At 68.9% G+C, this 54,158-nt stretch carries 56 protein-coding genes, 1 tRNA gene and 1 pseudogene (1 of these 58 running past the window's edge); 31 read left to right on the top strand and 27 right to left on the bottom strand.

The window, feature by feature from the left end; translation table 11 throughout:
* A protein-coding gene (gene mutL, locus JWP60_RS01225; protein WP_299785573.1) for a DNA mismatch repair endonuclease MutL crosses the window boundary here: on the bottom strand, positions 1–1,636 show its 5' portion. 176 nt of this gene lie to the left of the window's left edge; only the first 1,636 of its 1,812 coding nucleotides appear in the window; it begins with the start codon at positions 1,634–1,636; the stop codon falls past the left edge of the window.
* A 34-nt stretch (positions 1,637–1,670) separates the two neighbouring features.
* Here mutL and JWP60_RS01220 point away from each other — a divergent pair, with 34 nt between their 5' ends.
* The 4 genes from JWP60_RS01220 (at position 1,671) to JWP60_RS01205 (ending at position 6,271) form a co-directional block, all read left to right on the top strand.
* Positions 1,671–2,327: a DedA family protein gene (locus tag JWP60_RS01220; protein ID WP_299785571.1), complete on the top strand. Its 657-nt coding sequence runs from the start codon at positions 1,671–1,673 to the stop codon at positions 2,325–2,327.
* Positions 2,328–2,548: 221 nt separating this feature from the next.
* Positions 2,549–4,249 carry a DUF4394 domain-containing protein gene (locus JWP60_RS01215; protein ID WP_299785569.1) on the top strand — a complete coding sequence of 567 codons (1,701 nt, stop codon included), beginning with the start codon at positions 2,549–2,551 and terminating at the stop codon, positions 4,247–4,249.
* A gap of 83 nt (positions 4,250–4,332) precedes the next feature.
* Positions 4,333–5,697 carry an aromatic ring-hydroxylating dioxygenase subunit alpha gene (locus JWP60_RS01210; protein ID WP_299785568.1) on the top strand — a complete coding sequence of 455 codons (1,365 nt, stop codon included), beginning with the start codon at positions 4,333–4,335 and terminating at the stop codon, positions 5,695–5,697.
* 106 nt (positions 5,698–5,803) lie between these two features.
* Positions 5,804–6,271: an aromatic-ring-hydroxylating dioxygenase subunit beta gene (locus JWP60_RS01205; RefSeq protein ID WP_299785627.1), complete on the top strand. Its 468-nt coding sequence runs from the start codon at positions 5,804–5,806 to the stop codon at positions 6,269–6,271.
* On the opposite strand, the gene JWP60_RS01200 is transcribed toward JWP60_RS01205, so the two are convergent.
* From JWP60_RS01200 to tsaE, 4 genes are all read right to left on the bottom strand, one after another.
* The gene (locus JWP60_RS01200; protein WP_299785566.1) at positions 6,268–6,495 is read right to left on the bottom strand and encodes a glycine zipper 2TM domain-containing protein; all 228 of its coding nucleotides are present in this window, start codon (positions 6,493–6,495) and stop codon (positions 6,268–6,270) included. The two genes, JWP60_RS01205 and JWP60_RS01200, sit on opposite strands and share 4 nt — an antisense overlap.
* 252 nt (positions 6,496–6,747) lie before the next feature.
* Positions 6,748–6,954 carry a glycine zipper 2TM domain-containing protein gene (locus tag JWP60_RS01195; RefSeq protein WP_299785565.1) on the bottom strand — a complete coding sequence of 69 codons (207 nt, stop codon included), beginning with the start codon at positions 6,952–6,954 and terminating at the stop codon, positions 6,748–6,750.
* A 203-nt stretch (positions 6,955–7,157) separates the two neighbouring features.
* Positions 7,158–8,489, bottom strand: coding sequence for an N-acetylmuramoyl-L-alanine amidase (locus JWP60_RS01190; protein WP_299785564.1), 1,332 nt, complete (start codon positions 8,487–8,489; stop codon positions 7,158–7,160).
* The gene (tsaE, locus tag JWP60_RS01185; RefSeq protein WP_299785625.1) at positions 8,486–8,950 is read right to left on the bottom strand and encodes a tRNA (adenosine(37)-N6)-threonylcarbamoyltransferase complex ATPase subunit type 1 TsaE; all 465 of its coding nucleotides are present in this window, start codon (positions 8,948–8,950) and stop codon (positions 8,486–8,488) included. Before tsaE ends, JWP60_RS01190 begins: the two co-directional genes overlap by 4 nt.
* A gap of 9 nt (positions 8,951–8,959) precedes the next feature.
* On the opposite strand from tsaE, the gene queG reads away from it, so the two are divergent.
* Positions 8,960–10,042, top strand: a complete 1,083-nt coding sequence (gene queG, locus JWP60_RS01180; protein WP_299785563.1) for a tRNA epoxyqueuosine(34) reductase QueG — start codon at positions 8,960–8,962, stop codon at positions 10,040–10,042.
* A gap of 169 nt (positions 10,043–10,211) precedes the next feature.
* On the opposite strand, the gene JWP60_RS01175 is transcribed toward queG, so the two are convergent.
* On the bottom strand, positions 10,212–11,120 hold the full coding sequence (locus tag JWP60_RS01175) for an AEC family transporter (protein WP_299785561.1): 909 nt from the start codon (positions 11,118–11,120) through the stop codon (positions 10,212–10,214).
* Positions 11,121–11,250: 130 nt separating this feature from the next.
* Here JWP60_RS01175 and JWP60_RS01170 point away from each other — a divergent pair, with 130 nt between their 5' ends.
* From JWP60_RS01170 to JWP60_RS01145, 6 genes are all read left to right on the top strand, one after another.
* Entirely contained in the window at positions 11,251–12,222 is a 972-nt protein-coding gene (locus tag JWP60_RS01170) for a tripartite tricarboxylate transporter substrate binding protein BugE (protein ID WP_299785559.1), read from the top strand.
* A gap of 159 nt (positions 12,223–12,381) precedes the next feature.
* Positions 12,382–13,263 (top strand): site-specific tyrosine recombinase XerD, encoded by an 882-nt coding sequence (xerD, locus tag JWP60_RS01165; RefSeq protein WP_299785557.1) that lies wholly within the window; start codon positions 12,382–12,384, stop codon positions 13,261–13,263.
* Positions 13,264–13,285: 22 nt separating this feature from the next.
* A complete protein-coding gene (locus JWP60_RS01160; protein WP_299785555.1) occupies positions 13,286–14,266 on the top strand; it encodes a tripartite tricarboxylate transporter substrate binding protein in 981 nt (326 codons plus the stop codon).
* Between the two features lie 177 nt (positions 14,267–14,443).
* Positions 14,444–14,956, top strand: a complete 513-nt coding sequence (locus JWP60_RS01155; protein WP_299785554.1) for a DUF4142 domain-containing protein — start codon at positions 14,444–14,446, stop codon at positions 14,954–14,956.
* 1 nt (position 14,957) lies between these two features.
* A complete protein-coding gene (locus tag JWP60_RS01150) occupies positions 14,958–15,275 on the top strand; it encodes a cupredoxin family copper-binding protein (RefSeq protein ID WP_299785552.1) in 318 nt (105 codons plus the stop codon).
* On the top strand, positions 15,275–15,973 hold the full coding sequence (locus JWP60_RS01145) for an RNA polymerase sigma factor (RefSeq protein ID WP_299785550.1): 699 nt from the start codon (positions 15,275–15,277) through the stop codon (positions 15,971–15,973). The genes JWP60_RS01150 and JWP60_RS01145 overlap by 1 nt, the downstream gene beginning before the upstream one ends.
* 153 nt (positions 15,974–16,126) lie before the next feature.
* Here JWP60_RS01145 and JWP60_RS01140 read toward each other — a convergent pair whose 3' ends face one another.
* From JWP60_RS01140 to JWP60_RS01115, 6 genes are all read right to left on the bottom strand, one after another.
* A complete protein-coding gene (locus JWP60_RS01140; protein ID WP_299785548.1) occupies positions 16,127–16,645 on the bottom strand; it encodes a GNAT family N-acetyltransferase in 519 nt (172 codons plus the stop codon).
* A 3-nt stretch (positions 16,646–16,648) separates the two neighbouring features.
* Positions 16,649–17,719: a GNAT family N-acetyltransferase gene (locus JWP60_RS01135; RefSeq protein WP_299785547.1), complete on the bottom strand. Its 1,071-nt coding sequence runs from the start codon at positions 17,717–17,719 to the stop codon at positions 16,649–16,651.
* Positions 17,661–18,728, bottom strand: coding sequence for a glycosyltransferase family 4 protein (locus JWP60_RS01130; protein WP_299785546.1), 1,068 nt, complete (start codon positions 18,726–18,728; stop codon positions 17,661–17,663). The genes JWP60_RS01135 and JWP60_RS01130 overlap by 59 nt, the downstream gene beginning before the upstream one ends.
* A complete protein-coding gene (locus JWP60_RS01125; protein WP_299785545.1) occupies positions 18,725–19,573 on the bottom strand; it encodes a PIG-L family deacetylase in 849 nt (282 codons plus the stop codon). The genes JWP60_RS01130 and JWP60_RS01125 overlap by 4 nt, the downstream gene beginning before the upstream one ends.
* A gap of 7 nt (positions 19,574–19,580) precedes the next feature.
* On the bottom strand, positions 19,581–22,304 hold the full coding sequence (locus JWP60_RS01120) for a TIGR04290 family methyltransferase (RefSeq protein ID WP_299785544.1): 2,724 nt from the start codon (positions 22,302–22,304) through the stop codon (positions 19,581–19,583).
* 82 nt (positions 22,305–22,386) lie between these two features.
* A complete protein-coding gene (locus tag JWP60_RS01115; RefSeq protein ID WP_299785542.1) occupies positions 22,387–23,634 on the bottom strand; it encodes an FAD-dependent oxidoreductase in 1,248 nt (415 codons plus the stop codon).
* 77 nt (positions 23,635–23,711) lie between these two features.
* On the opposite strand from JWP60_RS01115, the gene JWP60_RS01110 reads away from it, so the two are divergent.
* From JWP60_RS01110 to JWP60_RS01100, 3 genes and pseudogenes are all read left to right on the top strand, one after another.
* A tRNA-Leu gene (locus JWP60_RS01110) sits at positions 23,712–23,796 on the top strand.
* 117 nt (positions 23,797–23,913) lie between these two features.
* Positions 23,914–24,226, top strand: a pseudogene (locus tag JWP60_RS01105) (GMC family oxidoreductase); the annotation flags it as partial.
* Positions 24,227–24,398: 172 nt separating this feature from the next.
* The gene (locus JWP60_RS01100; protein WP_299785540.1) at positions 24,399–25,118 is read left to right on the top strand and encodes a trypsin-like peptidase domain-containing protein; all 720 of its coding nucleotides are present in this window, start codon (positions 24,399–24,401) and stop codon (positions 25,116–25,118) included.
* 33 nt (positions 25,119–25,151) lie between these two features.
* Here JWP60_RS01100 and JWP60_RS01095 read toward each other — a convergent pair whose 3' ends face one another.
* Positions 25,152–25,946, bottom strand: coding sequence for a ferritin-like domain-containing protein (locus JWP60_RS01095; RefSeq protein ID WP_299785538.1), 795 nt, complete (start codon positions 25,944–25,946; stop codon positions 25,152–25,154).
* Positions 25,947–25,979: 33 nt separating this feature from the next.
* Between JWP60_RS01095 and JWP60_RS01090 the strand changes: the two genes are divergently transcribed.
* The 4 genes from JWP60_RS01090 (at position 25,980) to JWP60_RS01075 (ending at position 28,827) form a co-directional block, all read left to right on the top strand.
* The gene (locus JWP60_RS01090) at positions 25,980–26,501 is read left to right on the top strand and encodes a gamma carbonic anhydrase family protein (protein ID WP_299785536.1); all 522 of its coding nucleotides are present in this window, start codon (positions 25,980–25,982) and stop codon (positions 26,499–26,501) included.
* Positions 26,501–27,469, top strand: coding sequence for an Hsp33 family molecular chaperone HslO (locus JWP60_RS01085; protein ID WP_299785534.1), 969 nt, complete (start codon positions 26,501–26,503; stop codon positions 27,467–27,469). Before JWP60_RS01090 ends, JWP60_RS01085 begins: the two co-directional genes overlap by 1 nt.
* A gap of 78 nt (positions 27,470–27,547) precedes the next feature.
* Complete coding sequence (locus tag JWP60_RS01080) at positions 27,548–28,456, top strand: cobalamin-dependent protein (protein WP_299785532.1); 909 nt, start codon at positions 27,548–27,550, stop codon at positions 28,454–28,456.
* 113 nt (positions 28,457–28,569) lie between these two features.
* Positions 28,570–28,827: a hypothetical protein gene (locus JWP60_RS01075; RefSeq protein WP_299785531.1), complete on the top strand. Its 258-nt coding sequence runs from the start codon at positions 28,570–28,572 to the stop codon at positions 28,825–28,827.
* A 17-nt stretch (positions 28,828–28,844) separates the two neighbouring features.
* Here JWP60_RS01075 and JWP60_RS01070 read toward each other — a convergent pair whose 3' ends face one another.
* From JWP60_RS01070 to JWP60_RS01045, 6 genes are all read right to left on the bottom strand, one after another.
* Positions 28,845–29,501 (bottom strand): ATP-binding protein, encoded by a 657-nt coding sequence (locus tag JWP60_RS01070; RefSeq protein WP_299785529.1) that lies wholly within the window; start codon positions 29,499–29,501, stop codon positions 28,845–28,847.
* Positions 29,498–29,773: a cell division protein FtsB gene (ftsB, locus tag JWP60_RS01065; protein ID WP_299785527.1), complete on the bottom strand. Its 276-nt coding sequence runs from the start codon at positions 29,771–29,773 to the stop codon at positions 29,498–29,500. The genes JWP60_RS01070 and ftsB overlap by 4 nt, the downstream gene beginning before the upstream one ends.
* Positions 29,774–29,870: 97 nt before the next feature.
* Positions 29,871–31,157 carry a phosphopyruvate hydratase gene (gene eno, locus JWP60_RS01060; RefSeq protein WP_299785525.1) on the bottom strand — a complete coding sequence of 429 codons (1,287 nt, stop codon included), beginning with the start codon at positions 31,155–31,157 and terminating at the stop codon, positions 29,871–29,873.
* 143 nt (positions 31,158–31,300) lie between these two features.
* A complete protein-coding gene (locus JWP60_RS01055; protein WP_299785523.1) occupies positions 31,301–31,591 on the bottom strand; it encodes a DUF1330 domain-containing protein in 291 nt (96 codons plus the stop codon).
* Complete coding sequence (gene kdsA / locus JWP60_RS01050; protein WP_299785521.1) at positions 31,584–32,438, bottom strand: 3-deoxy-8-phosphooctulonate synthase; 855 nt, start codon at positions 32,436–32,438, stop codon at positions 31,584–31,586. The genes JWP60_RS01055 and kdsA overlap by 8 nt, the downstream gene beginning before the upstream one ends.
* A 1-nt stretch (position 32,439) precedes the next feature.
* Positions 32,440–34,125, bottom strand: a complete 1,686-nt coding sequence (locus JWP60_RS01045; protein WP_299785519.1) for a CTP synthase — start codon at positions 34,123–34,125, stop codon at positions 32,440–32,442.
* Positions 34,126–34,320: 195 nt separating this feature from the next.
* Here JWP60_RS01045 and coaBC point away from each other — a divergent pair, with 195 nt between their 5' ends.
* The 3 genes from coaBC to JWP60_RS01030 all read left to right on the top strand — a co-directional run bounded on the left by coaBC (position 34,321) and on the right by JWP60_RS01030 (position 36,642).
* A complete protein-coding gene (coaBC, locus tag JWP60_RS01040; protein ID WP_299785517.1) occupies positions 34,321–35,532 on the top strand; it encodes a bifunctional phosphopantothenoylcysteine decarboxylase/phosphopantothenate--cysteine ligase CoaBC in 1,212 nt (403 codons plus the stop codon).
* A 7-nt stretch (positions 35,533–35,539) separates the two neighbouring features.
* A complete protein-coding gene (gene dut / locus JWP60_RS01035) occupies positions 35,540–35,986 on the top strand; it encodes a dUTP diphosphatase (RefSeq protein ID WP_299785515.1) in 447 nt (148 codons plus the stop codon).
* Between the two features lie 167 nt (positions 35,987–36,153).
* A complete protein-coding gene (locus JWP60_RS01030; RefSeq protein ID WP_299785513.1) occupies positions 36,154–36,642 on the top strand; it encodes a glycine zipper 2TM domain-containing protein in 489 nt (162 codons plus the stop codon).
* A gap of 150 nt (positions 36,643–36,792) precedes the next feature.
* Here the strand turns inward: JWP60_RS01030 and JWP60_RS01025 are convergent, their stop codons facing one another.
* Positions 36,793–37,287 (bottom strand): FKBP-type peptidyl-prolyl cis-trans isomerase, encoded by a 495-nt coding sequence (locus JWP60_RS01025; protein WP_299785511.1) that lies wholly within the window; start codon positions 37,285–37,287, stop codon positions 36,793–36,795.
* 22 nt (positions 37,288–37,309) lie between these two features.
* Here JWP60_RS01025 and JWP60_RS01020 point away from each other — a divergent pair, with 22 nt between their 5' ends.
* The 4 genes from JWP60_RS01020 (at position 37,310) to JWP60_RS01005 (ending at position 41,245) form a co-directional block, all read left to right on the top strand.
* A complete protein-coding gene (locus JWP60_RS01020) occupies positions 37,310–38,443 on the top strand; it encodes a cupin domain-containing protein (RefSeq protein WP_299785509.1) in 1,134 nt (377 codons plus the stop codon).
* On the top strand, positions 38,436–38,945 hold the full coding sequence (locus JWP60_RS01015) for a hypothetical protein (protein ID WP_299785508.1): 510 nt from the start codon (positions 38,436–38,438) through the stop codon (positions 38,943–38,945). Before JWP60_RS01020 ends, JWP60_RS01015 begins: the two co-directional genes overlap by 8 nt.
* Positions 38,946–39,105: 160 nt before the next feature.
* Entirely contained in the window at positions 39,106–39,363 is a 258-nt protein-coding gene (locus JWP60_RS01010) for a hypothetical protein (RefSeq protein WP_299785507.1), read from the top strand.
* A 250-nt stretch (positions 39,364–39,613) separates the two neighbouring features.
* Complete coding sequence (locus tag JWP60_RS01005; protein ID WP_299785505.1) at positions 39,614–41,245, top strand: filamentous hemagglutinin N-terminal domain-containing protein; 1,632 nt, start codon at positions 39,614–39,616, stop codon at positions 41,243–41,245.
* Here JWP60_RS01005 and JWP60_RS01000 read toward each other — a convergent pair.
* The 5 genes from JWP60_RS01000 to JWP60_RS00980 are packed head-to-tail and all read right to left on the bottom strand — an operon-like array spanning position 41,235 to position 45,492.
* Entirely contained in the window at positions 41,235–42,011 is a 777-nt protein-coding gene (locus JWP60_RS01000; RefSeq protein WP_299785503.1) for an MBL fold metallo-hydrolase, read from the bottom strand. The genes JWP60_RS01005 and JWP60_RS01000 overlap by 11 nt on opposite strands.
* Positions 42,012–42,059: 48 nt before the next feature.
* Positions 42,060–43,136: an outer membrane protein assembly factor BamC gene (gene bamC / locus JWP60_RS00995; protein WP_299785501.1), complete on the bottom strand. Its 1,077-nt coding sequence runs from the start codon at positions 43,134–43,136 to the stop codon at positions 42,060–42,062.
* A 29-nt stretch (positions 43,137–43,165) separates the two neighbouring features.
* Positions 43,166–44,053: a 4-hydroxy-tetrahydrodipicolinate synthase gene (gene dapA, locus JWP60_RS00990; protein WP_299785499.1), complete on the bottom strand. Its 888-nt coding sequence runs from the start codon at positions 44,051–44,053 to the stop codon at positions 43,166–43,168.
* A 33-nt stretch (positions 44,054–44,086) separates the two neighbouring features.
* The gene (locus JWP60_RS00985) at positions 44,087–44,623 is read right to left on the bottom strand and encodes a methyltransferase domain-containing protein (RefSeq protein WP_299785497.1); all 537 of its coding nucleotides are present in this window, start codon (positions 44,621–44,623) and stop codon (positions 44,087–44,089) included.
* 56 nt (positions 44,624–44,679) lie between these two features.
* Positions 44,680–45,492 carry an SDR family oxidoreductase gene (locus JWP60_RS00980; RefSeq protein ID WP_299785495.1) on the bottom strand — a complete coding sequence of 271 codons (813 nt, stop codon included), beginning with the start codon at positions 45,490–45,492 and terminating at the stop codon, positions 44,680–44,682.
* A gap of 137 nt (positions 45,493–45,629) precedes the next feature.
* On the opposite strand from JWP60_RS00980, the gene JWP60_RS00975 reads away from it, so the two are divergent.
* On the top strand, positions 45,630–47,138 hold the full coding sequence (locus JWP60_RS00975) for a methyl-accepting chemotaxis protein (RefSeq protein WP_299785493.1): 1,509 nt from the start codon (positions 45,630–45,632) through the stop codon (positions 47,136–47,138).
* Positions 47,139–47,147: 9 nt separating this feature from the next.
* Here the strand turns inward: JWP60_RS00975 and JWP60_RS00970 are convergent, their stop codons facing one another.
* Positions 47,148–47,279, bottom strand: coding sequence for a hypothetical protein (locus JWP60_RS00970; RefSeq protein WP_299785491.1), 132 nt, complete (start codon positions 47,277–47,279; stop codon positions 47,148–47,150).
* Between the two features lie 2 nt (positions 47,280–47,281).
* The gene (locus JWP60_RS00965; RefSeq protein WP_299785489.1) at positions 47,282–48,502 is read right to left on the bottom strand and encodes an MFS transporter; all 1,221 of its coding nucleotides are present in this window, start codon (positions 48,500–48,502) and stop codon (positions 47,282–47,284) included.
* A 225-nt stretch (positions 48,503–48,727) separates the two neighbouring features.
* Between JWP60_RS00965 and JWP60_RS00960 the strand changes: the two genes are divergently transcribed.
* The 5 genes from JWP60_RS00960 to JWP60_RS00940 all read left to right on the top strand — a co-directional run.
* Positions 48,728–50,692: a DNA topoisomerase IV subunit B gene (locus JWP60_RS00960; protein WP_299785487.1), complete on the top strand. Its 1,965-nt coding sequence runs from the start codon at positions 48,728–48,730 to the stop codon at positions 50,690–50,692.
* A gap of 7 nt (positions 50,693–50,699) precedes the next feature.
* Positions 50,700–51,254, top strand: a complete 555-nt coding sequence (locus JWP60_RS00955) for a GNAT family protein (protein ID WP_299785485.1) — start codon at positions 50,700–50,702, stop codon at positions 51,252–51,254.
* Complete coding sequence (locus tag JWP60_RS00950; protein WP_299785483.1) at positions 51,251–52,090, top strand: lytic transglycosylase domain-containing protein; 840 nt, start codon at positions 51,251–51,253, stop codon at positions 52,088–52,090. The genes JWP60_RS00955 and JWP60_RS00950 overlap by 4 nt, the downstream gene beginning before the upstream one ends.
* 51 nt (positions 52,091–52,141) lie before the next feature.
* Complete coding sequence (locus JWP60_RS00945; protein ID WP_299785481.1) at positions 52,142–53,278, top strand: diguanylate cyclase; 1,137 nt, start codon at positions 52,142–52,144, stop codon at positions 53,276–53,278.
* Between the two features lie 18 nt (positions 53,279–53,296).
* Positions 53,297–54,158 (top strand): DNA gyrase subunit A (locus JWP60_RS00940; protein ID WP_299785479.1); only part of this gene is annotated, 862 nt, incomplete at its 3' end.

The raw sequence follows: 54,158 nt of genomic DNA, 5'->3' as shown, positions 1-54,158 counted from the left end.
TGGCGAGCAGTTCGTTGCGGGCGCGTTCGACCACGCTGCTGGCATCGTGCTGCGCGAGTTCGGCCAGCACGCTGCGCGCCAGCTCCACCGCGTCGCCCTGCGCCAGGCTGGCGGGGACCGCGCGCACGGCCAGGGTCCTGGGCGTGAAGGGGGTGATCTGCAGGCCGAGCGTCTCCAGGGTCGCCTGGCCGGCTTCGGCCGTGGCGATCTCCGACGGCGTGGCGGCAAAGGTGGCGGGGATCAGCAGCGGCTGGCTATGCAGCGCCTGCGCGTCCATCTGCGTCTTCAGGCGCTCGTAGACGATGCGCTCGTGCGCCGCGTGCATGTCGACGATCACCAGCCCGTGCGCGTTCTCGGCAAGGATGTAGATGCCTTGCAGTTGGGCGATGGCGCGGCCGAGGGGCCAAGTTTGATCGGGCTGGCTGTTCGTAGGCTGGGCTGCCGCAGGCACCCCGGCGATTGCCGCCGAAGCTGGGGTGCCTGCGGCAGCCCAGCCTACCGGGCCCTTGCCCCAGAGCGCGCCGAGATCCGACACCGGCTCGCCCGCGAAGGGAATCGCCGGCTGCCGCCACGGCGGCATCGAAGGCGCTGCGATCGGTAGCGCCGCCTGCGCTGGCGGCACCACGCCCGCGCGCGGTGCCGACAGCGCCGACTCCAAGGCGCGCCGCACCGCCTGGTGCACCTCGCGGCCATCGCGAAAGCGCACCTCGATCTTGGTCGGGTGCACGTTGACGTCGACGCGCTCCGGGGCGATCTCCAGGTGCAGCGCATACACCGGCTGTTTCTGCCCGTGCAGCAAGTCTTCGTAGGCGCTGCGCGCCGCGTGCGCGATCACCTTGTCGCGCACAAAGCGGCCATTGACATAGGCGAACTGCCAGTCGGCGCGCGAGCGGGCCGCATCCGGAATGCCGGCGCGGCCGCTGATGCGCAGCGGCCCGGCGCGATGGTCGATGGCGACGCTGTCGGCCAGGAAGTCTTCGCCCAGCACATCGGCCAGTCGTTGCTCGCGCGTGCCGGGGCGCCATTGCTCCACCAGCTTGCCTTCGTGCCACACCGTGAAGCCGACATCGGGCCGCGCCAGCGCATGGCGGCGCACGGCCTCCAGGCAGTGGGCCAGCTCGGTGGCGTCGGTCTTCAGGAACTTGCGGCGCGCCGGCGTGCTGAAGAACAGCTCCTTCACTTCCACCGTGGTGCCGGTAGCGCGCGCCGCGGGGCGCAATTCGCCGGTGCCCGCATCGAGCAGGAAGGCGCTCGCCTGGCCAGCGGTGCGCGAGAGCAGGTGCAGCTCGCACACCGAGGCGATCGCCGCCAGCGCCTCGCCGCGAAAGCCCATGGTGACCACCGACTCCAGGTCCGCCAGCGAGCCGATCTTGCTGGTGGCGTGGCGCTTCAGGGCCAGCGGGAGTTCCTCGCGGGCGATGCCGCAGCCGTCGTCCTCGATCGCGATCAGGCGCACGCCACCGGCGAGCAGGCGAACCGTGACCTGCGCCGCGCCCGCGTCCAGCGCGTTGTCCACCAGTTCGCGCACCACGGAGGCCGGGCGTTCGACCACCTCGCCGGCCGCTATCTGGCTGACCAGTTCGTCGGGCAGCTCGCGGATCGGGCGGCGCGGGGTGGGGGACAGGACGGCACTCATTCAACTCATTCTAGGGGCGGTGATAATCCCCGCCATGGACGTGCTGATGCTGCTCGTCGACTTCATCCTGCATGTCGACCGCCACCTGGAAAACTTCGTGACGAATTACGGCGCCTGGGTGTATGCGCTGTTGTTCCTGATCATCTTCATCGAGACGGGGGTGGTCGTCATGCCCTTCCTGCCCGGCGACTCGCTGCTGTTCGTGGTGGGCGCGATGAGCGGCGTCGGCGTCATGAGCTATCCGCTCTCGGTGGCGCTGCTGATCGCGGCGGCGGTGCTCGGCAACCAGAGCAACTACACGATAGGCCGCTACTTCGGCCCGCGCGTGTTCCAGTGGGAGGACTCGCGGCTGTTCAACAAGCGCGCGTTCGAGCAGGCGCATGCCTTCTACGAGAAGTACGGCGGCATCACCATCGTGCTGGCGCGCTTCATGCCCTTCCTGCGCACCTTCGCGCCCTTCGTGGCGGGCGTGGCGCAGATGACGCGCCGCAAGTTCAGTCTCTATGACATCACCGGCGGCACGCTGTGGGTCGGCGGCGTGATCACGGCCGGCTACTTCTTCGGCAGCATCCCCTGGGTGAAGGCGAATCTGGAAAAAATCATCTGGGCGATGATCCTCGTGCCGGGACTGCTCGTGCTGGCCGGCGCGTGGAAGGCCAGGCGCAAGAACGCGGCCGCAGCCCGCGGCTGAGCGCCCAGCGGCTGTGCTTGGCGCCGGCCGCTTGTTACCGCATGTTCGCGGCGGGCCTTGGCCATCGGTGGCGGAACGTGATGCCGTCGCAAGCAGTGTGGACGCGCTCGGCTACGGTTCGATACGGTGTTTACCTCTCCCGTCGAGGGCACACCTTCCGAGATGAAAGCATTCGTGCCTTCTGCAAGCGCGCTTTCCAGACAGCGTTCAAGGGAGACACCATGCACTGGAACATCCGGCTCTCGGCCCTGGTCCTCGCCACCTGCGGCCTGGCTGCCTGCGGCGGCGGCGGTAACGACAACTCGAACCCGGCCGCGCCCGCTCCGGCACCGGCGCCAGGACCGGCCCCTGCGCCAGCGCCGGGTCCCGCACCGTCAGCGGCACCGGCGACGCTCGGCGACACGGTGGCGCTCACGGCTTCGGGACGCCTGATCTCCTTCAACCGCACGAGCCCGGGCACGCAACTCAGCACGGCCACCATCAGCGGCCTGACCGCCAGCGAAAGCCTCGTCGGCATCGACCGCCGCCCGGCCGATGGCGCGCTCTACGCCCTGTCGAATGCGGGCAACATCTACACGCTGGATCCGCTGACCGGCGTCGCCACGCTGAAATCCACGCTGCGGCCCGTTGCGAACGACGACAACCCCTTCACCGCCTTGTCCGGCACCAGCTTCGGCATGGACTTCAATCCCCTCAACGATCGCCTGCGGGTAGTGAGCGACACCGGCCAGAACCTGCGCGTCAACGTGGACACGGGCGCGGCCACCACCGACACCGCCATCAATCCGGCCGGCTCGGTGATTACCGCGGCCGCGTACACGAACTCCTTCGTCGGTACGACCGGCTCGCAGCTCGAGGTGCTCGATGTCGCGGCCGGCCGCCTGTTCCAGTTGAACCCGCAGAACAACGGCACCCTGGACGCGGGCGTGCCGCTGGGCGTGGCGGCCGACGCCAGCAACGGCTTCGACATCGATCCGCGCACCAATATCGGCTACGCCGCCCTGCAGGTGAACGGCCAAGTCGCGCTCTACACGATCGACCTCGGCGCCACCAGCGCCGCGGCGACGCGGGTGGGCGTCATCGCCGGCGGCGAGGCCATCCGCGGCCTCGCATTGGCAGCCGTGGCGGCACCGGTCGCCATCGCCCTGACCAGCGACAACCGGCTGCTGTCCTTCAATCCGGCGACGCCGAACACGATCGCGAGCAACGTCGCCGTCACCGGCCTGGTGGCGGGCGAAGTGCTGCGCGGCATCGACGTGCGCCCGGCCGACCAGCTGCTGTACGGCGTGACGGACGGCGGGCGGCTGTACACGATCGATGCGACCACCGGCGCCGCGACGCTGCGTGCCACGCTGACGGCCGATCCGTCGGATACCAGCGCGCCGTTCACCGGCCTGAACGGCACCATCACCTCCGTCGACTTCAATCCCGCGACCGATCGCCTGCGCGTGATCACCAGCAATGGCCAGAACCTGCGTGTCGTGCCCGAGAGCATGACCGTGAACGGCACGGTGTTCACGGCGGGCCAGGTGACGACCGACACGTCCCTCACCAACGCGAATGGCACCGTGCCCTCCATCGTGGCCGCGGCGCACACGGCCGGCGGTGGCTTGCACGACCTGGACCAGACCAGCGACCAGCTCGTGCAGCAAAGCCCGATCAACAGCGGCACGCTGACGAACGAGGGAGCGCTGGGCATCGACATCACGGGCGCGGCCGGGTTCGACATCGCGGGCGGCAACAACGGCCTCGTGCTGGCGGCCTTGCGCACCGGGACGAGCGGTCCGTTCTCGCTGTTCACGATCTCGCTCAGCTCCGGCGCGGCGACCCTGTACAACAACACGAGCGGTGATGCATCGCAGTCCTTGATCGGCGGTGCGGGCGGACCCGCCAACATCATCGACCTGGCGATCCGGCTCTGAGTGGCGGCGCGGGCCCGTCGCGGCTTGCGCCGCGGCTGGACCGCGCTCCGCAGCCTTCCTATGATCGGGGGCAGGAGACTGCCATGAACGCCCCCGAATCCCTGGCGCGCTGGAGCGGCGCCGCTTCCAGCCGCGTGCCCTTCTGGGCCTATACCGACGCGCAGCTGTATCGGCAGGAGCTCGAGAAGATCTTCTACGGCCCGCACTGGTGCTACGTCGGCCTGGCCATCGAGATCCCCGAGGTCGGCGACTATCGCCTCACCTGGGTGGGCGAGCGCCAGGTGATCATGGTCCGCGACCGCGCCGCCAAACAATTGGGGTCAGGTTCGGATTTCGCAGCTGCTGCGAAATCCGAACCTGACCCCAATTCGGGGATCCGCGTCGTGGAGAACCGCTGCGCGCATCGGGGCGTGCGCTTCTGCCAGCAGCCGCATGGCAAGGCGCGCAGCTTTGTCTGCCCGTATCACCAGTGGACCTACAAGCTCAATGGCGATCTGGCCGGGCTGCCGTTCAAGGACGGCGTGCGGGCGGTCGACGGGCAAGGGCAGCCGTGCGTGCAAGGCGGCATGCCCGCGGACTTCGACGTGAAGCAGCATGGCCTGACGAAGCTGCGCGTGGCGGTGCTGCACGGGCTGGTCTTCGCCACTTTCAGCGCGGAGGCGGAATCGCTCGAGGACTATCTCGGCCCGCAGGTCGTGCCGTGGCTGGCTCGCATCTTCGCGGGCCGCAAGCTCACCCTGCTGGGATACAACCGCCAGCGCATTCCGGGCAACTGGAAGCTGATGATGGAGAACATCAAGGACCCGTATCACCCGGGCCTGCTGCACACCTGGTTCGTCACCTTCGGCCTGTGGCGCGCCGACCAGAAAAGCCGCATGGTGATGGACGCGCACGGCCGCCACGCGGTGATGATCTCGCGCCGCAACGACGGTGGCGAGAACAAGGCCGTGACGCAGGGCGTGACCAGCTTCAAGGCCGACATGGCCCTGCACGACACCCGCCTGCTCGACGTGGTGCCCGAGCCCTGGTGGACGGTCGACGATCCCGCCAACCCCGGCACGCCGATCACGCCCAGCGTCACCATGATCACGCTGTTCCCCAGCCTCATCATCCAGCAGCAGGTGAATTCGCTCTCCACCCGGCACATCGTGCCGCGCGGCGAGGGCAGCTTCGACTTCGTGTGGACGCACTTCGGCTTTGCCGACGACAGCGAAGAGATGACGCGCCGGCGCCTGCGTCAATCCAACCTGTTCGGCCCGGCCGGTTTTGTCAGCGCCGACGACGGCGAGGTGATCCAGTACAGCCAGGACGGCTTTCGGCAATGGGGCGAGGACGGCCAGACGGTGTGCGAACTCGGAGGCACCGACACGCAGGGCACCGAGCACATGGTGACCGAGACGTTGATTCGCAGCATGTACGCCTACTGGCGCAAGGTGATGGGCGTATGAGCCGCCGGGCCGCCCCAAGGCGAATAGTCCCGCAGCGCGTAGTGCGGAGGGTAGTCCAGTGAGCGAGCCGAGCGACATGGGCCGGGCGCGCGAAGATGCCATTGCGATGCTGCTTCTGCGCAGCGAGATCGATGCCTTCAACGCCGACTATGGCGCGGCGCTGGACGAACGCCGCTTCGACGCGTGGCCCGATTTCTTTCTCGCGCAGGGTCGCTACAAGGTGCAGGCCCGCGAGAACTTCGACCGGGGCTTGCCGCTGGCGCTGATCGATCTGGAAAGCCAGGGGATGATGAAGGACCGGGTCTACGGAATCACCCAAACCATCTACCACGGGCCGTATTACACGCGGCACGTGGTGGGGCCGGTGCAGTTGCTCGCGCAGGAGGGAAATCGCCTTCGTGCGCAGGCGAATTACGCGGTGTTCCGCACGCGGCCGGGCGAGGTCAGCGAGGTGTACAACGTGGGCCGCTACATCGACGAAATCGAACGCACGCCCAGTGGCCTGAAGCTGGCCAGCCGGGCGTGTATCTACGACAGCGAGATGGTTCTCAACTCGCTGATCTACCCGATTTAGCGGTTGAGAGCGTGGCCGGGCTTCGTGAGCTGGTTGCCGGCAAGCGCACCGGCGCCGGCACCCAGGATCGTGGCGCCCGTGCCACCGATGGCGCTACCCACGAGGCCGCCGACCACGGCTCCGCCAACGGTACCGACGGTCTGGCGGTCGCCCATCGAGGCGCAGCCACCCAGGCCCATCAGGGAAGCGGCCGTGAGGGCCGCGGCAATGAACTTCGTCTTCATGAGGATCACCTTCCAACTGTTTGTTCGCCAGCCGCGAGAGGCGCGGCAACCTTGTGCATATGAATGTAGAAAGGCTGCTGTTGCGGGGCTGTAGGAGCCGCGAGACAGGCGCTGTCGTCTCTACACAGCCCTCATTGCAGGCGCTCGGGAATTGGCTGAGGCACCCCAGGCATATTCATTTGTCGGAATGCAAAAGCAAACGGGGTCGAAGCTTTCGCCTCGACCCCGCTCGCGCGAGCGCCTGCTGGTGCTTCAGCGCTTGGCGGCCTGGTTGCCGATGAGGGCGCCGGCGCCGGCACCCAGGATGGTCGCACCCGTGCCACCGACGGCGCTGCCGACCAGGCCACCGACCACGGCGCCACCGACGGTACCGACGGTCGAACGATCCATGTTGGCGCAGCCACCGAGGCCCAGCAGGGAAGCAGCGGTCACGACAGCAGCGATGAATTTCGTATTCATGGGATACCTTCCAGTTCTTTGTCCGAAAACCGCGAGAGGCGCGGCAACCTGTGGCATCCAATGTATGTAGAAGGAGGCTGCCGGACTGTAGGAGTCGCCTGATGGGCTGTGTCGGCCAGCCGCAGGGCCGCGTGCAGGAGATGGATGAGCGGCTGAGGCAGAAAGGTCGAGTCGCGCGCCAGCCATGCGGCTGACGCGGGTGGCTACAGCGGACGGCTGCGCGCGAGCGGCGGATTGCGCGAGAAGTAGCGCTCGACCCCGCGGATCAGCGCGTCGGCCAGCTGCTCCTGGTAGTCGCCGCTGCGCAGCTTCTGTTCTTCCTCGGGGTTGCTGATGAAGGCCGTCTCCACCAGCACGCTCGGAATGTCGGGCGCCTTGAGCACCGCGAAGCCCGCCTGTTCCACCTGCCCCTTGTGCAGCTTGCCGAGCGCGCCCATCTCGCCGAGCAGCGCGCTCCCGAGCTTGAGGCTGTCGTTGATCTGCGCGGTGGTGCTCATGTCCAGCAGCGCGCGCGAGACGTGCAGGTCCTTGCTCTTGATGTTGATGCCGCCGATCAGGTCGGCCTTGTTCTCGCGGTCGGCCATCCAGCGCGCGGCGGTGCTGGACGCGCCGTTCTGGCTCAAGGCGAAGACGCTGGCGCCGCGGGCGGTCGGGGTCATGAAGGCATCGGCATGGATGCTCACGAACAGGTCGGCCTGCACCCGCCGCGCCTTGTCCACGCGCACGTGCAGCGGCACGAAGAAGTCGGCGTCGCGCGTGAGGAAGGCGCGCATCGGGCTGCCCTTGACGCTGACGGCGTTGATGCGCTCGCGCAGCAGTTCGGCGATCTGCAGCACGACGTCTTTCTCGCGCGTGCCGCCGGGGCCGATCGCACCCGGGTCCTCGCCGCCGTGGCCAGGGTCGAGCGCGACGATGATCAGGCGGTCGGTCTTGGCCATGGCCAGCGCCGGGCGTGCGACTTCGGCGGCCGGCATCGTCCGCGGCGCGCGTTGGGTCTGGCGCGCGATCAGCTCGCCCAGCGCGTCCACGGCGGGCGCTTCGGCCCCTGCAGGTGCCGGCGGCACGGGCGGCAGGGCTGCGGGCTTTTCCTTCAGGCGCTCGGCGATCAGCGCGGCCAGCGGATCCGCCGTCTTGGGCGGATAGAAGTCGACCACCAGGCGATGCTGGTAGGCGGCCACCGGCGGCAGGTTGAACACCTGCGGCAAGGTCGCCTGCTTCAGGTCGACCTGCAGGCGCACCGTGCCGGGCACGGGTTGGGTGACGCGGATGCCCGCGATGTAGGGGTCGTCGGCACGCACCTTGGCAACCAGCTCGCGCAGGGTGGGATCGAGCGTCAGGCCGGCGATGTCGAGCGACAGCCGCCCCGGTTCCTGCCGCAGCGTGCTGGTGAGCAGGCCATCGGATTCGAGGGTGAGGCGCGTGTATTCGGGCGCCGGCCACAGGCGCACCGCCAGGACCGTGGCACCGCGCGCGATTTGCGCGGCACCGAGCAGCAGCACGACGCTGCCCTGTTGCAGCAAGGCGCGGCGCTTCATGCCAGCAGCTCCGCGCCGCGGGCCGTGTTGGCCTGCAGCGTGACCGCGCGCCGGTCAGCGTCGAGCAGCGCGATGTGGATGTCGAGGTCGGGCAGCGGCAACAGGCCCGCGGCGTTTTCGGGCCACTCGGCGATCTTCAGGCCGGGGCCGGCGAAGATGTCGCGAAAACCGGCGTCCTCCCATTCGCGCGGATCGTCGAAGCGATAGAAGTCGAAGTGCCACGCGGTCTGGCCCGGCAACTCGTAGGGCTCCGCCACCGCATACGTGGGCGACTTGACGCGGCCCTGCACGCCCAGGGCGCGCAGCAGGTGGCGCACCAGCGTGGTCTTGCCGGCGCCCAGGTTGCCGTGCAGCGCGATGAAGGCATCGGCCAGCGCGGGCTGCGCCGCCAGCTGTTCGGCGAACGCGCGCGTGTCGTCCTCACCCGCCCAGGTGAGGGGGGATGAAGCGCTTCCTACAATCGGCGCGTGATGTTCGACAGCGGTCAGTTCGATGCTCCTTTTCTCTTGGCGCAGGTGCGCGCCTGGGGGGGCGAGCTTGGATTCTCCCAAATCGGCGTCGCGGGTGTGGACCTATCGAGTGCCGAACCGGGTCTGCTTGCATGGCTGGCCGAGGGTTTTCACGGCGACATGGCCTACATGCAGGCCCATGGTGTACGCCGGGCACGCCCGGCGGAACTGGTGCCGGGTACCACATCCGTGATTACCGCACGCATGGATTACCTGGCCGCCACACCCGAGGGCTGGCAGGCGATCGAATTCGACCGCTTGCAAAGTTCGCGTGAAGGCATCGTCTCCCTGTACGCCCGGGGCCGCGATTACCACAAGGTGTTGCGCCAGCGCCTGCAGAAACTGGCCGACCGCATCGCGGCGGCCGTCGGCCCTTTCGGCCATCGCGTCTTCACGGACTCGGCGCCTGTGCTGGAGGTGGAGCTGGCGGCGCGCAGCGGGCAGGGCTGGCGCGGGCGCCATACGCTGGTGCTCAATCGCGAGGGCGGCTCGATGTTCTTCCTGGGGGAGATCTACGTCGACCTCGCCCTGCCGGCCACGGAGCCGGTCGCGGATCACTGCGGCAGTTGCACCGCCTGCATCGACGTCTGTCCCACCGGCGCGATCGTGGCCCCGTATCGGCTCGATGCACGTCGCTGCATCTCTTACCTCACGATCGAGCACGCGGGGACTATCCCGCTCGAACTGCGGCCGCTCATGGGCAACCGCATCTACGGCTGCGACGACTGCCAGCTGGTGTGCCCCTGGAACAAGTTCGCGCGCACGGCCACGCTGCCGGATTTCGCACCGCGCGCTGGGCTGGTCGGGCAGCCGCTGGTGGCGTTGTTCGCGTGGACGGAAGAGGAGTTCCTGCGCCACACCGAGGGCAGCCCGATCCGCCGCATCGGCCACGAGCGCTGGCTGCGCAACATTGCGGTGGCGCTGGGGAATGCGCTGCGGCGCGAGGAGGATGCGCAGGTGCGGGCGGCGCTGCAGGCGCGCAGGGAGGACCCGAGTGCGCTGGTGCGGGAGCATGTGGGATGGGCGCTGGGCGTTGAGCGTTAGGGAAGAATGCCTTCAAGGATGTCATTGCGGGCTTGACCCGCAATCCACGACAGCGCTTGCACCACGGCTGGGTGGATCCCGGGTCAAGCCCGGGATGACATCCAACAGCCGGGGATGACATCCAACAACCCGGGATGACATCCGAAAGCCGAATGACAGCGCGAGGCCATTACGGCCGCAGCAGCCCCAGTGCAAACGGCAGGCTCGCCAGCCCGCACAGCGTCGACAGCGTCACCAGTCCCGCGACATAAGGGCCGTTGTATCCCATGCGCGAGGCCAGCACGTAGCAGCTCGAAGCAGTCGGCAGGGCCGAGAACGCGATCAGCACCGTGGCCTCGGTGGGCGACAAATGAAAGACCCAGGCGAGTGCAGCCGCCGTCAGCGGCAGCAGCAGGTGCCGGATCGCCAGCAGCGACACCGTCAGCAGCTTGTGCTGCGCGAGGTGCCCCAGTTGCATGCCGGCGCCCGCGGCCATCAGGCCCAGGGGCAGCGAGGCGCCACCCACGCGCGTGAGCGACGGTTCCAGCCAGTGCGGGATCCGCAGCCCGGCAAAGTTGGCGGCCAGCCCCAGTGCGGTGGCGATGATCAGCGGATTGCGCAGCAGGGCGCGGCCGAAGCCGGTGCGCGAATGGCGCGCCATCGGCCACACCGCGCCGACGTTGAACAGCGGCACGCACACCCCGATCAGCACCGCGATCAGCAGCAGCCCCTGCGCGCCCGCGAGCCGCTCCGACAGGGCCAGCGCGATGTACGAGTTGAAGCGGAACGCGACCTGCGCCGCGCCCGCGTGTTCGCGCGGGTCGACCCGTCCGCGCAGCCCGGGCAGGTGCGGCACCGCATAGGCCATGGCGATGCCCGCCACCCCCAGCAGCAGGCCGGCGGCGATCAGGCTCGAGGCGGCGCCCAGGTCCAGCGGGCTGCGGGCGATCGACTGGAACAGCAGCACCGGAAACAGAAAGAAGTACACCAGGCTCTCGACCTGCTCCCACACGATGCGGTCGAGGGCCGTGTAGCGGCAGACGAGGTAGCCGCAAAGAATCAACGAGAAGTCGGGGGCGAGCAGCTGGAGAAAATTCACCGGCCGCAGGATAACGGAAGGCTTGCGGCCGGCTGAGGGCTTACCCCCGGAGCGGTCGGCGCGCGGCAGGGCGGCGGCGTTCTGCACTTAGGATGCACGTCTTGCGCATTCCATCAACGAGGAGACACGAATGATTCGACGCGTCTGGATCGCCGCTGCCGGCGTCCTGGCCCTGGCTGCCGCTGCGCCCGCCTTCGCGCAGGGGTATCCCAACAAGACCATCAGGCTGACCGTGCCCTTCGCGCCGGGCGGCACCACCGACATCATCGCCCGCGTGATCGCGGAGCCGCTCGGCAAGGCCCTCGGCCAGGCGGTGGTGGTCGAGAACAAGGCGGGTGGCGGTGGCGTGGTCGGCGCGGCGGACACGGCGCGGCAGGCGCCCGACGGCTACAACCTGGGCATCGCGACCGTCTCCACGACGGCGGCCAACCCGGCGATCAACCCCAAGACGCCGTACAACCCGCTGACCGACTTCACGCCGATCACCAACATCGCCGCGACGCCGAACATCATCGCGGTCAATCCCAAGTTCCCGGCCAAGGACTACCAGTCCTTCATCGCCGAGATCAAGAAGAACCCCGGCAAGTATTCGTACGCCTCCTCGGGCACGGGCGGCATCGGCCACCTGCAGATGGAGCTGTACAAGAGCCTCTCGGGCGCCTTCGTCACGCACATCCCTTATCGCGGCGCCGGCCCGGCGCTGAACGACGTGGTCGCCGGCAACGTGCCGATCATGTTCGACAACCTGCCCTCGACGCTGCCCTTCATCCAGCAGGGCCGGCTGGTGCCGATCGTGGTCGCCGCGCCGCAGCGCCTGAAGGAACTGCCCAACGTGCCGACCTTCAAGGAGGTGGGCCTGGAGCCGGTGAACCGGCTGGCCTACTACGGCATCGTCGGTCCCAAGGGCCTGCCCAGGGAGGTCGTCGCCAGGATCCACGAAGGGGTGCAGAAGGCCCTGCAGGACCCGGCGGTGCGCAAGCGCATCGAAGACACCGGCTCGATCATCATCAACAACACGCCGGAGCAATTCGGCGAGCAGATCAAGGCCGAATTCGCCGTGTACAAGAAGGTGGTGGAGACGGCGAAGCTGAAGCTGGAATAAGGCCGAAAGCCAAACAGCCAACTACCGGACGCAGAAGACGCAGAAGTGACGCGGAAGGCGCAAAAGAATCCATTCAATGATTGGCTGTCCTTCTGCGTCTTCTGCGTAACTTTTGCGTCTTCTGCGTCCGGTTGTCCGCTTTCCGACGGCGCTCATTAGATGACCGAAGCCATCGACACCTTCATCGACGCCCTCTGGCTTGAGGAGGGCTTGTCGCGCAATACGCTGGCGGCTTACCGGCGCGACCTGACGCTCTATGCCAGGTGGCTGGCCGAGCGCGGGCGGCAGTTGCCGGCCAGTGGCGAGGCGGATCTCACCGCGTATTTTTCGGCGCGGCATGCCGACAGCAAGGCCACCACCGCGAACCGGCGGCTGACCGTCTTCAAGCGCTACTTTCGCTGGGCGCTGCGCGAGCGGCTGATCACCGAAGACCCCACGCTGCGCCTGCAATCGGCCCGGCAGCCGCTGCGCGTGCCCAAGACGCTGAGCGAAGCGCAGGTCGAGGCACTGCTGGCCGCGCCCGAGGTCGACACGCCGCTCGGACTGCGCGATCGCACGATGCTGGAGGTGATCTACGCAAGCGGGCTGCGCGTGAGCGAACTCGTGACGCTCAAGGCCTTCAACGTCGGCCTCAACGAAGGCGTGCTGCGCGTGCTGGGCAAGGGCAGCAAGGAACGCCTGGTGCCTTTCGGCCAGGTGGCCAGCGACTGGATCGAGCGCTACCTCGCCGAGGCGCGCGGCGCCATCCTCTCCGGCCAGCAGACCGAAGACCTGTTCGTCACCGCGCGCGGGCAGGGCATGACGCGCGCGATGTTCTGGGTGATCGTGAAGAAGCACGCCCGGGCCGCGGGCATCACCGCGCCGCTGTCGCCGCACACCCTGCGGCATGCCTTTGCCACCCACCTCCTGAACCACGGCGCCGACCTGCGCGCGGTCCAGATGCTCCTGGGACACGCCGACATTTCCACGACCACCATCTATACCCACGTCGCCCGCGAGCGTTTGAAGCTGCTGCACGCGCAGCATCACCCGCGCGGTTAGTCTCGATCACGTGCGCCTTGCCATGACAGCCTTTGCTTCTTCCTGCTCGCGCCGCGCCGCACTCGCGACCCTGGCCGCGCTGCCCTTTGCCGCCCGCGCGCAGACGTGGCCCGCGAAGCCGGTGCACCTGGTCGTTCCCTATCCTCCGGGCGGCATCAGCGACCTCGTGGCGCGCTCGCTGGCCGATCACATGGCCGCGCGGATGGGCCAGCCCTTCGTGGTCGAGAACAAGGCGGGCGCCAGCGGCACGATCGGCATGGGCCAGCTGGCCCGGGCGCCGGCCGATGGCTACACGCTGGCCTTCTCGGCGATCAGCCCGCTGACGATCAGTCCGGCGCTGGGCAAGGTGCCTTACGACGCCGAGCACGCCTTCACGCCGGTGGCCAGCGTGATGGTCTCGCCGGTGCTGCTGCTGGCGACTTCCGCATCCGCGGTGCGCGACTTCCGCGAACTGCTCACGTACGCCCGCGACTGGCCCGACAAGGTGCGGTGGGCGACGTCGGGCCCGGCCTCGCTGGGCCATTTGATGCTCGAGCAGGTCGAGGCCGCGGCCAAGGTGCGCATGGTGCACATCCCTTACAAGGGCGGCGGCCAGCAGATCACGGATGCCTTGGGCGGCCAGTTCGAGGTGCTGTCGGTCAACGCCGGGCCGGTGCTGACCGATCACATCCGCGCGGGCCGGCTGCACGCGCTGGCCGTGGGCGCTCCGCGCCGGCTGGACGCCTTGCCGCAGGTGCCGACGCTGGCCGAGCTCGGCTACGCCGCAGCCAACCTGTCTTCGCAGTTCGGCGTGTTTGCGCCCGGCGATCTGCCGCCGCGCATCCTCGATCGCCTGAACGGCGAAGTGAACGCGGCGCTGCAGACCAGCGAAGTGCGCCAGCGCCTGCTGGCCAGCGAGAACGTGCCCACCGGCGGCAGCGCCCGCGAGTTCGCGCGGCAGATTGCCGCGGAGGCCGAGAGCAGTGCGCGCATCATCCGCGCGGCCGGCATCAAGGCGGACTGAGAGCCTCGGCCTGCGGTTTATCCCGGTGCGCTTGCCCGCCGGGCGGCGCATCATCGCCCGGCCCCACGCCCGATCGGGAACGCACGCGCGCAACGTGGCATCTATGCCGGCAGACCCGGTGAACGGTGCCGCCATGGTGCCGCCGGGCGCCCAGGAGAAAACCAGATGATTCGAACGATGAAACCCGTCCTGCTGGCCGCGCTGGCCAGCGCGTTGCTTCCCGTCTACGCGCAGCAGGGGCCCAGCGATCCGCAGATCGCCGCCATCGTGGTGACCGCCAACCAGGTCGACATCGACGCCGGCAAGCTGGCCAAGAGCAAGTCGAAGAACAAGGAGGTCGACCAGTTCGCCCAGCAGATGATCACGGACCACGGCGCGGTCAACAAGCAGGCGGTCGCTCTGGTCACCAAACTGAAGGTCAAGCCCGAGGCGAGCGAGACCAGCAACAGTCTCAAGAAGGGCGGCGAGGAGAACATCGCGAAGCTGAAGAAGCTCAAGGGCGCCGACTTCGACAAGGCCTACGTCGACCACGAGGTGGACTACCACCAGGCCGTGCTCGACGCCATCGACAAGACGCTGATCCCTTCGGCCAGGAACGCCGACCTGAAGGAGCTGATCGTGAAGGTGCGCCCGGCCATCGCGACCCACCTCGACCACGCCAAGCACCTGCAGGCCTCCCTGGGCAAATGACATGAAGCGCCGCAGCCTGCTGCCCCCTGCCGTGTTGCTGCTGGCCGCGGCGCTCCCGTTCGCGGCCCGTGCCGAGACCCATACCCTCACGATGGAGGGCATGAAGATCCTGCCCGCCACGGTGACCGTCAAGCGCGGAGACCGCATCGTGTGGAACAACAAGGACGTCGTGCCGCACACGGCCACGGCCCAGGGCGTGTTCGACTCCGGTGCCATCGCGCCCGGCAAGAGCTGGTCGCACGCCGCCCCCAAGCCCGGAACCTACGACTACGTCTGCACCTTCCATCCCGGGATGAAGGCAACGCTGGTGGTGCAGTGATGACGCGCACCCCGGGTCCCCTGCAGTCCGCGCCGCTGCCCGCCGATATCGACGACGCCACGCTGGCGCGGCGCGTGCTGGCCGGCGAGAGCGGCGCCTTCGAACTGCTGATGCGCCGCTACAACCGGCGCCTGTATCGCGTCGCGCGCTCCATGCTGCGCAACGACGCCGAGGCCGAGGACGCGCTGCAGGACGCCTACCTGGCGGCCTATCAGTCGCTGGCCAATTTCCGCGGCGAGGCGAGCCTGGCCACCTGGCTGTCGCGGGTCGTGGTGAACCAGTGCCTTGGCCGCATGCGCCGGCAGGCGCGCCGGGACAACATCGTGCCCATGGTGAGCCTGGGCGGCCCGGACGAACAGGAGCACGCAGCCATGGCCAGCGATGAGACTCACAGGCCGGACCGCGCGCTGCTGCGTGCGGAGTTGCGAGCCGTGCTGGAACGCAAGCTGGACGAACTGCCGGAAACCTTCCGCACCGTCTTCGTGTTGCGCTGCGTCGAGGAACTGAGCGTCGAGGAAACGGCCCGTTGCCTCGATATCCCCGAAGCGACCGTGCGGACGCGCCACTTCCGCGCGCGCAGCATGCTGCGCGAATCGCTGGCCCAGGACATCGACGTGGCCGAACGCGACGTGTTCTCCTTCGACGGCGAGCGCTGCGACCGGATCGTGGCGGGGGTGTTGCGCCGGGTGAGCGGCTGATGCGTCCTGCTTCCTCCGCGCAAGACCCGTGGTCTTCTTTTTTCTGTCACGGAGCGTGCCGACAATGCGCCGCATGGCTCCGATCCTCCCCCGTCCGCTTGCACCCCCGGCCGAGCGCATCCTGCGCGTCACGGCAGGCTCGTGGGGCCTCGCCTATCCCTGCGTGCCCGCTGCGCGCAGCGCCTTCCTGAGGACCCACTGGGCGACGGCGCCGCGTGCCGAGGGCTCCGGCGCCTCGGGGGCAGGCGTGGTGACCGCCAGGGTGTAGCCGAGGCGCTCGTACAGCCGGCGGGCGTCCGGGTTGTCGACCTCGACACCCAGCAGTGCCCAGCGGCAGCCACGTGCTTCCAGCGCTTGCTCGGCCGCGCGCACCATGCGTGCGCCTATGCCCTGGCCGCGCAGGCCGGGCAGCACGTACACCGCCCAGATCTCGCCGGCCAGTTCGCCGCGCCGCCGCTCGAGGTCGATCCACAACTGTCCGCCGGGTGCGCCGTTCACCTCGGCGACGAGAATCAGCGCGCGGCCGCTGCGATGCTGCTCGTACAGCTCGCGCACCGGGACGTGGTGCGCCACGAAGCGGCTGAAGTCGTCCAGCGCCGGCAGGTCCGCCTCCACGCAGGGCCGGATCAGCACCGGCAGCCGGATCGAGAAGGCGTCGAGCGGCTCGTCCATGCTTCACCGCGGCCACAGGCGCAACACGCGTCGGGGCTCGTCGACCGCGCCCCAGCGGTATTTGTAGGGCTCGGCACCGCGCAGGAAATCGAAGGCTCTCGCGCCCTCGTCATGCGCGCTCGCGATGGCGTGGTGGATCAGCAGGGCGCCGGGACTGAGTGCCGCATGCCGCGGATCGAAACCGCCGATGTAGTAGCGGCTGCGGCGCGCATGCGCCGGCGCGGGATCGGCCAGCACGTGGGCCAGGGCGATCCACTCGCCATCGAGGCGCAGGCCCTGCAGGCGCAGCATGCCGGCGGCGAGCAACTGCGGTGCGGCCGCGCGATGCCAGGCCCGGACCGCCGCGTCGGCCAGCACACCGGCTTGCGCGCGTTCGCTCCAGCGCGCGGTGTGCAACGCGAACAATGCTTCGAGCATGGCGGGCAGGGATGCGGCATCGGCGGTCTCGAACTGCAAGGTCCCCACGCGCGCGGCCCGATTGCGGCAGGTGCGCAGGTTGGCGGCGAGCGCCTGCGCAATCGCCGGTGCTGTCTCCCAGGCCAGCACCGGGTGCGCATCGTCCTCCGCGATGGACAGGCGCCAGCCGGGCGGGGCGGCCAGCCGCAGCACGAACGCCTCGCTGCGCAATTGCGGCAGCTCGAACACGTCGAAGGCATCGCCCTGCTCCTGCAGGTGCGCAAGCAGGGCCTGCAGAACGCGAGCCTCGTCGCCAGGCCGCGCGAGGATGTCATGGTCGTCGCTCGTGGCGATGCCCAGCGGAAACAGGTGGCGCTGTCCGCTTTCGGGATGGCGGTACACGTACAGCGGTGCGAAGCCGACGAGTGTGCCGCTGTCCGGGCAGCGCAAGGCCACGCTCGCCAGCCTGCCTTGCCCCACGTGCTGACACCAGGGCAGCAGCCATTGCGGCGATTGAAAGGGCGTCGCCGCGCGGGCCTGCCACCACAGCGCCTCCCACTCGGGACGCAGCCGCTGCAGCGCTGCGACGTCGGTCAGCGCCTGCGCGAGCAGCGGCGCCTCAGGCGTACGCGCAGCGGGTCGCCGTGCGCTCGCCGCAGGCAAGGTGCTGGTAGACATCGAAATACCTGGCGATGCTGCGTTGCAGGGAGAAGCGTTCGCGCGCCGTGGCGCGGCAACGCTCGCGGTCTATGCTGTCGCAGGCGGCGATCGCATCGGCCATCTCCGCCGTGCCGCGCACGAGGAAGCCGGTGACGCCATGCTCGACGATCTCGGGGAGCGCGCCGCTGGCAAACGCGACCACCGGCGTGCCGCAGGCCAGCGCCTCCATCGCGACCAGCGAACTGGTTTCGGCCGCGAGCGTCGGTAGCAGCAGGCAGTGCGCAGCCGACAGCAGCCGGCGCTTGCGCTGGAAATTCAGCGGACCGAGGAAGCGCCGCTGGCCATCGAGCCGCGGCACGACCTGCTCGTGGAAATAGCGCTCGTGCGCCTCATAGGGAAAGACCTGGCCGCCGAGCAGCACCGGAATTCCCGCGAGCCGCCCGGCATCGAGCGCGACATGCACGTTCTTCTCCGGGCAGATGCGCCCCAGCGCCAGTGCGAAGCGCCGCCGGCGGCAGCGCGCCTGCAGCGCCTGCACGGGCACGCCGTTCTCGATGACGGGGAGCTGCGGCGTGCCCGCCGGACACGCCTGTTGCTGCGAGCGCGACACGCAGTGCAGCCACAGGTCCTGGCGCACGCCCGCGAACACCTCGGGCGGGTACCAGGAGGGTGGCAGGTGCAGCGTGGCCAGCAGCGGCACCTGGCCCTCGGGCGGCAGGTAGGCGGGAAAGTCGATGCCGTGCAGGTGGACCACGTCGACGTGCTGCTGCGCCAGGGCGCGTTCGATGGTGCGGCGCTGCGCGGCCCAGGTGCGCACGCGTTGCTGCGGCGTGATGGCGCCTTCGACCGCGGGCGTCGCGAGCAACTCGCCTTGCGTGCGCGATCCCGCACTGGCCACGACGATGGAGCGATGGCCCGCCGCGACCAGCGCCGCATCGAGCTGCGTCAGGACCTGTTCCGCGCCGCCGACCGAATCGGGCCCGACCGGCGCGAACGGATAGGCGACGCTCAACACCGTGAGGTTCACAGCGGCGCCTCCAGTTCCAGTTGCGCCAACGCCGCGCCCGCGAGCGCGCAAAACCGGGTGCCGTCGACCGGCCAGCCGAGGTGCTCGTACCAGAGCGGGCCTGCGTGCGGTCGGCGGCGGAAGTCATAGGCCGGCGCGATGCGCCAGCCTTCCTGCGTCACGCCCTGGAAGATGGTCAAGGTGCGCCTTTGCGTGGCGTGCGTGTCGAGCAGCGCACGGCGCAGCGTCAGTTCCGCCGCTGTGAGGTCCACCGTCACCTCGCCGCGCTCCCCCGGCAGGAAGCGGCCGGTGCGCACGCCATCGGGTCCCCGGTGGTAGCTGGTCATCTCGACGATGTCGGGCGCTGGCTGGCCGTGCGCGCGCAGCAGCGCCGCCGCGGCGTGCACGATGAAGGCCGCCGCTTCGTGATCCGGATGGCCGCCTTCGTAGGGATGCGTCAGCACGGCCTGGGTCCCCCACTGCGCCAAGGCCTCGGCGAGGCGGCGGCTGCAGGCGACCAGTGCGAGCGCCGCTTCCTGGTCGACGCAGCCGAACTCCACCACCTGGCTGGCAGCGATGCCGCACAGCTGCAAGGCGGCATCGCGCTCGCGCCGGCGGGCCTCGCGATACTCCGCGACCGAGAGCGCATGCGTGGCCGCATCGCGGCCGTCGCGCGGTGCGCCGTCGGTGACGTACACGAAGCGCGCCGACTGCAAGCGTGGCAGCCGTGAGCCGGCACCCACCACTTCGTCGTCGGGGTGCGCCACCACGACCGCGGTGGCGGGGATCGCGGGCAGCGGCGCGTCCGCGGGTGCACGCAATGCGGCGATCAGTGCGGTGCCGGCCCGGTGCGAATCGGCTCGCATCCCAGGCTCAAGCGGAAGCGGCGGGCCGGCGGGCGGGATACACCGCGCGTCGGCCTTCGGGCCCGGGCGGCAATTCCATGCGCTTGCACAGGAACACCTCTTCCTCGGGATGCGCGAGGACCTGGAAGCCCGCGCTGCGCAGCATCGCGGCGCTGCAGGCCGCGTTGGGAATCCACCAGTTGGTCTCGTCGTGCGAGTACTTCTTCTCCACGAAGTGCATGCGCGGATAACCGGGCCGCTGGAAGACCTCCGTCTCCCAGAAGTCGTAATCCTCCTGCAGCGGCTCGACGTCGGCGCTGCCCCTTTGCAGCGACTGGTACACCAGCAAGTCCTTGGCGACATGCTCGTGGATCAGGTCGAGCGCCAGCAGCGGATGGCGCAGGTGGTACATCAGGCCCATGAACAGCACGATGTCGAAGCGCTCGCGCAGCGCGGCCAGGTCGTAGACCGACAGGCGCCGGAACTCCACGTCCTCGAACCCCAGCACTTCGGAGGCGAAGCGCGCCTGGTTCAGGTAGTAGTCATCGAAGTCGATGCCCAGCACGCGAGTGGCGCCACGGCGCTTCATCTCGAAGGAATAGAAGCCGGCATTGCAGCCGATCTCCAGCACCGACTTGCCCGTGAGGTCCTGCGGCAGCGCATGCGCGAAGCGCTTCCACTTGATCGCGGGAAAGTCGCCCAGGAAGTGCGCGGGCGCCGTCTGCACGCCATTGAGGTCGATGTTCTGGAACCAGTCGCCCAGGCCGCGCAGGCGCGCCTCGATGTCGCCGCGCGTGAACTGCCGGCGCCCGCTGCCCGACGCGCTCGCCAGCGGCGGCGGCGCCAGGGCCGCGATCGCTGTGCCGGCGTTGCTGCAGATCGTCGTGACCTGCGGTGCCGGTGGTGTGTCGCGGCGCTGCCGCAGGCCGAGCAGGTTCAGCGCCTCGCGGTAGCCGTGCACGGTGCCCACGTCGACATAGGCCTCGCCGTGGCGCACGCCGAGCGCGCGGCCGCCGCCCTGGATCCAGGCATTGACCAGGGTGCCCATGTACTCGTCGCGCCGCCCGCGCTCGTGCCACAGTGCATCGAGCGCGTGCAGCACGTGGCCGGGCATGCGGAAGGCGCCCCAGATCCAGTTGGTCTTGGCATCCGGGTGCTTGACCTGGATCTCCTGCACGTTGCCGGCTTCGTCCGTGACCACGGCATCGAAGGCCTCGGGCCGGTCGACCGGGAACAGCAGGAAGGAGAGCACGTCGTCCGGCAAGGCCGCAAAGCCGTCCTCGGGGAACCAGATGGTGTCGGGCAGACCGACCAATACGGAGTCCTCAGTCCGCACCAGCGAACTGGCGCGAAAGATCGCGTCGCACAGGCCGCCGGCCTTGGGCTGCACCACGTAGCAGAGGTCGGCCGAGCGGGCGCTCGAGCCGTAGTACTGGACGATGTCCGACTTGCCGGGCGCCACCACGAAGCAGATGTGATCGGAGCCGGCATTGAGCATGCGTTCCACCAGGAACTCGCTGACCGCGCGCGGCCGCTCGACGTCCCCGACCAGGCTGCTGCCGATCGGCAGCAGTTCCTTCGAGAAGCCCAGTGGCTGGATGCGCGTGCCCAGGCCAGCGGCCGGGATGATGCCCCAGGTGGCACCGGCCTTGCGGGCGCCAGGGGTGGCGGTCGCGGGCCTGGCGCCGCGGGCATCATCCAGCAGCCGCTCCAGTTCGACGGCGCGCCGGTCCGACGTGTGGGCACTCAGCACCCGCTGCTGCGCGGCGGCGGCGATGCGCGTGAGTTCCGCGTCCGGGAGCGAGAGCGCCGCGATCACATCCTCGCTGCTGCGCGCCACGATGATTTCGCGTCCGGGCTCGAAGAACTCCTCGATGCCTGGCCACCAGTCGCTCACCACCGGTGTGGCACAGGCGGCCGCCTCGAACAGGCGGCCGGACGGGCAATGGCCGTTTTCCGCCATCGCCTTGCGCGTGACGTTCAGCGTGAGGCGCGAGGACGAGAAGAAGGCCGGGTGCTCGGGCGGCGGCATGTGCCGCACGAATCGGATGTTGCGCGTCCAGGGAAAGTCGGCCGGGTATTGCGCGCCACCGATCAGGAAGGTCTCTTCGGGCAGGCGCCGCGCCGGCTCGATGAACAGTTGTTCCAGCGCCGCCTGCCGGTCGGTCGCATAGGTGCCCAGGTAGGAGAGGCCGCAGCGATAGTTGGCGACCGGTGGCACCGGCTTGTGCACCTGCGGGTCGACGTGGCCGTAGAGCGTGGCGACGCGGCGCGCGCCCAGTTGCGTGCGCAACTGTTCCAGCGCGGGGCCGCCCGTGTAGCTGAGGACCAGGTCGAAGTCGCGCAAGCCCCGCGGGCCAAGGTAGGAGAGGGGGCGTCCCGCCTGCACGTTCTCCAGCGTGACCGGCGTGTCGAGGTCATAGAAGACCTTGAGCGCCGAGGGCGCGCCGTCGGCCAGCAATTGCGCCGCCGCGATGCCGTCGGGGCAGTAGGAGGTGAGCATGGCCACGTCGGCATCGCGCAACGCGCGCTTGGCACGCGGCAGCGCGTCGGCCCAGTCGCGATACAGCACCAGTTCGCCGCCGGGCAGTTCGGTGAGGTCGCGGTGCTCGGCGTAATAGGGCACGTCGCGCTCGAAGAAGACGATGTGGTGTCCGCGCCTGGCCAGTGCCCGCCACAGTCCGCGCCAGAGGGTGGCGTGTCCATTGCCCCACGAGGAACTGACGGTCAAGCCGAAGATCACCAGGCGCATCGCTTCTCCCTGTCGCCGGTTCCCGCTCCGGCGCAATGCGCGATTAGGCAACCGCAGCAGGAAAGAGCAAGTAGGAAGCGGCTCACATCCGTGTAGGACGGTCCTGAAGCCGGGCTGGTTCACCGTCGGGATGCAGCACGCGCTCCGGCCGGACGCCGATGCCGATCATCCGGGCCGTGAGGCGACGCAACAGCGGCAGCCGCTGCATCAGCGTCACCGGCAAGGGCACGCCGGACGGCTGTTGCGAACGCGCGAGCACGGGCGAAAGCACCTCGTTCTGCACGGCCACCTGCACGCGCTGCGTGACGCGCGCGGGCCAGGCGCGCCGGCGCTGCACCGCCTGCAGATGCGCGCTGGTCAGCCGACCTGCGCGCAGCGGAGCAGCCAGCAGGTTGGCCGCGGCCACCGCGTCCTGGATCGCGAGATTGATGCCGACGCCGCCCACCGGCGACATCGCGTGCGCGGCATCGCCGATGCACAGCAGGCCCTCGCGCCACCAGTGCGGCAGGTGGCTGATCTGGACGCTGAGCAGCTTGATGTCGTCCCACCCGTGCAGCGTGCCGACTGCGTCGCGCAGGAAGGGCGCGGTTCCGGCCACGCGCTCACGAAAAGCAGCGAGACCCTGCGCCTGCAGGTCCGCCAGCGAGCCCTTGGGAATGACGAAGGCGCACTGCCAGTAGCTCTCGCGATTGAGCGTGACCAGCATCGCGCCGGGCTGGATGATGCCGCCGGTGCGCGCCGGGTCGCTCGCGCTGCGCGGCAGGCGGAACCACAGCACGTCGATGGGCGCGCCGGTGTCCACGCTCGGCAGGCCGGCGGCCTCGCGCACGGTGGTGTGGCGGCCATCCGCGCCGACGACCAGCGCGGCGCCGATGGCGTAGCTCCGCTCGCCCTCCTGGACCTGCACCCCGGTGACGCGGCCAGCTTCCTGCAACACGTCGACGACCTTGGCACCCAGGCGCAAGGTGAACGTGGGCAGCTTGCGCGCTTCGTCCGCAATGAAGTCGAGGAAGTCCCACTGCGGCACCAGCACCAGGAAAGGCCGCGCGGCAGGGAGATGGCGGAAGTCGGCCATCGTCACCACCTCGCCATAGACCTCGCCCGTGAGTTCGCTCACCTCCTGGTGCGGCAAGGCGAGGAAGCGCTCGAGCAGGCCGAGATCGGCCAGGATGTTCAGCGTCGAGGGATGGATGGTGTCGCCGCGGAAGTCGCGCAGGAAGTCGGCGTGCTTTTCCAGCACCGTCACCTGCACGCCGGCGCGCGCGAGCAGGTAGCCCAGCATCAGGCCCGCGGGGCCGCCGCCGGCAATGCAGCATTGCCTGGTTTCCATCCGAGCATGCTAGCGCCGGTACAGGGACTCGTCAGGAACGATCAGCTCGTGCGTATAGAATCCCGGACTCCTGAGATGCCCAGGTGGCGGAATTGGTAGACGCACTAGTTTCAGGTACTAGCGGGTAACTCCGTGGAGGTTCGAGTCCTCTCCTGGGCACCATCTCAGCTTCAATTTGTCCGACAGGCATGTCGGACTTGCGGCTACCAAACGCTGCGCTCCCATCCCGCCTAATCCGCTCCCTGTCCGAACCACGGAGACGGGATGAAGCGAAGGATTTTGCTGGGCGTGTCCGGCAAGGCGGGCAACCTGAAGGGCGGCAAGGTCGCCGGCGGCAATCCCTTCGAAGATGCGCGCTCGCGCGAGTATCCCAACCCGCCGCAAAAGGAGCCCTACGGCTCCGCGATGTTCCGCAAGGCGGCGGCCGGCCTGGGCCTACCACCGGTTCCCGCAGCCCTCCGCGAACCTAAGCCGGCCCTATACCAATCCCGAGGGGCTGCGCATGAACACCTGCATGTTCTGCGGCTTCTGCGAGCGCCATGGCTGCGAGCATTTCGCCAAGGCCTCGCCGCAGACCGTGCTGCTGCCGGTGCTGACCAAGGCGAACGGCGCGCCGACGGCGGGCGCTGCACCGAACGGCGGCGCCGGGTCGCAGCCGGGCGCGGCGGCACCGCAAGCGGCGGCGAGCGCTCGGTGAGCAGGCAGCTTGCTACCATCCACCTGAAAGTGGCGCGGTGATTCCTGGGCCGCGCCACTTGCCCTGAATGATGGAACCACTCCTGCTCTCCGTTGCCCGCGTCTCCACCTTCGACGGCGAACGCGCGCTCACTGCCGCCACCGGCTTCTTCTTCGAGCGCGGCGAGCGCCTGTTCCTGGTGACCGGCCGCCATGTGCTGATCGACGTGCCCACCGCCCACCGTCCCGACCGGGTCGAGATCACGGTGCATACCGACGCGGTGGACCTGACGCGTTCCGCGGTGGTCTCGCTCTGGCTGTACCGCGACGGCAAGAGCGCGTGGCGGCAGGCCGAGGATTCGGGGGGCGAGATCGACGTCGCCGCGATCGAACTGCCCCGCGATACGCTGCCCGAGGGCATCGTCCTGCGGGCGTTCACGCTCGCCCATCTGGAGTCGGCACTGGAAGAGGTCGGCATCGGAACCGCGGCGCTCGTGGTCGGTTTCCCGCTGGGCTTCTACGACACGCTGCACAACCTGCCGGTGGCGCGCCAGGCATCGGTCGCTTCCGCCTTCGGCGTGCGCTTCCAGGGCCAGGGCTACTTTCTCACCGACGCGCGGATGCACCGCGGCGCCAGCGGCGCGCCCGTGGTGCTGCAGCACCCGGGCGGCGACCCCGTCTTGCCCTGGAAGCTGCTCGGCATCCACTCGGCGCGGCTGGACATGCGCACGCGCGAGCAGGGCGTGGACGAATCCCTGGGGCTCAACTGCGCCTGGTACGCGGACATCCTGCGGACCTTGACCGCGTGAGCCACGCCGCGATGCCGGCAGCTGCAATGCGGATCACGGACCGAGCAATGCCGCCAGTTCGTCTTCCCCAAAGCCCGCCGCCCGCCTGGCCGCGAGATTGAACGGCCCGTACAGGCGCGGTGCGGCATGGCGTTCCACCAGCACCGGGTAATGCGCCAGGGGATCGAGCCCTTCGCGCTCGCACAGGAAGCGGTACCAGCGATTGCCGATCGCCACGTGGCCGACCTCGTCGTGCAGGATCACGTCGAGGATCTCCACGGCGCGCAGGGCGGGCGCGGAGCCGACCTGTCGCAGCTTCTGCTGGATCTGCGGCGTGGCGTCGAGCCCGCGCGCCTCCAGCGTGCGCGGCACCAGGGCCATGCGCGCCACGATGTCGTCCTTCGTCTTCTCGCACATGGACCAGAGGCCGTCGTGCGCATCGAAATCGCCGTAGGCGTAGCCGAGCGTGGCCAGGTGGTCGGCCAGCAGCGTGAAGTGGAAGGACTCTTCCGCCGCCACGCGCAGCCAGTCGTGATGGAACGCGGGCGGCATGCCTTCGAAGCGCCAGGCGGCATCGAGCGCGAGATTGATCGCATTGAATTCGATGTGCGCGATCGCATGCAGCAGCGCCGCCAGCCCCTCGGGTTTGGCGGGTGAGCGCCTGGGCACGCGGGCGGGATGGATCAGGTGCGGGCGCTCCGGCCGCCCGGGCAAGGGGCCGGGGTCGGCGGGGGCAGCGGGCTCGATGGACAGTTGCGCGGCGCGCGCATGCAGGGCTGTCGTCTCGGCGGCCTTCGCGCGCGGATCCGGGGTGCGCAGGGCCTGCAGAGCCTCTTGGCGAAGCGGCATACCTACAATTGTAGTTTTTGCCCAAGGGACACGATGGCGATCTACGAACTGGACGGCATGGCACCGCAACTGGCCGAGGGCGCCTGGGTCGCCGACAACGCGGAGGTGATCGGACAGGTGGAACTGGGCGAGAACGCCAGCGTCTGGTACGGCTGCGTGGTGCGCGGCGACACCGAGAAGATCCGCATCGGCCGCAACAGCAACATCCAGGACGGCACGGTGCTGCATGCCGACCCCGGCATGCCGCTCACCATCGGCGACAACGTGACCGTGGGCCACCAGGTGATGCTGCACGGCTGCACCGTCGGCGACGGCTCGCTGATCGGCATCCAGGCGGTGGTACTGAACCGCGCCAAGATCGGCAAGAATTCGATCGTGGGCGCCGGCAGCGTGGTCACCGAGGGCAAGGAATTCCCCGACAACTCGCTGATCGTCGGCGCGCCCGCCAAGGCGATCCGCACCCTCGACGCCGAGCAGATCGCCAAGTTCCAGACGATCCCGCAGCACTACGTGGACAACGCGCGTCGCCACGCCAAGAGAAAGAAGATCGGCTGATGTCCGAGCTGCACAAGTTCCTGTTCGACGGCCTGCCGGTGCGCGGGATGATCGTGCGCCTGACGGACGCCTGGCAGGAGATCCTGCAGCGCCGCCGGGCCGACGATTCCCATTCGCCCTGGCCCTGGCCGGTGACGCAGATGCTCGGCGAGATGGCCGCGGCCGGCGTGCTGATGCAGTCCAACATCAAGTTCAACGGCGCACTGATCATGCAGATCTTCGGCGAGGGGCCGGTGAAGGTGGCCGTCGCCGAAGTGCAGCACGACCTGAGCCTGCGCGTCACCGCCAAGGTCGTGGGCGAAGTCGCAGGCGATGTCCACCTGCAGCAGCTGGTGAACGTCAACGGCCGCGGCCGCTGCGCGATCACCCTCGATCCCAAGGACCGCGTCCCGGGGCAGCAGGCGTACCAGGGCGTGGTGCCGCTGAACGCGAGCTACGGCGAGGGGCAGCCCGATCTGGCCCACGTGCTCGAACACTACATGCGGCAGTCGGAGCAGCTCGATACGCGGCTCGTGCTGGCCGCCGACGAGAAGGTCGCGGCCGGCATCCTGATCCAGCGCCTGCCGGTCGAAGGCAAGAAGAACATCGAAGGCGGCGGCCAGGAGATGGATCCGGCCGAACAGCTCGAGCACTTCAATCGCATTGGCACGCTGGCCGCCAGCCTCACCCACGACGAACTGCTGCAGCTCGATGTCGAAACGATCCTGCGGCGCCTGTTCTGGCAGGAGAAGATCCTGCGCTTCGACCCGCAGACGCCGCGCTTTGCCTGCACCTGCAGCCGCGAGCGCGTCACGGGCATGATCCGCGGCCTGGGCCAGGACGAGGCGGAAAGTATTCTCCAGGAGCGCGGCCAGATCGACGTGAGCTGCGATTTCTGCGGCCAGCACTACCGCTTCGACGCCGTCGACAGCGCGCAGATCTTCATGGCGCCCGGCGACCGGCCGCCGACTTCATCGACGGTGCAATAAGACGCGAGGGCCGATGCGAACCTTTGTATTCGGCCATGAGAAGGGTCGCATGCGGGCTACCGAGCGCGACAATGGGGCATGCGCATCGAGGCTGTCGAGGGAGTGCCGATCGCGGCGGTGGAACAGGCCACCGGCATCGCGCGCGCCACGCTGCGGATCTGGGAGCGCCGCTACGGTTTCCCGCAGCCGGGGCGCGATGCCCGCGGCGAACGCTGTTACCCGCAGGACCAGATCGGCAAGCTGCGGCTGATTGCCGACCTGATGGCACGCGGGCATCGCCCGGGGCGCCTGGTGCGGCTCGCTCCCGACGAACTGAGCTCGCTCTCGCAGGACCGCGAGCCCGTCGCGGGCTTGCCCGTGCGCGACCCGGTGCTGACGCCGCTGCGCGGGCACGATGCGCCCGCGGTGCTGCGCCTGCTGGAAGAATCGGTGCGCACGCTGGGCCTGGCCGGCTTCGTGATCGAACGCATGCCGGCGATGAACGTGAACGTGGGCCTGGCCTGGTCGCGCGGCGAGCTGGAGGTTTACGAGGAACACCTCTATACCGAGCTGGTGCAGCAGGTGGTGCGTGCGCAGCTGGCGCGCCTGCAGGTGCCGGCGCCGGTCGGCGGGCCGCGCGTGCTGCTGGCGACGCTGCCGCAGGAGATGCATACGCTCGGCCTGTTGATGGCGCAGGTGCTGCTGACGCTGCAAGGCTGCGCCTGCACTTCGCTGGGCGCGCAGGTGCCGCTGGCGCAGCTCGTCACCGCGGCCGCGGCGTTCGCGGCGGACGTGGTCGGCCTGAGCTTCACGGCCAGCACGAATCCGGCGCAGGTGCTGCGCGGCCTGGAGCAACTGCGCGCCGCGTTGCCGCCCGACGTGGCGATCTGGGTCGGCGGCGGTTCGCCGGTGCCGGCGCGCCATCGGCTGCCCGGTGTGCAGGCCATGCCCCACGTCCGCGATGCGCTGGCGGCGAGCGAGCAGTGGCGGCGGTCGGCCCCGGGTTGAGCTCACGCGCGTTTTCACGCGCACTCTCTGCAAGATCCTGTCACCCGAACCGGGGGCTCGCGCGTTGCTTGCTGAGGGCGGCTGTCGCCCTTCAACTCAAAGGAAACTGGACCATGAAAAAGCTGATCGCTGCCCTCGTCACGACCCTGGCGGTGTCCTTCGCGTTCGCGCAGGCTGCTGGCGGTGCTGCCGGCGCTGCGGGTGGCGCCACCGGCGGCGCGGCGGGCACCACTGCCGGCGCGACTGGCGGCACCTCCGCTGGCGCGACCGCCTCCGGCGGCTCCGAGATGAAGGCCGGCACCAAGAAGGCCTCCAGCAAGAAGAAGTCTTCCAAGAAGAGCAAGGCCGCCGCCAAGAAGGACAAGAACTAAGCTGCCGGCGGCGCGCGCTAACCGCGCGCTTCGCGCAGCTGCGTGAACAGGCGGTGCTCGCAAGCCGGGTCGCTGCATTTCTCGCAGTTCCAGTGCCACGCGCGCCGGGTGTCTTCATCCGGCGCGCGCCTTGCCATGTCCGCCGGCAACACGCCGGCCGCGCCCATGGCTTGCAGTGCCGATTGCAGGCGCTGCCCACCGCTGCCGTACACCACCTGGAAAGGCACCTGCGCCGACTGCAGCAGCGAGCGCACCAGCGTGTCGACCTGCTCGCGCGGCTGGGCGGCATCACGCTGCAGTCCGTCGGGCATCCAGGGCAGGTCGAGTCCGGTGACCAGCGTCGCGTCGTAGGTCGCCTGCCGCTCGAGCGCGAAGCGCAGGAGCGCGCCGTCGGGAAACAGCATGCCGGCGTAGATGGCGACCAGCAAGGCTGTCGTGTCGCTGACGACGAGATCGTGATCGGCGGCAGCTGCGTCGACGCGCCGCTCCTGCTCCTGGCCGATGGCGAGCTGTTCTTCCGGCCGGGGCGTGCGGCCCTCGCGTTCGCACCATTCGCGCAGCACCTCCGGCACGGCGGCCACGCGCAGGCCGCGCCCGCAGAGATGGCTCGCGAGCTCCTGCGCGAGGCGGCTCTTGCCCGTGCTTTCGGCGCCGAGGAGGGCAACCCGCTTCACTTCACTATTTGCACCAGGATCTCGTTGGGCTTGACCATGCCCAGCTCGGAGCGCGCCTTTTCCTCGACGGTGTCGAGGCCCTCCTGCAGGTCGCGCACTTCGGCCGCGAGCTGCTCGTTGCCCTGTTGCGCCACCGCATTGCGGGCCTTCTGCTCGTCCAGCTTCTGCTGCATCTGGGCGACGTCGCCGATGCTGCCGCGGCCCAGCCAGAGCTGCGCCTGCAGCACGACCAGCAGGCCGATCAGCAGGGCGGCGACCAGCCGGGAATTCAAGCAAGCTCCCCCAGGCTGGTCCGCTGCGCGGCCTGCTCCACCCCCCTGCGCGAGCGGAGGGGGCGAGCGCCTGCGGGCGGCCGGGCGGCGCTCACGCTCAGCGCAGGTGGGCGAAGGCGCTGCGTCCGGGGTACTGCGCGACGTCGCCCAGGTCCTCCTCGATGCGCAGCAGCTGGTTGTACTTGGCCATGCGGTCGCTGCGGCTGAGCGACCCGGTCTTGATCTGGCCCGCGTTGGTGCCCACGGCGATGTCGGCGATCGTGGAGTCTTCGGTCTCGCCCGAGCGATGACTGATCACCGAGGTGTAGCTCGCGCGCTTGGCCATCTCGATGGCGGCGAAGGTTTCGGTCAGCGTGCCGATCTGGTTGATCTTGATCAGGATGGAGTTGGCGATCTTGCGATCGATGCCTTCCTTCAATATCTTCGTGTTGGTGACGAACAGGTCGTCGCCCACCAGTTGCACGCGCGTGCCGAGGCGCTCGGTCAGGGCCTTCCAGCCGTCCCAGTCGCCTTCGGCCATGCCGTCCTCGATGCTGATGATCGGGTACTTGCCGACCCACGACTCGAGCGTGTCGATCCACTCGCCCGCTTCGAGCTTGCGGCCCTCGGAGGCGGAGAGGTCGTACCGGTTTTCCTTGTAGAACTCGCTGGCGGCGCAATCGAGGCCGAGGGCGATCTGTTCGCCCGGCGTGTAGCCGGCGCGTTCGATCGCCTGCAGGATCATCTGGATCGCGGCTTCGTGGTTTTCCACGTTGGGCGCGAAGCCGCCTTCGTCGCCGACCGCCACCGACATCCCCTTGTCGTTGATGATCTTCTTGAGCGCGTGGAACACCTCGGCCCCGTAACGCAGCGCCTCGCGGAAGTTCGGTGCTCCCACGGGGATGATCATCAGCTCCTGCAGGTCGAGGTTGTTGTTGGCATGGGCGCCGCCATTGACGACGTTCATCATCGGCACGGGCAGCAGGCAGCCGTTCATGCCGCCGAAGTAGCGATACAGGGGCAGGCCGGACTCTTCGGCCGCGGCGCGCGCAACCGCCATGGAGACGGCCAGCGTCGCATTGGCGCCGAGGCGGCTCTTGTTCTCCGTGCCGTCGAGATCCAGCAGGGTCTTGTCGAGGAAGTTCTGTTCGGAGGCATCGAGGCCCAGCACCGATTCGGAGATCTCGGTGTTGATGTGCTCCACCGCCTTGAGCACGCCCTTGCCCGAGTAGCGCTTCGGATCGCCGTCGCGCAATTCGATGGCCTCGCGCGAGCCGGTGGAAGCACCCGAGGGCACGGCGGCGCGGCCCATGGTGCCGGACTCCAGCAGCACGTCGCACTCCACGGTGGGATTCCCCCGCGAGTCCAGGATCTCGCGGCCGACGATGTCAACGATTGCGCTCATATCAAGTTTCGTTTTTCAGTTTGGAATCCTTGAACGCAGAATTCGCAGAAGTGACGCAGAAGTCGCAGAAAAACCTTAGATGAATTCTTCTGCGTTTTCTGCGTCACTTCTGCGACATCTGCGGTCCAAATTGCTTGCCTCGCTCACACGCCATCCACGAGCAACATGCGCATGACAGCCGCACCCTCGCGCGCCTTCTTCGCCGCCTGGTACTCGGGCGAGTCGTAGAACGCGCGCGCTTGTTCCAGCGAGGGGAATTTCAGCAGGACCACGCGGTCCGGCGTCCAGTCGCCTTCGAGCACCTCGGTCTTGCCGCCGCGCGTGCACACCTCGGCGCCGTGCGCCTTCATGGCGATCGTGGAGAGCCGCTTGTATTCCTCGTACTGCTGCGGGTTGGTCACGCGGACATTGGCAAGGACGTAGGCGCTAGACAAATTGGTTCTCCAGGAAGCCGTTCTTCTTGGTGATGCGATCGAGCTCCACCAGCGTCTCCAGCAGGGCGCGCATGTGCTTCAGGGGCACGGCGTTCGGGCCATCCGACAGCGCCTTGGCGGGATCGGGATGCGTCTCCATGAACAGGCCTGCCACCCCCACCGCCACCGCGGCGCGCGACAACACCGGCACGAACTCGCGCTGGCCGCCCGAACTCGTGCCCTGGCCACCGGGCAGCTGCACCGAGTGCGTGGCGTCGAACACCACCGGCGCGCCGGTCTCGCGCATGATCGCCAGCGAACGCATGTCGCTCACCAGGTTGTTGTAGCCGAAGCTGGCGCCGCGCTCGCACGCCAGGAAGCTGTCTTCCGGCAGGCCCTTCTCGCGCGCGGCGTCGCGGGCCTTCTGGATCACGTTCTTCATGTCGCCGGGGGCGAGGAACTGGCCCTTCTTGATGTTCACCGGCTTGCCCGATTGCGCCACCGCGCGGATGAAGTCGGTCTGCCGGCACAGGAAGGCGGGCGTCTGCAGCACGTCGACCACTTCGGACACCACCGGCACTTCGGCTTCGCTGTGCACGTCGGTCAGGAGCGGCACGTGCAGTTCACGCTTGACCTTGGCCAGGATCTCCAGGCCGCGCGTCATGCCCGGGCCGCGGAAGCTCGCACCCGATGAGCGATTGGCCTTGTCGTAGCTGCTCTTGAAGATGAAGGGGATCCCCAGCGAGGCGGTGATCTCCTTCAGCTGGCCCGCCACGTCCATCTGCAGCTGCTCGCTCTCGACCACGCAGGGGCCGGAGATCAGGAAGAAGGGCCGGTCCAGGCCCACGTCGAAGCCACAGAGCTTCATGTCAGGCCACCGCCTTCAGCGATTTGGTGACGGCGGTTTTCTGCGCACTCGCCTGGTGTTCGCACGCCGCGTAGATGAAGGAATTGAACAGCGGATGGCCGTCCCACGGCGTCGACTTGAATTCCGGGTGGAACTGCACGCCCATGAACCACGGGTGCACGTCCTGCGGCAATTCGACGATCTCGGTCAGGTGCTCGCGCTGCGTCAGCGCGGAGATCACGAGGCCCGCCTGGCGCAACTGGTCGAGGTACTTGACGTTGGCTTCGTAGCGATGGCGATGGCGCTCGGTGACCACGTCGCCGTAGATCTTGTGCGCCAGCGTGCCGGGCGCGACGTCGGAGCTCTGCGCGCCCAGGCGCATGGTGCCGCCCAGGTCGGAGCTTTCGGTGCGGGTCTGGATCGCGCCGCTGGCGTCCTGCCATTCGGTGATCAGCGCGATCACGGGATGCGGCGTGGTCGGTTCGAACTCGGTGCTGTTGGCACCCGGCAGGCCGGCGACATCGCGCGCGTACTCGATGGTGGCGACCTGCATGCCCAGGCAGATGCCCAGGTAAGGCAGCTTGTGTTCGCGCGCGAAGCGGGCGGCGGCGATCTTGCCTTCGATGCCGCGCTTGCCGAAGCCGCCTGGCACCAGGATGGCGTCGAACTTCGAGAGCTGGTTGACCGACTCGGGCGTGATCGTCTCGGAGTCGAGGTAGTCGATCTTCACGCGCACGTGGTTCTTCAGGCCGGCGTGGCGCAGCGCCTCGTTCAGCGACTTGTAGCTGTCCGACAGGTCGACGTACTTGCCGACCATGGCGATGTTGATCTCGCCGCGCGGATGCTCCACCTCGTGCACCAGGTCGTCCCAGCGCTTGAGGTTGGCGGGCGGCGTGTTCAGGCGCAGCTTGTCGCAGATCAGGCCGTCGAGGCCCTGTTCGTGCAGCACGCGCGGCACCTTGTAGATGCTGTCGACGTCGGGCATGGAGATCACGCCCCACCGCGGCACGTTGGTGAACAGGCTGATCTTCTCGGCCTCGTCCTCGGGGATCTTGCGGTCTGCGCGGCACAGCAGGGCGTCCGGCTGGATGCCGATCTCGCGCATCTTCTGCACCGTGTGCTGCGTGGGCTTGGTCTTGAGCTCGCCGGCGGCCTGGATGAAGGGCACGTAGGTGAGGTGGACGAAGGCGGAGTTGTTGGGGCCGAGCTTCAGCGCCATCTGGCGCACGGCTTCCAGGAAGGGCAGGGACTCGATGTCGCCGACCGTGCCGCCGATCTCGACGATCGCCACGTCCACTTCGGTGGTCGTGCCCATGCCGGCGCCGCGGCGGATGAATTCCTGGATCTCGTTGGTGACGTGGGGGATGACCTGCACGGTCTTGCCCAGGTAGTCGCCGCGGCGTTCCTTTTCGAGGACGCTCTTGTAGATCTGGCCGGTGGTGAAGTTGTTGGCCTTGCGCATCCGCGTGGAGACGAAGCGCTCGTAGTGGCCGAGGTCCAGGTCGGTCTCGGCGCCGTCGTCGGTGACGAACACCTCGCCGTGCTGGAAGGGCGACATCGTGCCCGGGTCGACGTTGATGTACGGGTCGAGCTTGATCAGGGTGACCTGGAGGCCACGCGACTCCAGGATTGCCGCAAGGGAGGCTGAGGCGATTCCCTTGCCGAGGGAGGACACCACACCGCCGGTGACGAAGACGAATTTGGTCATGTCAGGTCGGGAGGCCGGCTCCCGGGAGGTGGTAAAGGGGGATTATAGAGAATGACTGCCATGGCACGGCCCGCGGCCGGCATGACCCGCTGCGCTGATGACAAATGGCCGTCTGGGCTGCCGGCGCGCAGCGCCGAAGTCATCAGCGCAGCGGGTCAGCCGGTGCGCAACGCCGAGGTCATTAAACTCCCGCCCATGAATGACCTCGCCGGCAAGCACATCCTCCTCGGGCTCACCGGTGGCATTGCCTGCTACAAGTCGGCGGAGTTGTGCCGCGGGCTGGTGAAGGAGGGCGCCACGGTGCAGGTCGTCATGACCGCGGCGAGCGAGCAGTTCATCACCCCCGTGACGATGCAGGCCTTGTCGATGCGGCCGGTCTACAGCTCGCAATGGGATGCGCGCGAGGCGAACAACATGCCGCACATCAACCTCTCGCGCCAGGCCGATGCCATCCTCATCGCGCCGTGCAGCGCCGACTTCATGGCCAGGCTGGTGCACGGGGCCGCCGACGAATTGCTCTCGCTGATGTGCCTGGCGCGCCCGATCGACCGCGTGCCGCTGCTGATCGCGCCGGCCATGAACCGCGAGATGTGGGCGCACCCCGCGACCCAGCGGAACATGCGGCAACTGGCCGCCGACGGCGCCACGATCCTGGGCGTGGGCAGCGGGTTCCAGGCTTGCGGCGAAACCGGCGACGGCCGCATGCTGGAGCCGCACGAACTGCTCGAGGACCTGGTCGCCTTCTTCCAGCCCAAGCTGCTCGCCGGCCGCAAGGTGGTGATCACCGCCGGCCCGACCTTCGAGGCGCTGGACCCGATTCGCGGCATCACCAATCATTCGTCCGGCAAGATGGGGTTCGCCATCGCGCGAGCGGCACGCGCTGCCGGCGCCGACGTGGCGCTCATAGCGGGCCCGGTCAGCCTCGCCACGCCGCGCGGCGTGCGCCGCCTCGACGTGCAGTCGGCGCGCGACATGCTGGCCGCCACCCAGGCCGAAGTGCCGCAGGCCGACGTGTTCATCGCCAGTGCGGCAGTCGCCGATTGGCGGCCGCTCACGCACTCGGACCAGAAGATCAAGAAGGACGCCAGCGGCGCGCCCACGGTGGCCTTTGCCGAGAACCCGGACATCCTCGCGACCGTTGCCCGCAGCGAGCGCGCGCAGAGCGGCAAGCTGTTCTGCGTCGGCTTCGCGGCCGAAAGCCACGACCTGGTGAAGCACGCCAAGGCCAAGCGCGAACGCAAGGGCATTCCGCTGCTGGTGGGCAACATCGGTCCGCTGACCTTCGGCCAGGACGACAACCAGATGCTGCTGGTCGACGCGCAGGGCGTGGTCGAACTGCCCCGCGCCTCCAAGGCCGAATGCGCGCGCCAGCTGATCGCCGAAATCGCGCGCCGCATGACCCCCTGACTACCGAATGCAAGTCGACCTGAAGATCCTCGATCCGCGCATGGCGGATCAACTACCCGCCTATGCCACGCCCGGCAGCGCCGGCCTCGACCTGCGTGCCTGCCTCGACGAAGCGCTGACCCTCGCGCCCAATGCATGGCAACTGGTGCCCACCGGCATCGCGATCTGGCTGCGCGACCCGGGCTATGCGGCGTTGATCCTTCCCCGCTCGGGCCTCGGCCACAAGCACGGCATCGTGCTGGGCAATCTCGTTGGCCTGATCGACAGCGACTACCAGGGCCAGTTGATGGTGAGCGCCTGGAACCGCAGCGACACCGCCTTCACGCTGCAACCGATGGAGCGGCTGGCACAACTCGTGATCGTGCCGGTGGCGCAGGCGTCATTTCGCGTGGTGCACGACTTCCCGCCGACCGAGCGCGGCGCCGGCGGCTACGGCTCCACAGGGAAGAGCTGATGCTGCGGCGCGTGCGCCGCCACCGACAGGGCGTCGGCTGAACGCCTACATCAAGCTGCGGGAATGACTGCACCTGCGCATGGCGTCGACTCGCTTCAATGAATGTACAAGGCGTGCCGTTGGGGGCCGCCATGTGACTTGATCGTTTCGAATCCAAGGAGAATTCCATGCGCAACATCACTACCCTGGTCGCCGCCGGCCTTGCCACGGCCATGCTCGCCGCCTGCTCGTCGTATCCGATGGGCCCGACGTACAGCAGCTATCCGGCCACCACCAACTATCCGGTGGCGTCGTACCCGACCGCGGGCACCGAGTACGGCCGCATCGTGAACATCGAGTACCTGCCGGTCGGCACCAATGCGCCTTCCAGCGGCATCATCGGTGCAGTGGTCGGCGGCCTGGCCGGTGCGGCGCTCGGTTCGACCATCGGTGCCGGTGCGGGTCGCACAGCGGCCACGGTGCTGGGCGGTGTGGCCGGTGCCACGGTGGGCAACCAGATCGGCCGCAACCGTGAAGGCATGACGACGCAGGCCGGCTACCGCATCACGATGCAGTCGGACCAGGGCGTGATCCGCACCTTCGAGGTCCCGGCCACGGGCGACCTGCGCGTGGGCGACCGCGTGCGGGTGGACAACGGCGTGATCTATCGCGGCTGATTCAGCTCGCGCACTGGAAAGCCCGGCAGCGCCGGGCTTTTTCATGCCTGCATGTCATTGCGGGCTGGACCCGCAATCCATGCAGCACTCATGTGCGCGCCGGCGTGGATCGTGGATCCCGGGTCGAGCCCGGGATGACATCCCCCGGCCTCAATCCCCGATGCGGAAGAACCCCGTTCCCAGCGTGCCGGTGCCGGTTTCTTCGTCGCTGGCTTCGCGCACCCCTTCCACTTTCAGGTGCAGGCGCAGGGCGATGCCGGCCAGCGGGTGGTTGCCGTCCAGCACCACGTGTTCGGGATAGATCTCGGTCACCATGTAGAGCAGGTTGGTCGGCGCGTCGACGCTGGTGGCGCCCGCGGGCAGGCCTTCGAAAGTCATGCCCTCTTCGAGCTCCTGCGGAAAGAGCGAGCGCGGTTCCAGGAACACGCGCGTCTCGTCGTAGTCGCCAAAGGCATCCTCGGGCTCGAGGTGCAGGTCGACGCGGTCGCCCGGCTCGTGGCCCTGCAACGCTTCCTCGATCTTGGCCAGCAGGTCGCGCCCGCCCACCAGGAACTCCACGGGCTCGTCGAGGCGATCGAGTTCCTCGCCCAGCGTGTCCTTCAAGGTCCAGGTGAGCGCGACAACGCAGTGCGGTGTGATTTCCATAGCAGAATTGTCGCAGCTCGCGATGAACACCACACGACCCTTGCCCCTGCTGGGCGGCCTCAGCCCGGCCCAGTTCATGAAGCGCCACTGGCAGAAGAAGCCGCTGCTGGTGCGCAATGCCATCCCCGACTTCACGCCCTTGCTGGCCCCGCGCGAGCTGTTCGCGCTGGCCGCCCGCGACGAGGTCGAGTCGCGGCTGGTCGTGCGCGACGCTTCCTCCTGGCGCCTGCAACGCGGGCCGTTCCAGCGCCGTGCCTTGCCGCCGCTCAAGCAGCCCGCATGGACCTTGCTGGTGCAGGGCGTCGACCTGCACGAGCCCGCCGCGCATCGACTGTTGCACGCCTTCTCCTTCCTGCCGGCCGCGCGGCTGGACGACCTGATGATCAGCTTTGCCACCGACGGTGGTGGCGTGGGCCCGCACTTCGACAGCTACGACGTGTTCCTGCTGCAGGCGCAAGGACGGCGCCGCTGGCGCATCGCCCGGCAGGACGATTTCTCCCTGCAGCCTGACGTCCCGCTGAAGATCATCGCCAACTTCGAGCCGCAGCAAGAGTACGTGCTGGAGCCCGGCGACCTGTTGTACCTGCCCCCGGGTTATGCGCACGACGGCATCGCCGAGGGCGAGTGCCAGACCTACTCCATCGGCTTTCGCGCGCCGGCACAGGCGGAGCTCGCGCGCGAGCTGCTGCAGCGCATCGCTGATGAAGCCGCCCAGGACGCGGCCGGGCGGCTGTACCGCGACCCGGCGCAGCCGGCGACGCAGACGCCCGGCGCGATCCCCGAAGGGCTCGCGCAGTTCGCGCAGGAAGCGGTGGCGCAGGCGCTCAAGGATCCCGCGGCGCTCGATCGCGCGCTGGGCGAATACCTCACCGAGCCCAAGGCCAGCGTGTGGTTCGAGCCGGGTGCGGCGCCGCGTGGCCTGCACTCGCTGGCGCTCGATGCACGCACGCGCATGCTGCACGACCGGCGCCATGTCTTCATCAATGGCGAGGCCTGGCGTGCGGCCGGCCGCGACGCGACACTGATGCGCCGGCTGGCCGACAATCGCCGGCTCGATGCCCGCGACCTTGCAGGTGCCAGCGCAGGCGCGCGCGAATTGCTGCAGGCCTGGTGCGAAGCGGGCTGGGCCCATGCCGATGGAGGTGGAGATGAGTGAAGCCAGGGACGACAGCGCGGACGCCTTGCCTTCGCGCCGGTTCGAAGGCCGCGAGGACTTTCGCCAACTCGTGCGCGCAGCACTGGCCTGCGCCGCGCGCGAGGGCTGGCGCGAGCTCATCCTGAGCGACGCGAGCTTCGAGGAGTGGCCGCTCGGCGAACGCGCGGTGACCGAGTCGCTGCAGGCCTGGGCACACAGCGGCCGGCGCATGGTGCTGCTGGCCAAGCGCTACGACGCGATGCTGCGCCAGCATGCGCGCTTCGTGCAGTGGCGCGGCACCTGGTCGCACATCGTCACGGCGGTGGCGTGTCCCAGCGCCGATGCGCTCGATCTGCCCAGTGCAATCTGGACTCCGGCATGGGTGATGGAACGCCGCGACATCGAGCGCAGCAATGGCTATTGCGGCAGCGAAGCCGACCGCCGCGTGCAGCTGCGCGAGTCGCTCAATGCATGGCTCGCCCAGGGAACGCCGGGCTTTCCGGCGACTACACTTGGGCTTTAGCGTTCACCCGTACGGGACAACCCCAATTCGTGAACTCTTCCCGCTATAATGTTTGGCTGAGCTGGAAAGCGCTCGAGCCTCTCCACTCGGTCACTAGCGGCTTCGCACCGCCAGGACAAATTTCCGGAAACGTGTCCCCATCCCTACAAGGAAACCTGAAATGAAGAAATCGCTCGTTCTGGCCACGCTGGTTGCCGCCGTCGCCCTCTCCGCTTGCGGCAAGAAGGAAGACGCTGCGCCGGCCCCCGCGCCTGCACCCGCCGCTGCTCCGGAACCGGCTCCGGCCCCCGCTGCTGCTCCGGCCGCCGACGCTTCCGCTGGTGCTGCTTCGGCTGCCGCCGGCTCGGCCTCCGCTGCTGCCGACTCGGCTTCGAGCGCTGCGGCCTCGGCGTCCGGCGCCGCCTCGGCCAGCAAGTAAGCTCTTCGAGCTGCTTGCGAAGCCGCCTTCGGGCGGCTTTTTTGTTTTTCAGGGGCTCCGGGCGACAGCCGTCGGCGCCCGAATATTCCCCGTCCCGCAGCAAGAAACGTTTGCGGCGCAATAGTTCGCACTGCGCGTGAGCGTGTGCGACACGTCCGACATCACGTGGCGGCATGTGCTTGACTGCACCGCCACGGCGCAGCTTCAACACTCGATGCCTCTGCAACTCGTTGCGAGCGCAAAGATGCCCTTGCCTGCTCCTTTCCCTCTCTCGCTGGTGCGGCGTGCTGCCGGCGTGGCCTGCGCATGCGGCCTTGCTGCCGGTGCGTGGGCGCAGCCTTCGGGCCTGAGCCCTCTGCACGGGTCCGCGGTCGTGCAGACCGCCGGCAATGTCACGACCGTCGTCACCACGAATGGCGCCGGCACCAATCGCTCGGCGCTCGATTGGCGCAGCTTCGGCGTGCCGGGCGGCAGCACGGTGTTCTTCTCCCAGCCGAATACGGCCAGCCTCTCGATCAACCGGGTGCTGGGCGGCGACCCGAGCAGCATCGCCGGCACGCTGGGATCCAACGGGCATCTCGTGTTGGTCAATCCCGCGGGCATTGCCGTCGCACCGGGCGCGGTGATCGACACCGCCGGCTTCACGGCGAGCACGCTGGGCATGAGCCGCAGCGATGCCATTGCCGGGCGGCTTTCCTTCGGTGGCAAGGACAGCGATCGCGACTTCGCCAGCAAGAGCGGCAGCGGCCGGCTCGAAGTGCGCGGCCAGGTGCTGGCGCGCAATGGCGACGTCGTGTTGATCGGTGCGGACCTGGAGACCGACAGCGGCGCCGTCGTCCAAGCCATTGCCGGCGATGTCGTGCTCGCGGCCGGGCACAGCGTCGAAGTCACCGGCCGCGGGCTGGAAGGCATCCTGATGCAAGTGCGGGCGCCGGGCGATCGGGCGGTGAACCTGGGCACCTTGCGCGGCGACTCGGTGGCGATCTTCGCCGGACAACTGCGGCACAGTGGCGTCGTGCAGGCGGACAGCGCGAGCAACGTCGGCGGCCGCGTGGTGCTGCAGGCCAGCGACGCGGCCGAGATCGACGGCAGCATCGAGGCCAGCGCGCTGGCGCATGGCGGCTCGGTGCTGGTGAGCGCCGCCAAGGTGACGCTGAAGGCGCCCGCCACGATCAACGTGAGTCACGCCAAGGGCGGCGGCGAGATCCTGGTGGGCGGCGGCTGGCAGGGGCAGGACAGCCGCGTGGCCAACGCGCGCCAGGTGGCCGTGGAGCAGGGCGTGCTGCTCACGGCGGACGCGACGCTGCGGGGCGACGGCGGCATGGTCGTGGTCTGGAGCGAGCAGAGCACGCGTTTCGCCGGCACCATCCTCTCGCGCGGTGCGGGCGGCGGTGCGGGCGGGCGGGTCGAAGTGTCCGGCGCGCACAGTCCGGACGTGCGCGGCACGGTCGATGTGATCGGCGGGGCTGTGCCCGCCAGCACCACCGACGGCAAGGGCAAGGGCAAGGGCGATTCAGGCGCGGACGGCAACGGCAATGGGGCCGACCGAAGCGGCAACAGCGGCAAGGGCAATGGCAGCGACGATCCCGGTTCCCTCGGCAGCAGCGGCGGCCGCGGCAATGGCAGCGGCGACGACCCGGCTGCCCGGCGCCTTCCGGGCCACCCCTTCGATCCGGCCAGCGTGAGCGCGGTGGCGCTGGTGCCGCGCGAGGCGCAACCCGAAGCCGTGCAGGCGGCGCTGCGTGAGCCGGCAGCGGCCACCGACGGCTTCATCCAACGCACGAGCGCGGCGCTGGCGGCCGCCGCCCCGTCCGATCCGGGCGATGCCTCTCAGCGCAAGGTGGTGGTGAACGAAACGCAGTGCGCGGTGGTCACGCGCTGAGCCACTCGCTGCCGGTGCGGCCGTCGGCCACGTGGATCTCCGCGCCGGCGCCCAGTGCGTCGAGCAGTGCCTGGCGCGCCAGCTCCGGCCGGTTGTTCTGCTCGCTCAGGTGCGCGGCGACGACCTGGCGCAGCGTGCCCGCCGCCAGCAGCGACTGCGCGAGCGTCGCGGCGGCGCTGTTGGCGAGGTGGCCATAGGCGCCGGCCACCCGGCGCTTCAGGAAGGCTGGATACGACGAGGCCATCAGCAGCTCCTCGTCGTGATTGCACTCGAGCAGCAGCGTCGCGCAAGCCGCGAGTTCCTGCAGCACGTGCGGGCTGACGTGGCCGAGGTCGGTCAGCACGCCCAAGCGCAGGGCGCCGTCGGTACAGGTCAGTTGCAGCGGCTCGCGCGCATCGTGCGGCACCGTGAAGGGCCGCACCTGCAGACCGCCGACCTCGAACACCTCGCCGTCGCACACCAGCCGCAGCAGCCCGTCGAAGTCGGGCCGGCCGATCGCGCCATAGGTGCCCTCGCTCATGTACACCGGGATGCGCTCGCGCAGCGCGAGCTGGCGCGCGCAGCCGATGTGGTCGCCATGTTCGTGGGTGATGAAGATCGCATCGACCTGGTCGGCCAGCATGCCGGCCACGCCCAGGCGCTTGTCGAGCTCGCGGATGCCGAGGCCGCAATCCACCAGCAGGTGCGACAGGCGCGTGCCCGCCCGCACCTGGATCACCGTGGCATTGCCGGAGCTGCCACTGCCCAATGATTTGAAACGGATCAAAGGAACGAAGTGCAAGGCCCGCGGCGACAGCCCGGGCCTTGTTTTCTCCTACTTCAAATCGTCGGCGATGACCTGAACGATCCGCCCGGCGTTCGCCGAGGTCTCGGGCGCGCCGTTCGCATTCAGCACCGACACCGTCGTCGTCTGGCCTTCGGTCTTGAGGTTGATGCGGTACTTCAGGGGCTGTTCCGTCTTCTCGCGGCTGAACAGCTTGCCGAAGAAGCCGGGCTCCTTCTTGTCGGGGTTCGGCGACACGTAGCGCACGAAATACGTGCCCTGGCTGCGGTCGCGATCTTCGACCGTGAAGCCCGTGCGGTCCAGTGCCAGCCCGACCCGGCGCCAGGCGCGGTCGAAGGGCTCCTCGATCACCACCACCGGCAGGTTGTTCAGCGCGGACACGCGCGAGGTCGGCCGGTCGCTGGCGACCGTCGACGCGGCTTGCGCCTGCGCCTGCGGTGCGCCCAGCCGGACCATCAGGCGGCGCAGGAATTCGGCTTCCAGCTCGGGGTCGGCCGGCCGCGGCTGCCACACCGTCTGGTCCTTCTGCGCGTTGCTGTACACCTCCTGCATGCCGCGGTGGCTGACGAAGATCTCGGTGCCGCCGTTGGCGGAGCGCTCCAGGCGCGTGCGGAACTTGTCGCGCTCGCTGGTCGAGTAGGCCGAGTCGAGCACCTTGCCGATCGTGCCGCGGATGAAGTCCTGCGGCAGCTTGGCCCGGTTCTCCGCCCAGTCGGTTTCCATGATGCCCAGGTTGGGCTGGTCCATGGTCAGCAGGAAACCGCTTTCCTGCCAGAAGTCGCGCACCGGTCCCCACAGCTGGTCGGCCGGACGGTTGATCACCAGCCAGCGCTGATTGCCCGCGCGCTCGATGCGCACGTCGCCGACCGCGGTGGCCGCCGTCGGCAGGCCCGGGATCGACTGCCCGACCTGGTAGCTGTTGGCCGACACGGCGCCCCCGGGCACGACGTAGCGCGAATCGCGCGAGAGCTGCGTCAGGTCGGGCGGCACCTCGAGCGAGGGCGCCTTGGTTGCGCTCTTGTAGTCGATCTTGTCGCCTTCGAGCATGGAACACGCGGACAGCGCCGCCACCGCGGCGAGCACGCCGAACTTCACGATCAACTTCATTGAAACCCCTCTTTTCACTTCACGCGCGCTCAAGCCAGCAGGCCCGCAGCGCGCAGCGCACCCTCGACGACGGCCTCGTTGGCCGGCAGCAGCGGTGTCATCGGCAGGCGCAGCGCGCCTCCCATCAGGCCCATGCGGGCCATTGCCCATTTCACCGGGATCGGATTCGCCTCGACGAACAGGTGCTTGTGCACCGGCATCAGCTGGCGCTGGATTTCCATCGCCCGCTTCGCATCGCCCGCAATGGCGGCGACGCACAACTCGTGCATCTGGCGCGGCGCCACGTTGGCCGTCACGCTGATGTTGCCCTGGCCGCCGCACAGCATCAGCGCCACGGCGGTGGGGTCGTCCCCCGAATACACCGAGAAGCCCTGGGGCACGTCGCGGACCAGCCATTGCGCCCGCTCGATGTTGCCGGTGGCTTCCTTGATGCCGATGATGCCCGGCACTTCGGCCAGGCGCAGCACCGTGTCGTGCAGCATGTCCGCAACCGTGCGGCCGGGGACGTTGTACAGCACGATCGGAAGGTCGCCCGTCTCTTCGGCGATGGCCTTGAAGTGGCGGTACTGGCCTTCCTGCGTCGGCTTGTTGTAGTAGGGGACGACCTGCAGCTGGCAGTCGGCGCCGACCCTGCGCGCATAGGTGGCGAGCTCGATGGCTTCGACCGTCGAATTGGCGCCGCAGCCGGCCATGACAGGCACGCGCCCGTTGGCCTGTTCGACGGCGACGCGGATGATCTCGCGGTGCTCCTCGACGTCGACGGTGGGCGACTCGCCGGTGGTGCCGACCACGCCAAGGCAGTCCGTGCCTTGCTGGATGTGCCAGTCGACCAGCTTGCGCAGCGTCGGGTAGTCGACGTTGCCGTCGTCCAGCATCGGCGTGACGAGCGCAACGATGCTGCCTGTAATCGGTGTCATGGGGGGTTCTTCCCGGGGAATGGGCGATTGTAGCTAGAGCATGTAACGGGGCGGTATAGCGGCCGGCGTTTCTCGCACCGCGGCGATCCGCTGCACGAAGCGGGGCGGCCCTTCGACGAAGCCTTCCTCGTACGCGACCACCCGCAGGCCGGCATAGGCACGCAGCAATTCCCCCGGCGCCAGCAGGAAGTCAGGCCGCGACGGTTTGCCCACCGTCTCGTTGCCCTGCGCGAAGGTCTCGTGCAGCAGCACGCCACCGGGCGCGACCGCTTCGACGATGCGCGGGAAGAGGGGCCGCCAGAGATAGTTGGTCACGATCACGCCAGCGAACTGGCGGCCGGCCAGCGGCCAGGGGCCGTTCTCGATGTCGGCCTGCAGGGTCTCGCCGATCGCTTGCAGCGAGGCCAGCACGTCGGCGTCGCGATCGACGCCCAGCACCGGGTGGCCGCGGCCGGCAAACCAGCGCAGGTGGCGGCCGCGCCCGCAGGCGAGGTCCAGCACCGTGCCGCCTGGGGACACCAGGCCGGCAAAGCGGACGATCCAGGGCGAGGGTGTTTCAGTTCCGTGCATGTCCTTATGTTCCTTCCCCCCTCCGGAGGAGGGCTGGGGGCGCTCCAGCCTTCGCACTAGCGCGGCCGCGCCTCATCCTTCAAGGCCGCCACCGCCATCTCCTCCACCACCGAGGGCATCAGCAGCTTGAGGAAGCGACCGAGCTTGCCCCGGGCGGTCATCACCACTTCGCGCTGGCGCCGCTCCATGCCGGCGACGATCAGCCCCGCGCATTCCGGCACCGGCATCGCGTCTTCTTCCTTCAGGCCGCTGCGGCCCAGGGGCTCGCCGCGGGCGTTGTAGCCACGCTCGCGGATGTGGGTGGCGACCACGCCCGGATAGGCGACCGTCACGCTCACGCCAGCCGATTTGAGCTCGCTGCGCAAGGCCTCGAAGAAGCCGCCCATGGCGAACTTGGTGGCACTGTAGGCGGTGCGTCCGGGCACGCCCACCAGGCCCGCCAGCGAGCTGACCGCGACGATGCGGCCGCGCGCGGCCTTCAGGTGCGGCAGCGCCGCGTGGGTGCACCACACGGCGCCCCAGAGGTTCACGCGCATCAGGTCCTCGTACCAGTGCAGGTCGTGCGCGCTGACGTCCTCGAACAGTGCCTGCGCCGAGATGCCGGCGTTGTTGACCAGCGTGTCGAGCCGGCCAAAGCGCGTGACGGCCTGCGCCACAAGGGAGCGGCACTGTGCCTCCACCCCGACGTCCATCGCCACGCACAGGACCTGCGCGCCCGAGGCGGTGCACTGTGCCGCGACGGCATCGAGCTTGGCCTGGCTGCGCCCGGCGAGCACCAGCGCGACCTGGTCCCGCCCACGGGCGGCGAGCTGGCGGGCGATCTCGGCGCCTATGCCGTCGGAGCCGCCGGTGATCAGGGTGACGTTCATGCGCCGCGACTTTAATCGCCGGGCCGCCCCGACTGTGGAGTATTTGGCACATCGGCCGCCGAGAAGGGGGAGGCGCCTCTTCACGATCGAAAGGAGTGCCCTTAGGATCCACGTAACAACTAGTAACGGAGGTGCGCATGGAAGCGACGAGGAACACCGGGTCGACAGGCAGGGCCCGGGCGCGCTTCGGCGATGCCGTGATGATGGGTTCGATTGCGCTGGCCGCTGCGGTCAGCCTGGTCCTCGGGGCCCAGTTCGTCGAGGCGCGGACGGCATGGTGGGGCACCGGCGTGCTGGCCGGCCTGGCCGTGGCCGCGTTTGCGCTCGCGCGCGGGACGACGGCGAGCCGCTTCATCCTCACCTTCGTGCTGATGGCGTTGGTCATCCTGCACATCCAGCTGACGCACGGGATGATCGAAACGCACTTCGGCGTGTTCGTCGTGCTCGCCTTCCTGCTCGTGTACCTGGACTGGCGGGTGATCGTGTTCGGCGCCACGCTGATAGCACTGCAGCACGTCGTCTTCGATCGCCTCCAGGCGGCCGGCTACGCCTTCTACTGCACGCCCTCGCCGGACTTCGCCAAGCTCGCCGTGCACGCGATCTATGTCGTGTTCCAGTCCGGACTGGAATCGCTGCTGGCCGTGCAGATGCTGCGGGCGGCGGTCGAAGGCGAAGAACTGCGACTGCTGGTTGCCCGCGTCAATCAGGCCGACGGCATGGCCCTCGGCGCCGCCGACGTGGCGGTGCAGGCGGTCGGAGCCACCGCCCTGCAGGGCATGCTCAAGCGGATGCACGAAGCCGTGTCCGCGGTGCGTGGCGGCGCCGCGAACCTGGAGTCTGCGGCCACGGAAATCGCCAGTGGCACGCGCGACCTCAGTCACCGGACCGACGAGACCGCGACCCACCTGCAGCAGACCGCCGGCCGCCTGTCCGAGTTCTCCGCCGCCGTGAGCCGGACCGCGGCCGGCGCGCGCCAGGCGAGCGACGTGGCCGCCAGTGCCAGCGCGGTCGCCACGCGCGGCGGCGAGGTGGTGACCCAGGTGGTGCAGACGATGCGCGCCATCGACGAGTCCTCGCGCCGCATCGCCGACATCACCGGCGTGATCGACGGCATCTCGTTCCAGACCAACATCCTGGCCCTCAACGCCGCCGTCGAGGCTGCCCGCGCCGGCGAGCAGGGCCGCGGCTTCGCCGTGGTGGCTAGCGAGGTGCGCAGCCTGGCGGCCCGCAGCGCGCAGGCGGCCAAGGAGATCAAGACGCTGATCACGAGCAGCCTGGAGCGGGTCGACCGCGGCAGCGCCCTCGTGGACGAGGCCGGTGCCACCATGACCGAGGTGGTCGCGGCGATCCACCAGGTGGCGCAGATCATGCAGAAGATCAGCACGGCCACCACCGAGCAGGCGCAGCTCGCAGGGGGCGTCACCGCCACCGTGGTGCAGATGGACGAGACCACGCAGCAGAACGCGGCCCTGGTCGAAGAGATGGCCGCAGCGGCGGCCGGCCTGCGCAGCCGCGCCCAGGATCTGGTGCGCGCGGTGGCGGCGTTCAAGGAGGAGCGGGCGGGCACGATCTCCGTGCACGCGGCGCCGGTGCCGTCGCGCGCCGCCCGCAGCGCCGCGCTGCCGGGCGACCTGCGCCTGGCTTGAGCGCACGCCTCAGCGAAAGCAGGCCCAGATCATCTCGCCCAGCGCCACCATCATCTGCGGCCGCGTGTAGAGCGCGAAGACGCCCGCGAGCACCGCAGCGGCGGCGGCCCAGAGGGCGACACTCCTGGTCCGCGCTCGCATCGTCAGGCGATCTGCGGCGCGGGCGCGCGCGCGATGGGGGCCTCGCGCACCGGCAGGTTCACGATCGCCGCGAACAGGCCCAGCGCGATCGAGAGATACCAGACGATGTCGTAGCTGCCCGTCTGGTCGTACAGCAGGCCACCGAGCCAGACCCCCATGAAGGAGCCGATCTGGTGGCTGAAGAACACGAAGCCGCCCAGCATCGAGAGGTGGGCCACGCCGAAGATCTGCGCGATCGTGGCATTGGTCGGTGGCACGGTCGACAGCCACAGCACGCCCATGACGGCGGCGAAGACATAGACGGACAGCGGCGACAGCGGCGCCCACAGGAACAGCGCGATGGCGATCGAGCGCCCGAGATAGATCGCGGCCAGGATCTTGCGCTTGGCGAGTTTCTGTCCCAGCGTGCCGGCCATGTAGGTGCCGAACACGTTGCACAGGCCGATCAGCGCCAGCGCATAGCTGGCCACCTGCGGCGACAGCCCCTTGTCCTTGAGGTAGCTGGGCATGTGCACCCCGATGAACACCACCTGGAAGCCGCACACGAAGTAGCCCGCCATCAGCAGCTGGAAGCTCGGGTACTTGAAAGCCTCGCCCAATGCCTGGCCCACCGACTGTTCGCGCCGCGGCGGCACCGCGCCGCCAGCGAAGCCCGGCTCGCGCAGGCCCGCCGCCAGCGGCACGATCAACAGCACCACGACGGCCAGCACCAGCAGCGCCTGCTGCCAGCCGATGCCGGAGATCAGGAAGCCCTCCACCGGCACCATCAGAAACTGGCCGAAGGACCCCGCCGCCGCAGCGACACCCATTGCCCACGAGCGCCTGGCCGGATCGATCTGCCGGCCGATCACGCCGTACACCACGGCATAGGTGGTTCCGGCCTGCGCCGCCCCGATCAGCACGCCGGCCGTGAGCGTGAACACGAAGGCATCGGGCGACAGCGCCATGCCGGCCAGCCCCAGCGCATACAGCACGCTGCCGGCGATCAGCACCCGGAAGGCGCCGAAGCGGTCGGCCAGGATGCCCGCGAAGATGCCGATGAAACCCCAGGCCAGGTTCTGGATGGCGATCGCGAACGCGAAGGTCTGGCGGTCCCAGCCCCGGGCCTGCGTGACCGGCTGCAGCCACAGCCCGAAGCCGTGGCGGATGCCCATCGAGAGCGTCACGATCAGCGCGCCGCAGGCAAGCACCTGCGTCATCGAAAGCCTGGCCGGCGAGTTCATGCGGCGAACTGTAGCGACAAGCGCTTGCCCCTGCTGGCAAACGACGCGGGCAATGGCGATGAATTCTTCCGGGGCGATTGATGACGGCCGCGTATCAATGCTTGCTTGCAGCGGGGCAGGGAGTGACTCTATAAGGCAGGAGCCTGAGTGAGCCGCCCAAGGGCGCAACGGCGATCTGTATGGATTTACAGCCTTCGCGGCCGACGCCACTACAATCCCCCTCCCATGGCCACCAAACCGTCCGAGTACTCCGAAGGTTCGATCCGCGTGCTGAAGGGGCTGGAGCCCGTCAAGCAGCGGCCCGGCATGTACACGCGCACCGACAACCCCCTGCACATCCTGCAGGAGGTGCTGGACAACGCCGCCGACGAAGCGCTGGCCGGCCACGGCAAGCGCATCCGCGTCCTGCTGCATGGCGACGGCTCGGTCAGCATCGAAGACGACGGCCGCGGCATTCCCTTCGGCCTGCATCCCGAGGAGAAGGCGCCGGTGATCGAGCTGGTGTTCACGCGCCTGCACGCCGGCGGCAAGTTCGACAAGGGCAAGGGCGGCGCCTACAGCTTCTCCGGCGGCCTGCACGGCGTCGGTGTGTCGGTGACCAATGCGCTGTCCAGGCGGATGGAAGTCACCAGCTACCGCGAAGGCCAGGTTGCGGCGCTGGTGTTCGCGGGCGGCGACGTCGAGGAAAAGCTCAAGCTGCGCAAGGCCGGTCCGGATGACCGCAAGCAAGGCACCACCGTGCGCGCCTGGCCCGACGCGAAGTACTTCGACACGACGGCACTGCCTCTCAACGAGCTCGCCCACCTGCTGCGCAGCAAGGCGGTGCTGATGCCGGGCGTGACGGTGTCGCTGACCGACGAGAAGAAGAAGGACACGCAGACCTGGCAATACAAGGGCGGCCTGCGCGACTACCTGATGCAGACGCTCACCGGCGACCCGGTGATCCCGCTGTTCGAGGGCGAAGGCTTCGCCGACAGCAACGACAACTTCGCCGAAGGGGAGGGTGCCGCCTGGTGCGTGGCCTTCACCGAAGACGGCGCGCCGGTGCGCGAGAGCTACGTCAACCTGATTCCCACCACCGCCGGCGGCACCCACGAAAGCGGCCTGCGCGACGGCCTGTTCAATGCGGTCAAGAGCTTCATCGAGCTGCACAACCTGCAACCCAAGGGCGTGAAGCTGCTGCCCGAAGACGTGTTCGCCCGCGCCTCGTACGTGCTCTCGGCCAAGGTGCTCGATCCGCAGTTCCAGGGGCAGATCAAGGAGCGCCTGAATTCGCGCGATGCGGTGCGGCTGGTCTCCAGCTTCGTGCGGCCGGCGCTGGAGCTCTGGCTCAATCAGCACGTCGAGTACGGCAAGAAGCTGGCGGAGCTCGCCATCAAGGCGGCGCAGTCGCGCCAGAAGGCCGGGCAGAAGGTGGAAAAGCGCAAGGGCTCCGGCGTTGCCGTGCTGCCCGGCAAGCTGACCGACTGCGAGAGCAAGGACCTCGCGCACAACGAGATCTTCCTGGTCGAGGGCGATTCCGCCGGCGGCAGTGCCAAGATGGGCCGCGACAAAGGGTCCCAGGCGATCCTGCCGCTGCGCGGCAAGGTGCTCAACACCTGGGAAGTCGAGCGCGATCGCCTGTTCGCCAACAACGAGATCCACGACATCGCGGTGGCGATCGGGGTGGATCCGCATGGCGTGAGCGACAGTCCCGACCTGACGGGGCTGCGATACGGCAAGATCTGCATCCTGTCCGATGCCGACGTCGACGGCTCACATATCCAGGTGCTGTTGCTGACCTTGTTCTTCCGCCACTTTCCCAAGCTCATCGCCTCGGGCAACGTCTACGTGGCCCGGCCGCCGCTCTATCGCGTGGACGCGCCGGCGCGCGGCAAGAAGCCCGCGTCCAAGCTCTATGCGCTGGACGAGGGCGAGCTCACGGCCATCCTCGACAAGCTGCGCAAGGAAGGCGTCGGCGAGGGCAAATGGAGCATCAGCCGCTTCAAGGGCCTGGGCGAGATGAGCGCAGAGCAGCTGTGGGAGACCACGCTCAATCCCGATACGCGCCGCCTGTTGCCCGTGCAACTGGGCAAGTTCGACCAGATCGGCACCGAATCGCTGATCACCAAGCTCATGGGCAAAGGCGAGGCCGCGGCCCGCCGCGAGCTGATGGAACTGCACGGCGATGCGGTGGAAATCGACGTCTGAACCGGGCATGACACCGAACGCCGCCGTCGTCCCTGCCGTTCGCAGCGCGCGCGTGCGCCTGCGCCCGACCATGCAGAGCGACCTCGCGTTCGTGCTGTCGCTCGAGCGCGATCCGGCCAACCTGCCTTTCATCACGCCCTGGGAGCGCATCCAGCACGAGGCGGCGATCCGCTTTCCGGACTTTCGCCACTTCATCATCGAGACGGGTGCGGGCCTGGAGCCCGGCGGCTTCCTGATCCTGATCGGCTGCCGCAATCCGCACCTCGCGGTGGAGCTCAAACGCATGGTGGTGCGCGACAAGCACCAGGGCTTCGGCCGCGCGGCCCTCAAGGTGGCCAAGAAGATCGCCTTCGACGACCTGGGCGCGCACCGCTTCTGGCTGGACAGCAAGAAGAGCAATGCGCGTGCGCAGGCGCTCTATGCGGGCGAGGGCTTCGTCGTCGAGGGCGAACTGCGCCAGGCCGTGAAGACCGCGGAGGGCTACGACTCGCTGATCGTGATGGCCATGCTGCAGGACGAATTCATGCGGCGTCGCGCGCAGGCCGCGGAGCTGCCGGCATGAGGCGCCTGGCCGTCCTTGCCGTGCTGGCGTTCGCCCTGGGCGGACACGCCGTCGCGCATGCCGAGATCTGGGGCTACGTCGACGACCGCGGCGTGGCGCACTTCGCCGCCGAGAAGCTGGACGAGCAGTACGCGCTGTTCTTTCGCGGCGGCGAAAGCTTCGACACCAGCGAGGGCGTGCAGACGCCCCGCGCGCTCCAGGCGCCGACAGCCGCCAGCAGCAAGCTGCTCGCGTATTTCAACGTCTCGCCCAGCTACCGGCAGGTGAAGCAGCACCTGCGCGACGCCGCGGCGGAGCACGGCATCGAGCTTGAACTGCTGCAGGCGTTGATCGCCACCGAATCCGGCTTCGATTCGTCGGCCGTTTCGCCCAAGGGCGCGATCGGCCTCATGCAGGTGCTGCCCGCCACGGCGCAGCGCTATGGCTTGAGCGGCGACGCCAAGATGCCGCTGGCCAGGAAGCTGACCGACCCGCGCATCAACATCCGCACCGGCGTGCGCTATCTCAGCGATCTGATCCGCATGTTTCCCGGCCAACTCGAACTGGCCCTGGCCGCCTACAACGCGGGCGAGGGTGCGGTACAACGCGCCGGCAACCGCATCCCGAATTACCGAGAGACGCAGAACTACGTGAAGACCGTGATGCAGCTGTACACCATGCTCAAGCCGCAGCGCCTGGCCGCCGCGCCTGGCGGTCCGGTGCCGCGCCGCATCCACATGGAACTGCCCGGTCCCGCACCGGGCCTGGCGCGGCGCAACATGCCACCCGGCTTCGCGCCTGCCCTGTCCCTGGACACCGCGGCGCTGCCCGCTGCCGCCGGCGCCACCCGCGACTGAGAGGATGAAGCGCACGTCCAGCGGCCGCCGCCGCCCCGTCCCCTCGCACCGATGACCGACAGGATCGATCCGGCGCAGCTCTGGCTGGGTGCCTTCGTGGGCGCCCAGGTGCTGCTCGTCTTCCTGTGCGTGTTGCAGGCCAACGCCTATCGCGAGCGGCCGCCGCTGCTGCATGCAGCGGCGACGCTGATGGCCGTCGTCGCGGTGCAATCGCAAATCAGCGGGCGGCTGGTGCTGCCGCCCGCGGTGCTGCTGCTGGTGCCCGCGTTGGCCGGCCTGCAACTGCTCGACCTGATGAGCCATGCCGGCGGCCTGCGCCAGGTGCGCCGCTGGCTGCTGATCGTCAGCGCCGGCGTGCTGCCCTTGCTGGCCGTCGGCGCCGTCTACAACCTGTGGGCGCTGGCCGGGGGCATGACGCTGTGGACGGCCACTGTCCTGCTCCTGCTGGTGCGCGCGTGGCGGCAAAGCAAGCCGTGGGTGTGGTGGCTGCTGCCGGGCCTGGTCTGCCTCATGGTGGCCGGCTTCTACATCGCCGCCGACGCGACGCCCAATGGCTTCGACGACGCCGTGGCGGTGGCGGCGCTGCTGGCCGTGTGGTCGGCCTGCACCTATCTCGCCACCGACTGGCGCGGCCGCATCTTCGGCGAGACCCAGGCGCGCGTGCAGGGGCGCAACACGGTCGATCCCCTCACGGGACTGGCCACGCCGCTGGTGCTGGCCGAGCGCGTGCTCGCGGCGCGGCACCTGACGCGCCGCTACGGCCATCCGAGCGTGCTGATGGTGGTGCACATCGAGAACCTGCCGGCGCTGGGGGCGGAGTTCGGCCCCGAGGCCATCGAGGCCGCGGTGCTGGCCGCCGCCATCCGCGTGCGCGAATCGCTGATGCGCGATGGCGACGTGGCCGCGCGGCTGACGCACGCCCGCATCGGCGTGCTGGCCGAGGGCGTCGCCACCGGGCAGGCCGCCTCCACGGTAGCGGGGCGCATCCTGGTCGCCGGCCTCAAGGAACCCCTGCCGGCCTTCAAATCCGAATTCCTGCGCTTTCGCATCGTGATGGCGGCGGTGCCCACCGCCGAAGTCGCGCCCAAGGCGCTGCTGCAGCGGCTGAACCACCGCCTCGACCAGGAGGTGCAGACCGGCTCGGAAAGGCGCATCGTTACCGTCACGCAGGAAGAACTGCTCGTCTGAATTAGCGAAAACGATCCCATGGAGCAAGACCTCATCACCGTGGCCGACGGCGGCGACGACGACACCGGCCTCGACCTGGCCACCTACGCACAGCGCGCGTATCTCGAATACGCCCTCAGCGTGGTCAAGGGCCGCGCGCTGCCCGACGTGGCCGACGGCCAGAAGCCGGTGCAGCGCCGCATCCTGTATTCGATGTACCGCATGGGGCTGGCCTTCGGCGGCGGCGCCAATGGCGCCAAGCCGGTCAAGAGCGCGCGGGTGGTCGGCGACGTGCTGGGCCGCTTCCATCCGCACGGCGACCAGGCCGCCTACGACGCACTGGTGCGCATGGCGCAGGACTTCGCGCAGCGCTATCCGCTGATCGACGGCCAGGGCAACTTCGGCAGCCGCGACGGCGACGGCGCCGCCGCGATGCGGTACACCGAGGCCCGGCTGGCCAAGATCACCAACCTGCTGCTCGAGGAGATCGACGAGGGCACCGTCGAATTCATCCCCAACTACGACGGCAGCACGCAGGAGCCGATGCAGCTGCCGGCGCGCCTGCCGTTCACGCTGCTCAATGGCGCCAGCGGTATCGCCGTTGGCCTGGCCACCGAGATTCCCAGCCACAACCTGCGCGAGATCGCTGATGCGTGCGTCGCGCTGATCAAGACGCCGAAGCTGACGGATGAGGAACTGCTCGCCATCGTGCCGGGCCCAGACTACCCGGGCGGCGGCCAGATCATCAGCCCGGCCAGCGACATCGCCGAGGCTTACCGCGGCGGCCGCGGCTCGCTCAAGGTGCGGGCCCGCTGGAAGATCGAGGATCTCGCGCGCGGCCAGTGGCAACTCGTTGTCACGGAGCTGCCGCCCGGCGTCAGCACGCAGCGCGTGCTCGAAG

It is taken from the genome of Ramlibacter sp., assembly GCF_028291745.1.
Lineage (GTDB): Bacteria > Pseudomonadota > Gammaproteobacteria > Burkholderiales > Burkholderiaceae_C > Ramlibacter.
The sequence above is the reverse complement of the archived record's forward strand: the minus strand, read 5'-3'. Positions and strand labels throughout refer to the sequence as shown.

Bases quoted from the DNA above. Each gene is read 5' to 3' on its own strand.
- JWP60_RS01220 (WP_299785571.1), top strand. From the start codon at position 1,671: ATGGACGTGCTGATGCTGCTCGTCGACTTCATCCTGCATGTCGACCGC.
- JWP60_RS01190 (WP_299785564.1), bottom strand. From the start codon at position 8,489: ATGAAGCGCCGCGCCTTGCTGCAACAGGGCAGCGTCGTGCTGCTGCTC.
- JWP60_RS01135 (WP_299785547.1), bottom strand. From the start codon at position 17,719: ATGTCTACCAGCACCTTGCCTGCGGCGAGCGCACGGCGACCCGCTGCG.
- JWP60_RS01080 (WP_299785532.1), top strand. From the start codon at position 27,548: ATGCGCATCGAGGCTGTCGAGGGAGTGCCGATCGCGGCGGTGGAACAG.
- JWP60_RS01215 (WP_299785569.1), top strand. From the start codon at position 2,549: ATGCACTGGAACATCCGGCTCTCGGCCCTGGTCCTCGCCACCTGCGGC.
- JWP60_RS01020 (WP_299785509.1), top strand. From the start codon at position 37,310: ATGAACACCACACGACCCTTGCCCCTGCTGGGCGGCCTCAGCCCGGCC.
- dapA (WP_299785499.1), bottom strand. From the start codon at position 44,053: ATGACACCGATTACAGGCAGCATCGTTGCGCTCGTCACGCCGATGCTG.
- JWP60_RS00985 (WP_299785497.1), bottom strand. From the start codon at position 44,623: ATGCACGGAACTGAAACACCCTCGCCCTGGATCGTCCGCTTTGCCGGC.
- JWP60_RS01200 (WP_299785566.1), bottom strand. From the start codon at position 6,495: ATGAAGACGAAGTTCATTGCCGCGGCCCTCACGGCCGCTTCCCTGATG.
- kdsA (WP_299785521.1), bottom strand. From the start codon at position 32,438: ATGAAGCTCTGTGGCTTCGACGTGGGCCTGGACCGGCCCTTCTTCCTG.
- JWP60_RS00970 (WP_299785491.1), bottom strand. From the start codon at position 47,279: ATGCGAGCGCGGACCAGGAGTGTCGCCCTCTGGGCCGCCGCCGCTGCG.
- JWP60_RS01120 (WP_299785544.1), bottom strand. From the start codon at position 22,304: ATGCGCCTGGTGATCTTCGGCTTGACCGTCAGTTCCTCGTGGGGCAAT.
- JWP60_RS01095 (WP_299785538.1), bottom strand. From the start codon at position 25,946: ATGCCGCTTCGCCAAGAGGCTCTGCAGGCCCTGCGCACCCCGGATCCG.
- JWP60_RS01010 (WP_299785507.1), top strand. From the start codon at position 39,106: ATGAAGAAATCGCTCGTTCTGGCCACGCTGGTTGCCGCCGTCGCCCTC.
- JWP60_RS01210 (WP_299785568.1), top strand. From the start codon at position 4,333: ATGAACGCCCCCGAATCCCTGGCGCGCTGGAGCGGCGCCGCTTCCAGC.
- JWP60_RS00950 (WP_299785483.1), top strand. From the start codon at position 51,251: ATGAGGCGCCTGGCCGTCCTTGCCGTGCTGGCGTTCGCCCTGGGCGGA.
- JWP60_RS01160 (WP_299785555.1), top strand. From the start codon at position 13,286: ATGACAGCCTTTGCTTCTTCCTGCTCGCGCCGCGCCGCACTCGCGACC.
- JWP60_RS01205 (WP_299785627.1), top strand. From the start codon at position 5,804: ATGCTGCTTCTGCGCAGCGAGATCGATGCCTTCAACGCCGACTATGGC.
- JWP60_RS01115 (WP_299785542.1), bottom strand. From the start codon at position 23,634: ATGGAAACCAGGCAATGCTGCATTGCCGGCGGCGGCCCCGCGGGCCTG.
- JWP60_RS01025 (WP_299785511.1), bottom strand. From the start codon at position 37,287: ATGGAAATCACACCGCACTGCGTTGTCGCGCTCACCTGGACCTTGAAG.
- JWP60_RS00965 (WP_299785489.1), bottom strand. From the start codon at position 48,502: ATGAACTCGCCGGCCAGGCTTTCGATGACGCAGGTGCTTGCCTGCGGC.
- JWP60_RS01150 (WP_299785552.1), top strand. From the start codon at position 14,958: ATGAAGCGCCGCAGCCTGCTGCCCCCTGCCGTGTTGCTGCTGGCCGCG.
- JWP60_RS00975 (WP_299785493.1), top strand. From the start codon at position 45,630: ATGGAAGCGACGAGGAACACCGGGTCGACAGGCAGGGCCCGGGCGCGC.
- JWP60_RS00945 (WP_299785481.1), top strand. From the start codon at position 52,142: ATGACCGACAGGATCGATCCGGCGCAGCTCTGGCTGGGTGCCTTCGTG.
- queG (WP_299785563.1), top strand. From the start codon at position 8,960: ATGTTCGACAGCGGTCAGTTCGATGCTCCTTTTCTCTTGGCGCAGGTG.
- JWP60_RS01140 (WP_299785548.1), bottom strand. From the start codon at position 16,645: ATGGACGAGCCGCTCGACGCCTTCTCGATCCGGCTGCCGGTGCTGATC.
- eno (WP_299785525.1), bottom strand. From the start codon at position 31,157: ATGAGCGCAATCGTTGACATCGTCGGCCGCGAGATCCTGGACTCGCGG.
- xerD (WP_299785557.1), top strand. From the start codon at position 12,382: ATGACCGAAGCCATCGACACCTTCATCGACGCCCTCTGGCTTGAGGAG.
- coaBC (WP_299785517.1), top strand. From the start codon at position 34,321: ATGAATGACCTCGCCGGCAAGCACATCCTCCTCGGGCTCACCGGTGGC.
- JWP60_RS01090 (WP_299785536.1), top strand. From the start codon at position 25,980: ATGGCGATCTACGAACTGGACGGCATGGCACCGCAACTGGCCGAGGGC.
- JWP60_RS01145 (WP_299785550.1), top strand. From the start codon at position 15,275: ATGACGCGCACCCCGGGTCCCCTGCAGTCCGCGCCGCTGCCCGCCGAT.
- JWP60_RS01125 (WP_299785545.1), bottom strand. From the start codon at position 19,573: ATGCGAGCCGATTCGCACCGGGCCGGCACCGCACTGATCGCCGCATTG.
- JWP60_RS01100 (WP_299785540.1), top strand. From the start codon at position 24,399: ATGATGGAACCACTCCTGCTCTCCGTTGCCCGCGTCTCCACCTTCGAC.
- JWP60_RS00980 (WP_299785495.1), bottom strand. From the start codon at position 45,492: ATGAACGTCACCCTGATCACCGGCGGCTCCGACGGCATAGGCGCCGAG.
- JWP60_RS01195 (WP_299785565.1), bottom strand. From the start codon at position 6,954: ATGAATACGAAATTCATCGCTGCTGTCGTGACCGCTGCTTCCCTGCTG.
- JWP60_RS01075 (WP_299785531.1), top strand. From the start codon at position 28,570: ATGAAAAAGCTGATCGCTGCCCTCGTCACGACCCTGGCGGTGTCCTTC.
- JWP60_RS01045 (WP_299785519.1), bottom strand. From the start codon at position 34,125: ATGACCAAATTCGTCTTCGTCACCGGCGGTGTGGTGTCCTCCCTCGGC.
- JWP60_RS01015 (WP_299785508.1), top strand. From the start codon at position 38,436: ATGAGTGAAGCCAGGGACGACAGCGCGGACGCCTTGCCTTCGCGCCGG.
- JWP60_RS00960 (WP_299785487.1), top strand. From the start codon at position 48,728: ATGGCCACCAAACCGTCCGAGTACTCCGAAGGTTCGATCCGCGTGCTG.
- JWP60_RS00955 (WP_299785485.1), top strand. From the start codon at position 50,700: ATGACACCGAACGCCGCCGTCGTCCCTGCCGTTCGCAGCGCGCGCGTG.
- dut (WP_299785515.1), top strand. From the start codon at position 35,540: ATGCAAGTCGACCTGAAGATCCTCGATCCGCGCATGGCGGATCAACTA.
- JWP60_RS01170 (WP_299785559.1), top strand. From the start codon at position 11,251: ATGATTCGACGCGTCTGGATCGCCGCTGCCGGCGTCCTGGCCCTGGCT.
- JWP60_RS01155 (WP_299785554.1), top strand. From the start codon at position 14,444: ATGAAACCCGTCCTGCTGGCCGCGCTGGCCAGCGCGTTGCTTCCCGTC.
- JWP60_RS01030 (WP_299785513.1), top strand. From the start codon at position 36,154: ATGCGCAACATCACTACCCTGGTCGCCGCCGGCCTTGCCACGGCCATG.
- bamC (WP_299785501.1), bottom strand. From the start codon at position 43,136: ATGAAGTTGATCGTGAAGTTCGGCGTGCTCGCCGCGGTGGCGGCGCTG.
- JWP60_RS01085 (WP_299785534.1), top strand. From the start codon at position 26,501: ATGTCCGAGCTGCACAAGTTCCTGTTCGACGGCCTGCCGGTGCGCGGG.